This is a genomic window from Vibrio jasicida CAIM 1864 = LMG 25398 (assembly GCF_000400365.1).
Taxonomy (GTDB): Bacteria; Pseudomonadota; Gammaproteobacteria; order Enterobacterales; family Vibrionaceae; genus Vibrio; species Vibrio jasicida.
Genome location: NZ_BAOG01000102.1, coordinates 1 through 57,671, shown reverse-complemented (window position 1 = coordinate 57,671; position 57,671 = coordinate 1). Strand labels below are relative to the sequence as shown.

General features: G+C 44.9%; 51 protein-coding genes, 1 tRNA gene and 1 riboswitch (1 of these 53 running past the window's edge). Of the genes, 24 read left to right on the top strand and 28 right to left on the bottom strand.

Features of this window, described 5'->3' with window-relative positions; genetic code table 11:
* Positions 1–1,025, bottom strand: the 5' portion of a protein-coding gene (gene apbC / locus VJL_RS22745) for an iron-sulfur cluster carrier protein ApbC (protein ID WP_038881624.1). 52 nt of this gene lie to the left of the window's left edge; 1,025 of the gene's 1,077 nt are visible here — the first part of the coding sequence; its start codon is at positions 1,023–1,025; its stop codon lies beyond the left edge, outside the window.
* Positions 1,026–1,182: 157 nt separating this feature from the next.
* On the opposite strand from apbC, the gene metG reads away from it, so the two are divergent.
* Positions 1,183–3,243, top strand: a complete 2,061-nt coding sequence (gene metG, locus VJL_RS22740; RefSeq protein WP_038881622.1) for a methionine--tRNA ligase — start codon at positions 1,183–1,185, stop codon at positions 3,241–3,243.
* Between the two features lie 213 nt (positions 3,244–3,456).
* Positions 3,457–4,263: a hypothetical protein gene (locus tag VJL_RS22735; RefSeq protein ID WP_038881620.1), complete on the top strand. Its 807-nt coding sequence runs from the start codon at positions 3,457–3,459 to the stop codon at positions 4,261–4,263.
* A 71-nt stretch (positions 4,264–4,334) separates the two neighbouring features.
* On the opposite strand, the gene fadR is transcribed toward VJL_RS22735, so the two are convergent.
* Positions 4,335–5,174 carry a fatty acid metabolism transcriptional regulator FadR gene (gene fadR / locus VJL_RS22730; RefSeq protein WP_038869421.1) on the bottom strand — a complete coding sequence of 280 codons (840 nt, stop codon included), beginning with the start codon at positions 5,172–5,174 and terminating at the stop codon, positions 4,335–4,337.
* A 639-nt stretch (positions 5,175–5,813) separates the two neighbouring features.
* Here fadR and nhaB point away from each other — a divergent pair.
* Complete coding sequence (gene nhaB, locus VJL_RS22725) at positions 5,814–7,400, top strand: Na(+)/H(+) antiporter NhaB (protein ID WP_038881618.1); 1,587 nt, start codon at positions 5,814–5,816, stop codon at positions 7,398–7,400.
* Between the two features lie 86 nt (positions 7,401–7,486).
* The gene (gene dsbB / locus VJL_RS22720) at positions 7,487–8,023 is read left to right on the top strand and encodes a disulfide bond formation protein DsbB (RefSeq protein WP_038881615.1); all 537 of its coding nucleotides are present in this window, start codon (positions 7,487–7,489) and stop codon (positions 8,021–8,023) included.
* A 79-nt stretch (positions 8,024–8,102) separates the two neighbouring features.
* On the opposite strand, the gene VJL_RS22715 is transcribed toward dsbB, so the two are convergent.
* The gene (locus tag VJL_RS22715) at positions 8,103–8,711 is read right to left on the bottom strand and encodes an SEC-C metal-binding domain-containing protein (RefSeq protein WP_038881613.1); all 609 of its coding nucleotides are present in this window, start codon (positions 8,709–8,711) and stop codon (positions 8,103–8,105) included.
* Between the two features lie 187 nt (positions 8,712–8,898).
* Between VJL_RS22715 and dusC the strand changes: the two genes are divergently transcribed.
* The gene (dusC, locus tag VJL_RS22710; protein WP_038869415.1) at positions 8,899–9,858 is read left to right on the top strand and encodes a tRNA dihydrouridine(16) synthase DusC; all 960 of its coding nucleotides are present in this window, start codon (positions 8,899–8,901) and stop codon (positions 9,856–9,858) included.
* Between the two features lie 76 nt (positions 9,859–9,934).
* Here the strand turns inward: dusC and VJL_RS22705 are convergent, their stop codons facing one another.
* From VJL_RS22705 to yfbV, 6 genes are all read right to left on the bottom strand, one after another.
* Positions 9,935–11,395, bottom strand: coding sequence for a GGDEF domain-containing protein (locus VJL_RS22705; protein ID WP_038869413.1), 1,461 nt, complete (start codon positions 11,393–11,395; stop codon positions 9,935–9,937).
* A 113-nt stretch (positions 11,396–11,508) separates the two neighbouring features.
* The gene (gene malZ, locus VJL_RS22700; RefSeq protein ID WP_038881611.1) at positions 11,509–13,335 is read right to left on the bottom strand and encodes a maltodextrin glucosidase; all 1,827 of its coding nucleotides are present in this window, start codon (positions 13,333–13,335) and stop codon (positions 11,509–11,511) included.
* A 139-nt stretch (positions 13,336–13,474) separates the two neighbouring features.
* Positions 13,475–14,269 carry an ABC transporter ATP-binding protein gene (locus VJL_RS22695; protein ID WP_038869408.1) on the bottom strand — a complete coding sequence of 265 codons (795 nt, stop codon included), beginning with the start codon at positions 14,267–14,269 and terminating at the stop codon, positions 13,475–13,477.
* Positions 14,266–15,201: an ABC transporter permease gene (locus tag VJL_RS22690; RefSeq protein ID WP_038881609.1), complete on the bottom strand. Its 936-nt coding sequence runs from the start codon at positions 15,199–15,201 to the stop codon at positions 14,266–14,268. Before VJL_RS22690 ends, VJL_RS22695 begins: the two co-directional genes overlap by 4 nt.
* Positions 15,202–15,255: 54 nt before the next feature.
* On the bottom strand, positions 15,256–16,221 hold the full coding sequence (locus VJL_RS22685) for an ABC transporter substrate-binding protein (protein WP_038869404.1): 966 nt from the start codon (positions 16,219–16,221) through the stop codon (positions 15,256–15,258).
* Positions 16,222–16,541: 320 nt separating this feature from the next.
* Positions 16,542–16,994, bottom strand: a complete 453-nt coding sequence (gene yfbV / locus VJL_RS22680) for a terminus macrodomain insulation protein YfbV (protein ID WP_038869403.1) — start codon at positions 16,992–16,994, stop codon at positions 16,542–16,544.
* 344 nt (positions 16,995–17,338) lie between these two features.
* Here yfbV and VJL_RS22675 point away from each other — a divergent pair, with 344 nt between their 5' ends.
* Together VJL_RS22675 and pta are read left to right on the top strand one after the other, a co-directional pair.
* Positions 17,339–18,535 (top strand): acetate kinase, encoded by a 1,197-nt coding sequence (locus VJL_RS22675; RefSeq protein WP_038869402.1) that lies wholly within the window; start codon positions 17,339–17,341, stop codon positions 18,533–18,535.
* A 135-nt stretch (positions 18,536–18,670) separates the two neighbouring features.
* Complete coding sequence (gene pta, locus VJL_RS22670) at positions 18,671–20,836, top strand: phosphate acetyltransferase (RefSeq protein WP_038869401.1); 2,166 nt, start codon at positions 18,671–18,673, stop codon at positions 20,834–20,836.
* A 70-nt stretch (positions 20,837–20,906) separates the two neighbouring features.
* Here pta and VJL_RS22665 read toward each other — a convergent pair whose 3' ends face one another.
* From VJL_RS22665 to moaA, 13 genes are all read right to left on the bottom strand, one after another.
* Positions 20,907–22,181, bottom strand: coding sequence for an MgtC/SapB family protein (locus tag VJL_RS22665; RefSeq protein WP_038881606.1), 1,275 nt, complete (start codon positions 22,179–22,181; stop codon positions 20,907–20,909).
* 92 nt (positions 22,182–22,273) lie between these two features.
* Positions 22,274–23,380 carry a phosphatase PAP2 family protein gene (locus VJL_RS22660; RefSeq protein ID WP_038881604.1) on the bottom strand — a complete coding sequence of 369 codons (1,107 nt, stop codon included), beginning with the start codon at positions 23,378–23,380 and terminating at the stop codon, positions 22,274–22,276.
* Positions 23,381–23,505: 125 nt separating this feature from the next.
* Positions 23,506–24,459 carry a glutathione S-transferase family protein gene (locus VJL_RS22655; RefSeq protein WP_038881601.1) on the bottom strand — a complete coding sequence of 318 codons (954 nt, stop codon included), beginning with the start codon at positions 24,457–24,459 and terminating at the stop codon, positions 23,506–23,508.
* Between the two features lie 184 nt (positions 24,460–24,643).
* Positions 24,644–25,636 carry a murein tripeptide/oligopeptide ABC transporter ATP binding protein OppF gene (gene oppF, locus VJL_RS22650; RefSeq protein ID WP_038881599.1) on the bottom strand — a complete coding sequence of 331 codons (993 nt, stop codon included), beginning with the start codon at positions 25,634–25,636 and terminating at the stop codon, positions 24,644–24,646.
* Positions 25,633–26,604 carry an ABC transporter ATP-binding protein gene (locus tag VJL_RS22645; protein WP_038869383.1) on the bottom strand — a complete coding sequence of 324 codons (972 nt, stop codon included), beginning with the start codon at positions 26,602–26,604 and terminating at the stop codon, positions 25,633–25,635. Before VJL_RS22645 ends, oppF begins: the two co-directional genes overlap by 4 nt.
* A 30-nt stretch (positions 26,605–26,634) precedes the next feature.
* Positions 26,635–27,537 carry an oligopeptide ABC transporter permease OppC gene (gene oppC / locus VJL_RS22640; protein WP_038869373.1) on the bottom strand — a complete coding sequence of 301 codons (903 nt, stop codon included), beginning with the start codon at positions 27,535–27,537 and terminating at the stop codon, positions 26,635–26,637.
* A 15-nt stretch (positions 27,538–27,552) separates the two neighbouring features.
* On the bottom strand, positions 27,553–28,473 hold the full coding sequence (oppB, locus tag VJL_RS22635; RefSeq protein ID WP_038869362.1) for an oligopeptide ABC transporter permease OppB: 921 nt from the start codon (positions 28,471–28,473) through the stop codon (positions 27,553–27,555).
* Between the two features lie 106 nt (positions 28,474–28,579).
* On the bottom strand, positions 28,580–30,211 hold the full coding sequence (locus VJL_RS22630; RefSeq protein ID WP_038869516.1) for an ABC transporter substrate-binding protein: 1,632 nt from the start codon (positions 30,209–30,211) through the stop codon (positions 28,580–28,582).
* 561 nt (positions 30,212–30,772) lie between these two features.
* Positions 30,773–31,228 (bottom strand): molybdopterin synthase catalytic subunit MoaE, encoded by a 456-nt coding sequence (moaE, locus tag VJL_RS22625; RefSeq protein ID WP_038881598.1) that lies wholly within the window; start codon positions 31,226–31,228, stop codon positions 30,773–30,775.
* 1 nt (position 31,229) lies between these two features.
* A complete protein-coding gene (gene moaD, locus VJL_RS22620; protein WP_038869356.1) occupies positions 31,230–31,487 on the bottom strand; it encodes a molybdopterin synthase sulfur carrier subunit in 258 nt (85 codons plus the stop codon).
* Positions 31,484–31,963: a cyclic pyranopterin monophosphate synthase MoaC gene (gene moaC / locus VJL_RS22615; RefSeq protein ID WP_038869352.1), complete on the bottom strand. Its 480-nt coding sequence runs from the start codon at positions 31,961–31,963 to the stop codon at positions 31,484–31,486. The genes moaD and moaC overlap by 4 nt, the downstream gene beginning before the upstream one ends.
* Before the next feature lie 26 nt (positions 31,964–31,989).
* Positions 31,990–32,502 carry a molybdenum cofactor biosynthesis protein B gene (gene moaB / locus VJL_RS22610; protein WP_038869350.1) on the bottom strand — a complete coding sequence of 171 codons (513 nt, stop codon included), beginning with the start codon at positions 32,500–32,502 and terminating at the stop codon, positions 31,990–31,992.
* 96 nt (positions 32,503–32,598) lie between these two features.
* Complete coding sequence (gene moaA, locus VJL_RS22605; RefSeq protein WP_038869349.1) at positions 32,599–33,588, bottom strand: GTP 3',8-cyclase MoaA; 990 nt, start codon at positions 33,586–33,588, stop codon at positions 32,599–32,601.
* Positions 33,577–33,710, bottom strand: a riboswitch (molybdenum cofactor riboswitch). Its footprint overlaps the gene before it by 12 nt.
* A 173-nt stretch (positions 33,711–33,883) precedes the next feature.
* Here moaA and VJL_RS22600 point away from each other — a divergent pair.
* Positions 33,884–34,777: a YvcK family protein gene (locus VJL_RS22600; protein WP_038869348.1), complete on the top strand. Its 894-nt coding sequence runs from the start codon at positions 33,884–33,886 to the stop codon at positions 34,775–34,777.
* Positions 34,778–34,875: 98 nt separating this feature from the next.
* Here the strand turns inward: VJL_RS22600 and luxU are convergent, their stop codons facing one another.
* The 3 genes from luxU to uvrB form a co-directional block, all read right to left on the bottom strand.
* Positions 34,876–35,220 carry a quorum-sensing phosphorelay protein LuxU gene (gene luxU, locus VJL_RS22595; RefSeq protein ID WP_080869631.1) on the bottom strand — a complete coding sequence of 115 codons (345 nt, stop codon included), beginning with the start codon at positions 35,218–35,220 and terminating at the stop codon, positions 34,876–34,878.
* Entirely contained in the window at positions 35,217–36,620 is a 1,404-nt protein-coding gene (gene luxO, locus VJL_RS22590) for a quorum-sensing sigma-54 dependent transcriptional regulator LuxO (RefSeq protein WP_038881596.1), read from the bottom strand. Before luxO ends, luxU begins: the two co-directional genes overlap by 4 nt.
* Positions 36,621–36,932: 312 nt before the next feature.
* Positions 36,933–38,963: an excinuclease ABC subunit UvrB gene (uvrB, locus tag VJL_RS22585; RefSeq protein WP_038881594.1), complete on the bottom strand. Its 2,031-nt coding sequence runs from the start codon at positions 38,961–38,963 to the stop codon at positions 36,933–36,935.
* A gap of 559 nt (positions 38,964–39,522) precedes the next feature.
* Between uvrB and VJL_RS22580 the strand changes: the two genes are divergently transcribed.
* The 11 genes from VJL_RS22580 (at position 39,523) to VJL_RS22530 (ending at position 50,712) form a co-directional block, all read left to right on the top strand.
* Positions 39,523–39,598, top strand: a tRNA-Asn gene (locus VJL_RS22580).
* Between the two features lie 355 nt (positions 39,599–39,953).
* The gene (gene pflB, locus VJL_RS22575; RefSeq protein ID WP_038881591.1) at positions 39,954–42,251 is read left to right on the top strand and encodes a formate C-acetyltransferase; all 2,298 of its coding nucleotides are present in this window, start codon (positions 39,954–39,956) and stop codon (positions 42,249–42,251) included.
* A 312-nt stretch (positions 42,252–42,563) separates the two neighbouring features.
* A complete protein-coding gene (gene rsxA, locus VJL_RS22570; RefSeq protein WP_005425202.1) occupies positions 42,564–43,142 on the top strand; it encodes an electron transport complex subunit RsxA in 579 nt (192 codons plus the stop codon).
* A gap of 3 nt (positions 43,143–43,145) precedes the next feature.
* The gene (rsxB, locus tag VJL_RS22565) at positions 43,146–43,739 is read left to right on the top strand and encodes an electron transport complex subunit RsxB (RefSeq protein WP_005439677.1); all 594 of its coding nucleotides are present in this window, start codon (positions 43,146–43,148) and stop codon (positions 43,737–43,739) included.
* Between the two features lie 8 nt (positions 43,740–43,747).
* Positions 43,748–46,591, top strand: coding sequence for an electron transport complex subunit RsxC (gene rsxC, locus VJL_RS22560; protein ID WP_038881589.1), 2,844 nt, complete (start codon positions 43,748–43,750; stop codon positions 46,589–46,591).
* On the top strand, positions 46,591–47,637 hold the full coding sequence (gene rsxD / locus VJL_RS22555; protein WP_009707287.1) for an electron transport complex subunit RsxD: 1,047 nt from the start codon (positions 46,591–46,593) through the stop codon (positions 47,635–47,637). The genes rsxC and rsxD overlap by 1 nt, the downstream gene beginning before the upstream one ends.
* Before the next feature lie 7 nt (positions 47,638–47,644).
* Positions 47,645–48,283 carry an electron transport complex subunit RsxG gene (gene rsxG, locus VJL_RS22550; RefSeq protein WP_038881587.1) on the top strand — a complete coding sequence of 213 codons (639 nt, stop codon included), beginning with the start codon at positions 47,645–47,647 and terminating at the stop codon, positions 48,281–48,283.
* On the top strand, positions 48,276–48,968 hold the full coding sequence (locus VJL_RS22545) for an electron transport complex subunit E (RefSeq protein WP_005439683.1): 693 nt from the start codon (positions 48,276–48,278) through the stop codon (positions 48,966–48,968). The genes rsxG and VJL_RS22545 overlap by 8 nt, the downstream gene beginning before the upstream one ends.
* A gap of 79 nt (positions 48,969–49,047) precedes the next feature.
* Positions 49,048–49,689 carry an endonuclease III gene (gene nth, locus VJL_RS22540; RefSeq protein WP_038881585.1) on the top strand — a complete coding sequence of 214 codons (642 nt, stop codon included), beginning with the start codon at positions 49,048–49,050 and terminating at the stop codon, positions 49,687–49,689.
* 31 nt (positions 49,690–49,720) lie between these two features.
* Entirely contained in the window at positions 49,721–50,137 is a 417-nt protein-coding gene (gene gloA, locus VJL_RS22535; RefSeq protein WP_020196364.1) for a lactoylglutathione lyase, read from the top strand.
* Between the two features lie 140 nt (positions 50,138–50,277).
* The gene (locus VJL_RS22530; protein ID WP_005439686.1) at positions 50,278–50,712 is read left to right on the top strand and encodes a DUF2753 domain-containing protein; all 435 of its coding nucleotides are present in this window, start codon (positions 50,278–50,280) and stop codon (positions 50,710–50,712) included.
* Positions 50,713–50,824: 112 nt separating this feature from the next.
* Here the strand turns inward: VJL_RS22530 and motY are convergent, their stop codons facing one another.
* Positions 50,825–51,706: a flagellar protein MotY gene (motY, locus tag VJL_RS22525; protein ID WP_038881582.1), complete on the bottom strand. Its 882-nt coding sequence runs from the start codon at positions 51,704–51,706 to the stop codon at positions 50,825–50,827.
* 307 nt (positions 51,707–52,013) lie between these two features.
* On the opposite strand from motY, the gene rnt reads away from it, so the two are divergent.
* Positions 52,014–52,658, top strand: coding sequence for a ribonuclease T (gene rnt, locus VJL_RS22520; protein ID WP_038869335.1), 645 nt, complete (start codon positions 52,014–52,016; stop codon positions 52,656–52,658).
* A 28-nt stretch (positions 52,659–52,686) separates the two neighbouring features.
* A complete protein-coding gene (locus VJL_RS22515) occupies positions 52,687–54,012 on the top strand; it encodes a Na+/H+ antiporter family protein (RefSeq protein ID WP_038881580.1) in 1,326 nt (441 codons plus the stop codon).
* A 106-nt stretch (positions 54,013–54,118) separates the two neighbouring features.
* On the opposite strand, the gene VJL_RS22510 is transcribed toward VJL_RS22515, so the two are convergent.
* Positions 54,119–54,748: a DsbA family protein gene (locus VJL_RS22510; RefSeq protein WP_038881578.1), complete on the bottom strand. Its 630-nt coding sequence runs from the start codon at positions 54,746–54,748 to the stop codon at positions 54,119–54,121.
* Positions 54,749–54,823: 75 nt separating this feature from the next.
* The gene (locus VJL_RS22505; protein ID WP_009707292.1) at positions 54,824–55,159 is read right to left on the bottom strand and encodes a Grx4 family monothiol glutaredoxin; all 336 of its coding nucleotides are present in this window, start codon (positions 55,157–55,159) and stop codon (positions 54,824–54,826) included.
* Positions 55,160–55,401: 242 nt separating this feature from the next.
* Between VJL_RS22505 and sodB the strand changes: the two genes are divergently transcribed.
* The 3 genes from sodB to VJL_RS22490 all read left to right on the top strand — a co-directional run bounded on the left by sodB (position 55,402) and on the right by VJL_RS22490 (position 57,524).
* Positions 55,402–55,986 (top strand): superoxide dismutase [Fe], encoded by a 585-nt coding sequence (gene sodB / locus VJL_RS22500; RefSeq protein WP_038881576.1) that lies wholly within the window; start codon positions 55,402–55,404, stop codon positions 55,984–55,986.
* Between the two features lie 156 nt (positions 55,987–56,142).
* Entirely contained in the window at positions 56,143–56,646 is a 504-nt protein-coding gene (locus VJL_RS22495; protein WP_038881573.1) for a VC2046/SO_2500 family protein, read from the top strand.
* A gap of 134 nt (positions 56,647–56,780) precedes the next feature.
* Positions 56,781–57,524 carry an SDR family oxidoreductase gene (locus tag VJL_RS22490; protein WP_042601271.1) on the top strand — a complete coding sequence of 248 codons (744 nt, stop codon included), beginning with the start codon at positions 56,781–56,783 and terminating at the stop codon, positions 57,522–57,524.
* Positions 57,525–57,671 lie beyond the last annotated feature (147 nt).

Sequence of the window (57,671 nt, the reverse complement as noted above, 5' to 3'; positions counted from 1 at the left end):
TACATGATGCTACAAACACGATCGGCCAATTGCTTGTAGTAGCCAGCATGCTCACTCTCCGGACGTCTTGCGACCGTTGGAGTGCCCAAATCAATGTCTTCCCGCATTGAAATGTGCAATGGGATTTGACCCAGTAAGGCTAAGCCAAACTCTTGCGACATTTTTTCAGCTCCGCCAGTACCAAAAATGTGCTCGACCGCACCACACTGACCACAAATGTGATAACTCATGTTCTCAACTACACCGACAACTGGGACGTTCACTTTATGGAACATCGCCGCCCCTTTACGAGCATCCGCTAATGCAAGATCTTGTGGTGTCGTAACAAGCACAGTACCTGTTACTGGAATCTGCTGTGACAACGTCAATTGAATATCACCCGTACCAGGTGGCATATCAATCACCAAGTAATCAAGCTCTGGCCAATCGGTTTCCGTCAGCAACTGTGAAAGCGCTTTAGAGGCCATCGGGCCGCGCCAAATGGCCGCTTCCGACTTATCCACTAAGTAACCGATAGAATGAGTATAGATACCATGTGCGAAAATAGGCTCCATCCATTTCGCATCGCGAACTTCTGGTTTTGCGTCTTCTTGACCTAGCATCATAGGAACCGATGGGCCATAGATATCAGCATCTAACAAGCCAACTTTCGCCCCCGACTGTGCAATGGCTAAAGCAAGGTTGACAGCCGTTGTCGATTTACCCACGCCTCCCTTTGCTGAGCTAACTGCGATAATGTTTTTCACGCCTTTAACGGCATTGGTAACTTGCGTCTCAAGCGCTTTGATATTCAACTCGATTTGACAATCGAACGCTGGAACATCACCCGATGCTTGTTGCTCTTTAACCCAATGGCTCAACGCAACTTGGAGTTCGTTGCTCGCAAACGGCAAGGTAATTTGAATACCACCTTGCGCGGGGATCGCAACCATACCATTAATATCTGCCCAGTTTTCCACCAACTGCGGATGTTGAAACTGGTTAAGCCAATGACAAAAATCTTGTTTTGAAGTGAACTGATGCATGAGGCCTCCTTTATGCATCTAATCGTAGCACCCAGCGGCGAGATTCAGAACCCCAAAAAAACTAAGGCAATCCATGGTTTGATGCCTTGGCGTTAGGGAACTCATGGGGTAGTATTAGTCTCTATTTTTTATACCTATCAAAAAGCGATTATTAAGTATGGCAAACGATCCAAGAAAACTGCTGGTAACTTGTGCCCTTCCGTACGCTAATGGTTCGATTCACCTAGGTCACATGCTTGAGCACATTCAAGCTGACATCTGGGTTCGCTACCAACGCCTGCGTGGCAACACTGTAAACTTCATCTGTGCTGACGATGCTCACGGCACGCCAATCATGCTAAAAGCACAACAGATGGGTATTACGCCAGAAGAGATGATCGCTGCAGTGAGCGAAGAGCATCAAAAAGACTTCGCTGGCTTTGATATTAGCTTTGATAACTACCACAGCACACACTCAGAAGAGAACCGTGAACTGGCTTCTCACATCTACCTTGAGCTGAAGAAAAACGGTTTTATCTCTAGCCGTACTATTTCTCAGTTGTTCGATCCTGAGAAGGAAATGTTCCTACCAGATCGCTTCGTTAAAGGTACTTGCCCTAAGTGTAAGTCAGAAGACCAATATGGCGACAACTGTGATAACTGTGGTGAGACGTACAGCCCAACTGAACTGATTAACCCAAAATCAGCAGTATCTGGCGCAACTCCAGTAATGAAAGACTCTGAGCATTTCTTCTTCGACCTACCTCAGTTCGAAAGCATGCTAAAAGAGTGGACACGCTCTGGCTCACTGCAAGCTGAAACAGCAAACAAAATGCAAGAGTGGTTCGAGTCTGGTCTGCAACAGTGGGATATCTCTCGTGATGCGCCTTACTTCGGTTTCGAAATTCCTGGTGAAAAAGACAAGTTCTTCTACGTATGGCTAGATGCACCTATCGGTTACATGGGCTCATTCAAGAACCTATGTGACAAGCGTGATGACCTAGACTTCAACGAATACTGGAAGAAAGACAGCACTGCTGAGCTTTACCACTTCATCGGTAAAGACATCGTTTACTTCCATAGCCTATTCTGGCCTGCGATGCTAGAAGGTTCTGGTTTCCGTAAGCCAAACAACGTATTCGTACACGGCTACGTAACAGTAAACGGCGCTAAGATGTCTAAGTCTAAAGGCACATTCATCAAAGCGAGCACGTACCTAAACCACCTAGACCCTGAGTGCCTACGTTACTACTACGCAGCGAAACTAAATAGCCGTATCGATGACCTTGACCTTAACCTTGAAGACTTCACTCAACGTGTAAACGCTGACGTAGTAAACAAGATTGTTAACCTAGCTTCTCGTAACGCAGGTTTCATCACTAAGCGCTTTGAAGGCAAGCTATCTGCTGAATTTGCGGAACCAGAGCTTTACAACGAATTTGTTGCAGCTGCTGAGCGCATCGGTGAGCTGTACGAAACTCGTGAATTCAGCCGTGCTATCCGTGAAATCACAGCGCTAGCAGACAAAGCGAACCAGTACATCGATGAGAAAGCACCTTGGGTTCTTGCAAAAGAAGAAGGTAAAGAGAAAGAGCTTCAAGAAGTTTCTTCTGTAGGTATCAACCTATTCCGCGTACTAATGGCTTACCTGAAACCAGTGATGCCTGAGCTTGCGGCTCGCACTGAAGCTTTCCTAAACGAAGAGCTAACGTGGGAAGGCGTTGCTACTCCGCTAACTGATCACGAGATCACTAAGTTCAAAGCGTTATTTAACCGAATTGATCCTAAGAAAGTGGAAGCGATGATTGAGTCTTCTAAAGAAGATGCAGCCGCTGAAGCAGCAGCAAAAGAGAAAGCTGAAGCTGAGAAAGAAAAAGCAAGCCAAACTGAGCTAGACAAAGATCCTATCGCTGAAGAGATTGAGTTTGATGCTTTCGCAGCCGTTGATATGCGTATCGCGCGCATCATCTCGTGTGAAGAAGTGCCAAAAGCAAACAAGCTACTGAAGTTCCAACTGGACATCGGTGGTGAGACTCGCCAAGTATTCTCTGGCATCAAGTCAGCTTACAAACCTGAAGAGCTAGAAGGCAAGCTAACCGTAATGGTAGCGAACCTAAAACCTCGTAAGATGAAGTTTGGTATGTCTGAAGGTATGATCCTAGCAGCGGGCCCTGGCGGCAGCGACCTATGGATCCTTGAGCCACACGAAGGTGCTCAGCCAGGTATGCGTGTAATGTAATTCATTACGTTATCGTATTGCTTAAAAATCCCTGCCAATTCGGCGGGGATTTTTTTTTGACCAAATTCACACTTTTGGTGAGAGTACGCACCAAATTTGTACGCCTGATTTTAATCAAAACTCATAACACCCTGTTTTTATTGACTTTAATTATTGGCATTAAAACTGCTCCTACTTACTTGCTAGGTCAAAAGCACTAACAAGGAGTTGGTTATGTTTGTTTTGATTTCAACTTTCATTTCAATTGCCATTCTGGCGGGGATTTATCACTTGGCTGCGAAGCGCGAGAAGCAACATGCTCGTAAATACCAGCTACTCAGTTTATTGCGTGATGTTGTCTACCTATTACGGCGTCATCGAGCAATGACTCACCACTCTCTCCAATATCATCAAAACCACGAAAATGAGATAGAACACGTCCATCGTGAGTTGAGCAATAAGTTACACCTATTACTTGATACGTCACACTTCGAGAACAAACCCATGTATCGCGTGCTGCAAATCAAAATCGATAAACTGATGGAGCAATGGGATGATAACTCTGTAGCACGCAATCAGATGGAACATGGCCGGTTAATTCGTCACTGTTTGTTCCTGATGGATGAAGTGACCATTGCGTGGTTGGCTATCGCTCAAAGAGATGAACTTAATGACGAATATCACATGAATTGGCAAACTGTCATCGACAGCTTAGAAACATTAACTCAGTTACGGATTAGTATCCAAGATATGGAAGATCGCGGCGGTCCTGAACGAATGCGCAATTATGCGTCAGTAATGATAAGAAGGCTTAATCAGCTTGCGGTTATCAGCCCTTTGAGCCTTGCCTCTCCTACATCAGTAAGTTCCATACAGGTACTCAACGAATACATTGATGGGGATATCAACACGCTTAAAGTAGAGAAGTTGTATGATATTACTTCGGATTTATCTTTGACCATATTTAACACTTACGACCACATTCTGTCAGATATTATTGAAGTCCTGTATCAACCGCTACCAAAGTTATCTTTAGCCTAGTAGTTAAAATAAAAAACCGCAGTCGAGTGACTGCGGTTTCTTTATTCTTGAAAACGTCGTTAAGTTGAAGCTTAGCTGTCGTCTTCAGTGAAGTTGGTTGGAAGTTGCAGCTTCATCTCATTCCAGATCTGTGCACTTTCCATACCGTAATGACGAATCAAAATCGGTAGCTGATCACGCTGACCTGTTTCACAGGTTTCAAACAACTGACGGTAGAATCTCAATGCCAGATCACGTGATGCTGGGTTCGAGAAGTAGTAGCTGCCTACACGATCATAAAGCTTTCTCAAACCGTTAAAAATCAAGCCGTAAATTTGGTTGCCAGAATGGAATGCAAGGCGTTGAAACAGCATGTAGTCATAGAAGTTGAACGTCTTAGCAATCAGAATCTCTTGGCGTTTTGCTTCATCTTTTTCGTTGTCTTCTTTGACACTTTGCAGGATTTTGTCTGCATATGGAGATGCGGCAATAAAGTCATCCCAAGAAGGTGCGCTAACAAGTGCTTCACAAGATTCAATTACGTTCTGGATTGTACGCTCAGACGCCTCTTTGTTTGCTTTAAACGCATAGCGCATAAAAATTGGACTGATATTCGTACGTGCCGCAAGCAAATCTTCAACGATGTTTGTCGCGTTATCAACGTCTAACGTCATTAGCGTGTCCAAGATATGCAGACCAGAAGTCTCCATGAATTGGTTCACTTTGGTTGGTTTACCATGCTGGATAGTCAACCATCCATCACGAGCAAGACGTTGCAATACTTCACGTAGTGTAGTTCGAGTAACCCCGATCAGTTCAGATAGTTCACGTTCAGCGGGTAAAATTGAGCCAGGAGGAAAACGGCCGTTCCAAATGCTCTCGATTATGTATTTTTCTGCGAAACCCGCAGGGCTCTTAGCCTTAATGACCATTCTGTTTTTATCCAATATTGATTTCTAAGGGTCGATACCACTCATCATACCACTACTTAACGATTAGCGAAAATTAACGATCAATAAATGAAACGATTTCTCAATATAGAGTTAATACTCTACATATATCTTCAATTTAAAATACCAACCACTTGGAACCAAAGGCGCAAAAGTCATATTCTGTATAAAATACAGCAGTCATAAAGTCATATAAAATAAAGCCTACCTCGTCACATTTTTCTGCTCAAAATATGCAAAATAAATTTGTGTTTTACGATTAATATTCTTTCTTAATTGATCTTTTCTCGTAATTGACTTCGTTTTAAATTCCAAGGTGATTTTTTTTAAGCTTTTCGTGGTATAGTAACGCCGTTTTGATCGCGTTATTACAAATAAAAAGCAGTTTTAGTCGGAAGCATCACGTTTTGTTATTGACTATAAAATGCCGAGGTGTAGAGTTGCGGTCGAAAGTGAGCGGTGCTTAAGTTCAGGGGAAGTAACTTGGCAAGACTACAGTAAGACAATGGATTGTTGTTTTTCTAAGTTATTGTTTTAAAAGACTAAATAATAAGTCTAACAAACAGATACTTAAGCACTATTGTAGTGTCTATTCATAATTTTGTTATAAAGAGAATTATCATGCCGATGTCGCTCGGAAATGCCTTTATCAAGAACTTCCTTGGTAAAGCGCCTGATTGGTACAAAGTTGCCATTATAGCCTTCCTAATTATTAACCCGATTGTTTTCTTCTTAATTGACCCATTTGTTGCAGGTTGGTTGCTAGTAGCGGAATTTATTTTCACATTAGCAATGGCGCTGAAGTGTTACCCACTTCAACCCGGAGGCCTCCTCGCAATAGAAGCGGTTGCTATCGGTATGACTAGCCCTGCCCAGGTGAAGCATGAGCTAGTTGCCAATATCGAAGTACTTCTACTATTGGTATTCATGGTTGCGGGTATCTACTTCATGAAACAGCTTCTGCTGTTCATTTTTACGAAGATCCTGCTTGGTATCCGTTCTAAAACGTTACTTTCGCTCGCATTCTGTTTCGCTGCCGCGTTTTTGTCAGCATTCTTGGATGCGCTGACCGTAATCGCAGTTGTTATCAGCGTTGCCGTTGGTTTCTACTCGATTTACCACAAAGTGGCTTCAGGAAACCCAATTGGCGACCACGATCATACTCAAGATGACACCATCACTGAGCTAACTCGTGACGACCTAGAAAACTACCGTGCTTTCTTACGTTCACTGCTTATGCATGCTGGTGTAGGTACCGCACTAGGTGGCGTAACGACGATGGTTGGCGAACCACAAAACTTAATCATTGCTGACCAAGCTGGTTGGTTCTTTGGTGAGTTCTTGATTCGCATGGCACCGGTAACACTTCCAGTCTTCTTCTGCGGTTTGATCACTTGTGCAGTTGTAGAGAAGCTGAAAATTTGTGGTTACGGTGCACAACTGCCTGATAACGTTCGTCAAATCCTTGTTGATTTCGACCGAGAAGAACGCAAAACACGTACAAATCAAGACGTCGCTAAACTTTGGATTCAAGGTCTTATTGCCGTGTGGTTAATTGCAGCACTTGCACTACACTTGGCAGCAGTTGGTCTGATTGGCCTTTCGGTAATTATCCTCGCGACTTCGTTCACGGGTGTGATTGAAGAACACTCAATGGGTAAAGCGTTTGAAGAGGCTCTGCCATTCACGGCACTACTAGCGGTATTCTTCGCGATTGTAGCCGTTATCATTGACCAAGAGTTGTTTAAACCTGTTATCGACGCGGTTCTCGCCGTTGAAGACAAAGGTACGCAACTTGCGTTGTTCTATGTCGCAAACGGTCTATTGTCGATGGTATCGGATAACGTATTCGTAGGGACAGTCTACATCAATGAAGTGAAAGCGGCATTGATCGACGGTCAAATCACACGTGAACAATTCGACCTACTTGCAGTAGCAATCAACACAGGTACTAACCTACCTTCTGTTGCGACTCCAAACGGTCAAGCAGCCTTCCTATTCTTGCTAACATCTGCACTGGCACCATTGATTCGTCTATCATACGGCCGCATGGTTGTCATGGCATTGCCATACACTATCGTACTTGCTCTTGTAGGTTTGATGGGCATCATGTTCTTCCTAGAACCTGCAACCGCATTCTTCTACGATGCTGGTTGGATTGTGCCTAGTAGTGGTGATCTAGCACCCGTTGTGTCAGGTGGACACTAAAAATATGAGTTGATTAGGAAACTTATCCACGTTAAAAAGCTCTGAGTAATCAGAGCTTTTTTATATTTCAGACAGGATTGAAACCCGTGACTATTTTCGCATCACTAAACCAGTTTTCGAAGGGACGCTTATCTTGGCTTCTACTTCTTCTTGCTATTGTCTTCTTTGAAGCCTGTGCCCTATTTTTCCAGCACGTTATGATGCTAGCCCCTTGTGTTATGTGTATTTATGAACGCGTAGCCATGCTAGGTATTGGGGCAGCTGCAATGCTCGGCCTTATTGCACCAAACAACCCAATCACGCGTTGGATTGCGCTTGCAGCTTGGGGAGCAAGTGCATATAAGGGTTTAATGCTGGCAATGCAGCATGTCGATTACCAATTTAATCCATCGCCGTTTGCTACATGCGATCTCTTTGTTACGTTCCCAAGCTGGGCGCCATTAAATCAATGGGCACCATGGATGTTTGAAGCGTATGGTGATTGTGCAAAAATCGTATGGCAATTCTTTGGATTATCGATGCCACAATGGCTCGTGGTTATTTTTGCCGGTAACTTGATCGCTTTTGCTTTCGTTCTTATTGCTCAATTTGTAAGCCCAAAAAGAAAGAACCCGATCCAATAACACGGTTCAATAACCAGGCGATAGTTATGAAAAAGCCGACCTCAGGTCGGCTTTTTCACGTCAAGTCAGCGAGTGAAATCTACTTCCCACAGCACTGCTTAAATTTCTTACCACTCTCACATGGGCATGCATCATTACGGCCTACACCTTTGAATGGATTTAAGCTCTTCGACTTTTTACCGACCATCAGCTCATCAGCGCCTAATGCGACTTCATTGATCATCAAGTCAAGCTGGTCCACAAAATCAGAAAGCGCAGGCGGTGTTGCGATGCCAGCATCACGCATTTGTTGCTGTGTTTGCTCTTCATCAATCGCCAACATCATTGTCGTCAATAATGCTTGCAGCATGCGCTCTAAGCCATCATTAAGCGCAACGTCATGCCATTGTTCCTCAATGGTTGTCCATACAGACATAAAGCCTTCTGCAAAGTCTGCTAGCTGCTCTGTATTGCTATCTGTTAACTCTAGAATCGAGTATTCATTACGCAGGATATAGTTGTGCTGCTTGTGAATCTGTTCTTCTACTACTGGTTGAATCGCTTTAAAACCCTCACCTAATAGCGGCTCTAGCCAAGTTTCTGGAGCTAAAGGTTTCGTCGTTAAGTTGGCTGCGAGTACCGCGCCTTCAATAAAAAGTGAAGACTCATCTAGCTGGACTTCACCTTTTTCTATCAATGTATATTGCATGACATCTGGTTTCCCATGAATTTGGCGGCATTATACCTCAGAGCTTATACCCAAGTAACCTCGAGATGCTTGGGTATATAGAATGCTAGTTGATGTCACTCCAAGCGGATGACTCTTTTAATGACAAACTTCACTCACATCGCTACAATCGCCCTCCTTTTTCTCACCAAACTGTATTAGGCAAACTATGCGAGTTGTATTAGGCCCGATGGAAGGGGTTTTGGACCATTTGATGCGTCAAATCCTGACTGAAATAAACGACTATGATCTTTGTGTGACAGAGTTTGTTCGTGTGATCGATCAGCTTCTTCCAGATCATGTTTTCCATCGCTTATGCCCTGAACTTCTGCAAGGCTCTCAAACTGCATCTGGTGTACCTGTCCATGTCCAACTACTCGGACAAGAACCAAACTGGATGGCTGAAAACGCAATAAAAGCGGCGGAGCTTGGCGCGCGCGGTATTGATTTGAACTTTGGCTGCCCAGCAAAGTTGGTGAACAAGAGTAAAGGTGGTGCAGCCTTGTTACAGCACCCTGAACTCATCCACAATGTGGTTAAAGCATGTCGCGATGCCGTGCCTAATGATATTCCAGTGACCGCAAAGATTCGTCTTGGCTGGGAGAACCCTGAAGACTGTTTTGAGATTGTAGACGCAATTCAAACAGCTGGAGCAAATGAGCTCACTGTTCATGCTCGTACCAAAGAAGGCGGATACAAAGCTTCTGAAATTAAGTGGGAATACATTACGAAGATTCGTGAGCGTTTCGATATCCCATTAATCGCTAACGGCGAAATCTGGAATTATGAAGATGGCCAACGTTGCATCGCGACCACAGGCGTTGATTCTTTGATGGTATGCCGAGGTGCATTCAACATTCCTAACCTTGGAAACATGGTTAAACACAACCACCAGCCTATGCCTTGGTCAGAAGTGGTTGATCTATTGATTTACTACTCGCAGTTTGAAATGAAAGGCGACAAAGGCTTGTACTACCCGAACCGCGTAAAACAATGGTTCTCTTATCTGCGACAAGCGTATCCAGAAGCGAAAGAACTGTTCCGAGAAATCCGTACGTTTAACAAAGCCGCCCCTATTGTCGAGTACATTCAACGCTATCGAGATGAATTGCACGCGCGCGTCGCTTAACCTATCGACATTAAAAAAGGGCGATGAATTCGCCCTTTTTTATGTCTAATTTCCAACAATAAATTGCTTAAGTCGCTTAATAACAGATTTTGTTCTTACCTGTACTTTTCGCTTCATAAAGCTTTTCATCAGCAAGCTTAAACAGCTCATCAAAACCTTCCAATTGAGCCGCAGACTTAAATTCAACCCCACCCGAAACCGTAAAGCCTCCGTCGACGATTTTAATTGAGTGTTTGGCAATCGCTTTTCTTACACGCTCTAAAATTCTTAGCATGCTGTCAAAGTCTTCGTCATAGATAGCCAAGACAAACTCTTCTCCACCAAAGCGTGACGCAACATCGGAATGTCGAATGTTATCTCGAATGCATTTGGCGACTAAGCGAATCGCATCATCACCTACATCATGACCATAAGTATCGTTAATCGCCTTAAAATCATCAATATCAAACACTGCTAAAGCAACGTGCTTTTTGGTCATTTTGTTTCGCCACACCGCTTGAATACCGCGGCGGTTTAATAGTCCTGTCATGGGGTCTTTAGCGGCCAATTCCTTGAAGTAACGGCGCTCTGTTTGTGTATTCACTAGGAACAACGCCACTGTACTCAAAACGTAAATAAAGAAAGCCACAGCCACACTGTATTTCTCAAACGCAATCAGGTTTTTAAATTCATCCCAAAGCTTGTATTCATAAAAAATACTGTGGTTAGCACTTAAACGGTCGTGCTCCACAGGTTGAATTCGCATTGCGTTTTGAGGTATCGGCGTGACGTTAGAAATAATATGCAGCTTACCCGCGAGATTCTCATTGGTCTTGAGTAGTGCATCGACATCAAAATCAATGGATAGAACCCCTTGATGAACAGCCTTCTCATAAATCGGCACTGTTAAGCTGATAACTTGACCATCACGACGTGCCAGCATCGGCGCAGGGCCAGACATGGTGACTTTTACGGTTTCTTGAGCTGTCTTTTGCCAAAATGGTCGCGCTTTTAGCGTATTCCATAGCTCTTGGGAAAAGTTCTCTGCATAGGTGTCTGGTGATGAGATAACGTAGCCACGCTGGTCGATATAGTGGATACCTATAATGTGCGATTCAATATCATGCAGGAACGACAAAGACGGCGCAAAACCCGCTTTCTTTTCTGCCAAATTAAACAGAGCAGAACCTTGCTCACATAATTCTTTTTGACCAACAATCATGTAATCCAGTTCGACCGCAGGTAAACCTCCCGAATGTTTATTTTCTAAGAGCAATACATCGATGGGCCATACGTAACACATGCCATTTCTTATCATATGGTTGTGTTCTTGAAACAAAGGATGGGCTGGATTTGAGTAATTAACAAAGCTGTAGTCTAAAGCAGTAAGTACTTTAATCGCTCGGTTCAGCGCGCGATCAATCTGCGCGTATTCCAACGTAATGTAGCGATTCATTGCATCGTAATAGTTCTTCGCAGTCACGATCATGACTGCGATAAACAAAAATAGCGGGAAGAAGATGACAAACTTGAGGCTAAATCGCCTTTTATTACCCATTAAACACCATTGTTTCAGTTATTATTTGCCCTTCGACAGCGTAAGTTACCAAAGGGCTATTTATAGTTTTTCATTTATGTATTCATAAATTTTAATAAATCTGAGCTAACGTGTCACTCCAACTGCCATAATTTGCTGTTCATTGCTGGGATATTGACAGAAAAATGACGTTGCGCATCGATAACTTCACCATTGTCTAATAATTGATGCAAGTGCTTTGCATTTAAGCCAAGTTGCCATAAAGGTAAATTAACAATTTTGTCGTATTCGCTTAAGTTAAATGCCACAACTATTGTTTCTTCTTTCCACTGTCTGGCATACACCATTGTGCTTTCATCACAGTGCAACCATTGTATACTCCCTGACTGTAATGACCTGTATTTATTACGAATTCCAATCAATGCCTGATAGAAAGGAAACCACTGAGAACCATCTAATTCCTCCCAAGGGAAGCAACGTCTATTGTCCGGATCTAAACTCCCTTCTAACCCCACTTCGCTACCATAGTAAAGGCATGGAGTACCGACATAAGTCATTAACAATAACAATGCCACTCGCATTTTTTCTTCATCGCTATTCAAAAGCGTCAGAAAACGGGCAGTATCATGGCTATCTAACTGATTAAGTTGAGAGAGTTGGTTTGCAAATGGGATTTTAGCCCGAGCTTCATCTATCCACTCTTTAAACTCCATGACATCAATATCAATTGGGTCATACATGATGTCTTGTTTGGCAATCAAAGCGCGAACTGGATGAGCAAAGCCGTAATAATTCATCGCGCCATCTTCTTGTCCCCCCTGAAGCCATTGTGTCGCTTCAAAGAAATGCTCCCCTAACACATAGGCATCGGGATTGACCTCTTTTGTGGCCTTGCGAAAAGCTTCCACATAGTGTGCGTTGTTCTTTGCGCCATCGCCCTCACCTAACATATGAATCACATCGAAGCGCCAACCGTCGACAGCATAAGGCGGTTTAAGCCAATATTTGATGACCGACTCTTCACCTTGGTAGATATGGTCACGAACTTGTTCATTCTCAAAGTTCAGAACCGGTAGATTGCCAATACCTTTCCATCCAATGTAATTGTTGGTTTGTCCCTCGAAGAAGTAGTAATCACGAAAGTCAGAATTTGGATTCCCATAAGCCCCTTGGCCTTCTTGTTTAAGATCAAACCAAGGGTGATGAACTGATGTGTGGTTAAACACCGCATCCAAAACAATCTTCATCTGCTTACCACGAATTTGCTCACACAACTGCGCAAACTGCTCATTCGAGCCAAACATTGGATCAATCTTGAAGTAGTCTGTGGTGTCGTATTTATGGTTGCTTGGCGCTGTGAAAACTGGGTTGAAGTAAAGTGCTGTTACACCAAGTTCGGCCAAGTAATCCAGTTTTTTCTCTACGCCTTTTAAGTCGCCACCAAAGAACTCGCGCGCACCCGTATTTTTATGAGAACCAACAGGGTCTCCCCATGACTTAACGAGTGCGTCTGGGTCATAGGCAGCATAATCATCTTGGGTGACTTGCTCAGAACGACTTGAGGCAAAACGGTCCGGGAAAATTTGGTAAAAGACCTGCTCTTGTACCCAACTTGGCGGTTGAGATTGAGTGTTGAGTTTGAAGTGAAACTCTTTGGGCGGCATATGTTTATGTACACCTCTGCCATCGAGCCAAAACTGCTGCTTGCCTTTGAGCAGTTTGAAGACGTAGTGAGTCACATCACGGTCTTTATTTGACGCAAACTGAGCTTTCCAGAGAGTAAGCTCACCAGCTTCTCCGCTGCGTGACATGCTAATCAGGTATTCTTCATTATCCGGTTCACAACGAACGTGCACGCTATCAAAATCAGTGTTCTCGGTTTTCAGGATGACGGTTAGCAAATCGCCATCAAAAGTGAGGCCATCATCAGTTTGGCTATGGAAGATAAATGGAAGGGTCATGGCAAGTGCTCTTAGTATTGGAATATTCCACTATTTTAATTAAGAGTATTTACCGAAAAATCCTCCTTTTAAAACGACCATTTAGGTTATTTCTCAAGGAGGATCACGTTTGGTAGGCGTAGTTCTGTGTTTGCTTAGATTAGTTCAACAATAAACTGTCGTCCGCTAACTCCTCTCCTCGCACCTTTGAGAACATCTCTAGGAGATCCGGAACTTGCATATTGGCACGTTGCTCACCTGCGACATCAAGAACAATCTCACCTTGGTGCAGCATGACCGTTCTGTCACCACAAGCCAGCGCGTCTTTCATTGAGTGCGTCACCATCATCACTGTGAGGTTGAACTCGCTGACGATACGCTTGGTTAGATCGATAACAAAAGCCGCCATGCGCGGATCTAACGCAGCAGTATGCTCATCTAACAACAACAGCTTACTGTCTGATAGTGTTGCCATGACCAAACTCACGGCTTGACGTTGGCCGCCTGACAACAGACCAATACTGTCTCCTAGCCGGTCCTCTAAACCCAAGCCAAGAATACTGATTCTCTCCTGGAAAAGTTTACGTCGTTTGGAAGAAATCGCCATTCCCCAACCACGACGCTTACCGCGCATGTACGCTAGAGCCATATTCTCCTCGATGGATAAGTCCCCACAAGTCCCTGCTAAAGGATCCTGGAAAACTCTCGCACACTGCGTAGCACGTTGGTCCACACTCTTTCGTGTTACGTCTTGCCCGTTGATAATGACTTGCCCACCAATCATCGGTGTTTCACCAGTCACCGCACCAAGCAGAGTCGACTTTCCCGCACCGTTAGACCCAATCACAGTGAGGAACTGGTGCTCAGGCACATCCAGAGATACGCCTTTTAACGCTCGGTTTTCCAAAATCGTTCCGGGGTTAAAGGTTACCTGAATATTACTTAACTCAATCATAGCGCCTCCCCTGAACCATTTTTAGATGCCGTTTGTTTGGCGTCATTAACGCGTTGTTTGGCTTTCATTTTTTGTTTTAGCTTTGGTGCAATTAGAGCTACAGCTACAAGCACCGCCGTAACGAGATTCAGGTCGGAAGCCTGTAAGCCAAACATGCCAGAGCTCAGAGCAAACGCGACAGCAAGTCGGTATAAAACCGAGCCAATAATGACCGCACATACCGCCACCCATATTTTGCGACCTGGAATGAGTGTCTGGCCAAGAATCACTGCCGCAAGACCAACCACTATCGTACCGACACCAGAGGTCACATCAGCAAAGCTATTGGTCTGAGCAAACAAGGCCCCAGCAAAGCCAACAAAACCGTTAGATAGCGCCAAGCCAAAGTAGGTGTAAAACCCTGTACTGGCTCCTTGCGCTGCAACCATACGCGCATTGACGCCTGTAGCCCTTAAACCAAGGCCAAAATCACTGTTCAGTAAACGCACCACAAACCAAGCAGAGAACAAGACCAGTACACCGACAACTAACGGCCGGATGTACATAGAGTCCCCTATAGCTTCAAACGGGGTAAGAATGGTGTCTTCACCTAGAAGGGCCATATTGGGCTTGCCCATGATGCGAATATTGATAGAGAACGCCGCAATCATGGTAAGGATGGAAGCTAATAGGTGAAGAATGCCACATCGAACCGCTAGAAAAGCCGTTACCCACCCTGTCATCCCACCAGCAATAACAGCCATTCCGGTGGCAATCCAAGGATTGATGCCCGCTACAATCGCAGTTGCAGCCACGGCAGCACCCATTGGAAAGCTGCCATCAACACTTAAGTCGGGAAAGTCGAGAACACGAAAAGTTAGGTAAACGCCTAATGCAACCAAGCCATAAATCAAGCCGATCTCAAGCGCACCAAAAAAAGCAAATGCAGACATAACTGCTCCCTCTGCATAAATCAGGTCAGCATTTTACCGACCTGATAAGGACTCTTATTGCATGCTAGTTGCACGTTTCACTACAGCGCTAGGTAACTGTATACCGAGTTTGGTCGCAGCACCTTCATTCACCACTAAGTCAGAGCCTGTCGCAACTTTGACATCTAACTCACCCGGTTCTTTACCTTCTAATATCGCAGCAACATAATCCGCGGTTTGCACACCGACCTGATAGTAGTCAAACCCGAGGCTGGCAATGGCACCTTTTTCAACGTAAGACGTTGCACCACCAAACACTGGCTTCTTCGCCTGATTTGCCGCAACAATCATCCCTTCTATCGCACTTGCGACTGTGTTGTCTGTTGGCGCATAAAGCACATCCGACTTAGCGGCAATGGCTTGCGTCGCCGATTGAACATCCGCACTCTTCAATGCTGTCGCTTCCACGACTTCTAATCCATTTGCTGCTGCACTTTCTTTTAGCAGTTGTACCAGCGTCACCGCGTTTGCTTCTCCTGGATTGTAAACCACACCAATGGTTTTAGCGGCTGGGAGTATTTCTTGAATCAAAGCAACATGCTGTGCCACAGGTGATAAGTCAGAAAGGCCAGTGACGTTTTTCCCCGGCTGATGCATGGATTTCACAAGCTTTGCGCCCACCGGATCCGTTACCGCAGTAAATACCACAGGAATTGAACGTGTCGCTGAAACCAGAGCTTGAGCAGAGGGCGTTGCAATACCCACTAAAACGTCTGGATTCTCACCGACGTATTGGCGAGCGATCTGTACGGCAATCGCGGGGTTACCTTGGGCAGTTTTATAATCAAACTCGAGGTTTTTTCCCTCTTCGTAACCTTTGGCTTTTAGACCGTCTAATAAGCCTTGTCGGGTAGCATCTAACGCTGGATGCTCAACGATTTGGGACACCGCTACGGTTGCGGTGTTGGCAAACACGCTGGCGGAAGAAAAAGTCGCCGTAGCAGCTAAAATGGCGGTGGCTAGTAAACGTTTCGTTCTCATCATTACTCCTTGATGTCTCTTCATCCTTGTACCACGAGCGTTCGTAAAAATTATGATGCCAGCATGGTTATTCAGAAGATGGGATGTCGTGTTTTCTGTGCACTTTTTGTGCATCTCGTTTTCATTATTAACGCTAACTCTCGGTAAATAAAAGTAAGATTTAACAACAAAGTAACATTTGTGATCGCGACGCCGCTATTAAAGATAGTTTTGACAGCACAGAAAACGGTGGGATGGAGAAATGTAGAACAGACAGAAATGGAGTGACAAAGGCTCACTCCATTTTCATAACATTGACTTGAGGGTTGTTGTTGTCGAGATTAGAACCAGCGCTCCAGCGCAGTTTTATCTAACTGACGGAAAGCTCTGTTCAAGATAATCGCCAATTCTTTGTATCTTGGTTTTGCTTTTGCTGGCTCAAGTGCAAAGCCAGTCTCAGTGATCTTTTGATGCAGTTCTCGGTACCAAGACGCAAGTGCTGGAGGCAATTTGGTATTAGAACGACTGCCTAACCACCACATCCCTTGTAAAGGCATGCTGATGGCAAATAATGCGACGACAATGGCTTGCGGTAACGCATTGTAATTGTTAAAAGCCATTTGAGTGAGAACACTGATCGCCGCTACTGCCGGCATCACTTTAATGCCGAAACGCGTTGCTTTGATAATGCGTTGTTCGGGAAAAATGGCGGTCAGCTCTTTACGAACCGGCCAGATCTCCATGTAGTTTTGGCCATCTTTCAGGCTATGGAACAATCCGACTTTATTACTCATACCACTCTCTCACTAAAAAATAGTTGAACATTTCAACTGAAGGCGCAAAAAATTGATGAAAGTTAATATTCTTTCAAAATTTTTTTGTTATCATTGCCTATTATCGCTATCCTTTGCAGACCCTCAATCTCATTGTTGCCGTTATTTACAATTTAAGCAACTTGAGATTCCTATCTGCACGGATCGCATCATAGTGATGGATGGGTTCATCACTATTCTTTTATACGGAATTAGAACGATTTTTGACCAAGATTAGTACGCACCCTCGATGGTATCGTCTATTCTTGTGATTAATTTTTCATCCTTTAACTGATTTTGATCAGACGAATAACAGGTAGTCACACATGTCTAAGCTAGTTTTAGTTTTAAACTGCGGTAGTTCTTCTCTTAAATTTGCTGTTGTTGATGCAGAAACAGGTGCAGAGCACCTATCAGGTCTTGCTGAATGTCTTCACCTTCCTGAAGCACGTATCAAGTGGAAACTTGATGGTAAACACGAAGCTCAACTAGGCAACGGTGCAGCACACGAAGAAGCGCTAGCGTTCATGGTTGAAACTATTCTTGCTTCTAAGCCAGAGCTTAAAGCTAACCTAGGCGCTATCGGTCACCGTATCGTTCACGGTGGCGAACAGTTCACTCAATCTGCACTGATCACTGACGAAGTACTTAAGGGTATTCAAGACGCTGCGACTTTCGCACCGCTTCACAACCCAGCGCACATCATCGGTATCGAAGCTGCTAAGCACAACTTCCCAGAGCTTCAAAACGTTGCTGTATTTGACACTGCGTTCCACCAAACTATGCCTGAAGAGTCTTTCCTATACGCTCTTCCTTACAAACTATACAAAGAACACGGTATCCGTCGTTACGGCATGCACGGTACTTCACACCTATTCATCACTCGTGAAGTTGCAGGTCTACTAAACAAGCCAGTTGAAGAAGTTAACATCATCAACTGTCACCTAGGTAACGGTGCATCTGTCTGTGCGATCAAGAACGGTCAATCTGTAGATACTTCTATGGGTCTTACTCCTCTTGAAGGTCTAGTAATGGGTACTCGTTGTGGTGACATCGACCCAGCTATCGTATTCCACCTACACGACGCTCTAGGTTACTCTGTTGAAGAAATCAACAACATGCTAACTAAAGAGTCTGGCCTACAAGGTCTAACTGAAGTGACTTCTGACTGTCGTTTCGTTGAAGACAACTACGGTGAGAAAGAAGAAGCAACTCGTGCAATGGACGTGTTCTGTCACCGTCTAGCTAAATACGTAGCAGGTTACACGGCTTCTATGGAAGGTCGTCTAGACGCAATCACTTTCACTGGTGGTATCGGCGAGAACTCTGGCCCTATCCGTGAAATGGTTCTAAACCGTCTAGGTATCTTCGGTATCGAAGTTGATGGTGAAGCTAACCTTAAAGCTCGTTTCGGCGGCGAAGGTACTATCACTACAGCAAACAGCCGTATCCCAGCAATGGTTATCTCTACTAACGAAGAGCTAGTAATTGCTGAAGACACTGCACGCCTAGCAGGTCTTTAATAGAATGAAATGGCTAGCCCTCGGCTAGCCAGTTTTTCTTCCAAACGAATTTCTTAGGGGCTCAACTCCTATTCTCTGAACCTCATGGAATAAGAGTTGAGCTTTTATCCCCCAATAGCTAAAGGTACTCTACGAATGTCTCGTACTATTATGCTTATCCCTGCAAGTGCTGGTGTTGGTCTAACTAGCGTAAGCATGGGTGTTCTTCGCGCTATGGAGCGCAAAGGCGTTAAGGTTTCTTTCTACAAACCAATTTCACAGCCACGTTCTGGCGGCGATCAACCTGATCTAACTTCAACAATCGTTGGTTACAACAGCGATATGAAGATCGGTCAACCTCTAGCGATGTCTGTTGCAGAAAGCCTAATCGGTAACGACAACATGGACGAGCTGCTAGAAACGGTTGTTGAACGTTACAACCAAATCAACAAAGACGCAGACGTGACGCTTATCGAAGGTCTAGTACCAACTCGTAAGCACCCATTCGCTAACCAAGTGAACGCGGAAATCGCAGCAACTCTAGGTGCGGAAATCGTTCTTGTTGCAACTCCAGGTACCGATAACCCAGCTCAACTTAAAGAGCGCATCGAAGTAGCATGTTCTAACTTCGGTGGTACTAAGAACAAGAACATCTCTGGCGTTATCATCAACAAGCTAAACGCACCTGTTGACGAAGCTGGCCGTACTCGCCCTGACCTATCTGAAATCTTTGACGATGCAGACAGCGCGAAGCAAAACGAAATGAAAGTGATGGAAATCTTCAACACTTCTCCAATTCGTGTACTAGGTTGTGTGCCATGGAGCATCGATCTGATCGCTACTCGTGCTATTGATATGGCTCAGCATCTAAATGCTGACATCATCAACGAAGGTGACATTGCGACTCGTCGTATTAAGAGCATCACTTTCTGTGCACGTTCTCTGCCAAACATGATTGAGCACTTCAAACCAGGTTCTCTACTTGTTACTTCAGCAGATCGTCCAGACGTTATCGTTGCAGCAGCGCTTGCGGCAATGAACGGCGTTGATATCGGTGCTATTCTATTGACTGGCGGTTACGACATCCCTGAAGAGATTTCTGGTCTATGTAAGCCAGCATTCGAAACAGGTCTGCCGATCTTCAAAGCACAAGGTAACACTTGGCAGACTTCTCTAAACCTACAGAGCTTCAGCATTGAAGTTCCTGCTGACGATAAAGAGCGTATCGAGTTCATCAACGAACACGTTGCGGGTCACATCGACGGTAACTGGATCGAGTCTATGACTGAGGGCACTCAGAAGTCTCGTCGTCTAAGCCCACCAGCATTCCGTTACCAGCTAACTGAATTCGCTCGTAAAGCAGGCAAGCGTATCGTTCTTCCTGAAGGTGACGAGCCACGTACAGTGAAAGCTGCAGCGATCTGTGCTGAGCGCGGCATTGCAGAATGTGTGCTTCTAGGTAACCCAGACGAAATCCGTCGCGTTGCTGAGCAGCAAGGTGTAACACTAGGTGCTGGCGTAACGATCATCAACTCTGATGAAGTTCGTGAAAACTACGTTGCTCGTCTAGTTGAGCTACGTGGCGCGAAAGGCATGACTGAAGTTGTTGCTCGTGAGAAGCTACAAGATTCAGTATTCCTAGGCACTATGATGCTTGAGAACGACGAAGTTGACGGTCTAGTTTCTGGTGCGGTTCACACCACAGCGAACACTATCGTACCTCCGTTCCAAATCATCAAGACTGCACCTGATGCGTCTATCGTATCTTCTGTATTCTTCATGCTGCTACCTGACCAAGTACTGGTTTACGGAGACTGTGCGATCAACCCAGATCCAACAGCGGAACAGCTTGCTGAAATCGCTATCCAATCTGCTGATTCTGCAGCGGCATTCGGTATCGACCCTCGCGTTGCTATGATCTCTTACTCTACTGGTGAATCTGGTAAGGGTGCAGACGTAGATAAAGTTCGTGAAGCAACAAAACTTGCTCAAGAGAAACGTCCAGATCTAGTAATCGACGGTCCTCTACAGTACGACGCAGCTATCATGGAAAACGTTGCTGCTTCTAAAGCACCAAACTCTCCAGTTGCAGGTAAAGCGACAGTATTCGTATTCCCAGACCTAAACACTGGTAACACGACTTACAAAGCGGTACAACGTTCAGCAGACCTAGTTTCTATCGGTCCAATGCTGCAAGGTATGCGTAAGCCTGTAAACGATCTATCTCGCGGTGCACTAGTAGACGATATCGTATACACAGTTGCTCTAACTGCGATTCAGGCAGATCAAGCTGACCAAGCAAAAGAGAAAGCAGTTAACTAATAACCGCGCTTCTTGCAAGATAACAAAACCTCGCCTCGGCGAGGTTTTTTTTGCCTTTTGGTTTGATTAATCAATAAATCACCAAAAACAAAGCAGCCCCAGAAAGCACACAGCCAATCATTACCGGTGCCACTTTTGCCGACAGCGCTTTATCCCCTATCGCAACGACCATCCCCATCTTAACGATGGTATTTACAGACGCAGCAATCAAAATACCAAGTGCGGCAGTCGTCACACTCAAGGTTTGGGTACTTTGTCGTCCAAGAGCCAACGAGATTGCATCGACATCGGTGATGCCTGAAAGCGCAGATAATATCAATACCCCGGCATTACCAAACCAGTCTGACAGCGCATGGGACAACAGCATAATGGCCGCCAACACTACGCCAAAGAACAGTGCCGATTGAAGTGCTAAAGGGTTACGCTGTTTATTAGATTGCTCCACTTTCCCTATCTCGCTCCGACGCCATATCCACCAAGCAGGCAGATAAAGAGCGACCATCATGATAAGCACTATTGGCCACAATAAAGCGACTAATTGCGGGTTAATCACCGAGAGAACGATTAACAAACGAGGGAACATAGTCCCACAACTCAGTAGTATGCCACTGGCAAGCAAAGGGCTTATATTGGCTTGCTCACGAGAGAGGTGAGAGAACTGTAGCGTAAGTGCAGTAGAAGAACTTAACCCCGCAAAGACAGACGTAAACAAAATGCCCCGCTTCGCGCCACCAATCTTAATCGCGAAGTAACCCACAAATGAAATACTGGCAATTAGTACGACCATCCACCAGATTTCATAAGGGTTGAGCGCACTCCAAGGACCATAAGCTTGATTCGGAAGAAGTGGTAATAAAACGATGGAAATGAGTAGCAGACGTAAAGCTGCGTCAAGCTCATACTCTTGCAGCCTTTGCAGGGCATGGTGAAGCTCTTTCTTATTATCGAGTACAACCGCAGTAATGACCGCTGCTGCAGCTGCCAAAACAGGTTCGCCAGAAACGGTCAAACAGCCAAGAACAAAAGTAATCACTAAGCTAACCACACCTGTGATGCTAATGTCCTCACTCTTTCGTTGTTGAATGACAAATGCGATACAAGCAAGGATAACCAGTGCAATTAAAGCAAAGCCAATCAGTAAAGGGGTATAGATATTGGCAAGAATCCCAACCAAACCACCAAGTAATCCAACTAAGGAAAAGGTTCGAATACCTGCCACACGGCTACCTTCGACACTATTGCGCATCACCCAACCACGTTGTGTGCCCACAATCGCACCCAGTAATAGTGCAATAAACAGATTCCAAATTAGCTGCTCACCACTGACGAACTCATTGATATCCATTTCCCACCTCACAAAAGATCGGTTTCATATCATAAGTTTAAGTCGTTTCGCTCCTAATGTTGTGAGTATCTCCATAAAAAGCAAACTATAAACTAGATTTTCTTCTGCAAGGATAATGAGCTAACGAAACGCCCTGTCGCACGCCATATAAATAATGTCATTGGCCCACTAACAAGGCCGTCAATCATGTAGTGCCACCCTAGCGAAAATGAACCAACAAAAATAATGCTAGCGAACAAGCCAAATAGGATACCTAGCTTTTTATTTACCTTATTCATCCCAAGCATCATTAAAACCGCCATCGATACATGCATACTTGGCATTGCTGAAATACCGCTTCCAAGCATTTCTTTCCCGTTGGCATAAGCGTGCCATAGGTCATCTTGAGTTTTGAGTGCCATTACTCCAGTTAATTGATGTGACTCCAGCCAAAGGTTGTGTTGATTCAATATAAACATCAGTGCGTCATAATCATGGTTAGTTGGGTTTAGTCTTGCGGTAAAGGCAGGCCCAGCACACGACAGGGTCATTGCGACAACCATACCCAAAATAGTCCAACAAAGTATCCAGCTTAATAAATATTGTGAACGAAGAACTGATGGCCTAAGAAGAAGGAAATAGCTTAGTGTTCCCCATAGAAGAAAAAACCAAATTTTATAGCTATAGTTGATGGCTAAAATGACATATGGCGATGTAAATATTGAATGAAAAACAAGCCAAGGTTCGTGCCCACCAAGTAACCAGAAGTCGAGATCGTGAAAGAGAAGGTCAAACTCAAAAGGATGAACAAGAGGAATTAAGCCTTTCATGGTCGAAAAGCTTGAAATAAACACACTAATTGCAGTTAGCAAGACAAAAGCTGCACACAGCCTAGCACGATGATTAAGCGCAACTTTCAGAAGATTCAAATAGCATTGGATAGGTCTAGGCTCGCGGCGTGCCGCTAAAATAAAAAAGTAGCCAACACCAACAACAGAGAGCGTAATAAGCACAACGAATGGCATCGCATACATATAGGCAAATAGTGAAATATGATTACTGAAACCATTCAAGTGGGCAAACGTAGTTACCGTAAGCGTAACGATTCCAATCAAAAAATAAATTGGGTAATCGCCTTGTATAAACTTTAAAATTGACGTTAATTCACGCTTAAGCTGTGAGCTAAAAGCTGATAAAGATTGAGTAGCAAAGCTGTTCACTGTAGGTATCTCACTAAAAAACAGCCGACCACTATACCGCCCGCAATATTACGGGCAGAAACCATAAAGGACAGCTGTTCAGCTTCGCTTCAGAAAAGTCCAATTAAAGAGTTTTCTACTGCAATTTATAGCAAGCTCAAAACATCTCGCCGATGTGGTGAATCCAAATCTATCGCCGGGCCTTTTGGTACCACTTGCGTAGGGTTGATACCCGTATGACTGAAATAGTAGTGACGCTTAATGTGGTAGAAGTCAGTAGTTTCTGCCACGCCTTCTACTTGGTATAGCTCTTTCAAATAGCCTTGAATGTTTGCGTAGTCGGCAATGCGTTGTTTATTGCATTTGAAATGGCCTACGTATACTGCGTCAAAGCGAACAAGAGTCGTAAACAAGCGCCAGTCGGCTTCGGTGATTTTGTTGCCCGCTAGGTAGCGATGCGTCGCAAGATGAGCATCGATTTTATCCAGTGCTGCGAACAATGAATCAAACGCCTCTTCGTACGCCTCTTGCGTTGTCGCAAACCCACAACGGTAAACACCGTTATTCACGTTCGGATAAATGTAGTCGTTCCACTGGTCGATCACACTTTGAAGTTGCTCTGGGTAGTAGTCATCTTTGTTCCCCGTTAAATCGTTAAACTCGGTGTTAAACATTCGGATGATTTCAGACGATTCATTCGACACGATGGTGTTGGTTTTTTTATCCCATAAAACCGGAACAGTAACGCGACCTGTGTAATCAGACTTGGCTTGAGTGTAGATTTGGTGCATTCGAGTATGGCCAAACAGTGGCTCTGGCAGCCCCATCTGCCAGCCTTCACTTAGCATATCTGGGCAAACGATCGTGACGTCTATGTGTTTTTCCAAACCTTTGAGTTTGCGGAAGATCAGTGTGCGATGTGCCCACGGACAAGCAAGCGAAACATAAAGGTGGTAACGGCCTGACTCAGGTTGGAATGTTGCATCCGGTTTATTCTTTACCCACTGGCGAAAACCCGCATCTTCACGAACGAACTTACCACTGCTTGATTTAGTGTCATACCATACGTCTTGCCAAACGCCTTCAACTAACTTACCCATAACTGCTCTCCTCATATCTTGTCTTCTACTATATTAGCGATTCATACTGAGCTTAGAATCCGTTCACTTAGTACATCTTGTTCAAGAATTTCGAATGAACTTAAACCAACAAAAATCGTATGCATAAAAAAAGCGCGACCCTATAAAAGGAGCCGCGCTTAAGCCCGTCACAGGCTGAATTAGATTATATCGCTACGTTCAAACAGGAAACTGCGTGAACATCAGAGCCTTGGATATTTGGTTTAGTCTTCGAGCACTCATCCGTCGCTTGTGGGCAACGAGTGCGGAAAACACAACCTGATGGTGGGCTAATAGGTGACGGTAAGTCCCCTTCTAGCATTTGAATCTTTTTGTTGCGCTCTAACTCCGGATCAGGAATTGGAACCGCTGACATCAAGGCACGAGTGTATGGGTGCTTTGGATCGGCAAATAAAGCGTCTGATTCACCGAGCTCAACCGCATTACCAAGATACATAACCAGTACACGATCAGAGATGTGCTTTACAACGGACAAATCGTGCGCGATAAATACCAAAGAAAGACCAAGCTCTTTTTGTAGCTCTTTCAGTAGGTTAACTACCTGAGCCTGAATCGATACATCAAGCGCCGATACTGGCTCGTCACAAATGATCATCTTAGGCTTTAGGATAAGAGCACGAGCAATACCGATACGCTGACACTGACCGCCTGAGAATTCGTGTGGGTAACGGTTGATCACGTTAGATAATAGACCTACCTTCGCCATCATCTCTTTAACGCGGTCTTTCACTTCTTGCTTAGTCAGTTCTGGGTAGAATGTCTCTAGCGGCTCAGCAATGATGTCGCCCACTGTCATACGCGGGTTCAAAGAAGCCAAAGGATCTTGGAAAATCATTTGGATTTCTTTACGCGTTTCGCGGCGTTGAACGTCTTTCATTTTCGTCAGGTCTTGACCCAACCAAACCACTTCACCGTCGGTAGCTTCAACAAGACCAATGATCGCGCGAGCAAACGTAGACTTACCACAACCAGACTCACCTACTACACCAAGAGTCTCGCCTTCGTACAGACGAACATTTACGCCGTCTACGGCTTTTAGGCTCGAAGGCTTTGACCAAGGCCACGCTGATTTCGATGCAATGCTGAAGTGAACTTTCAGATCAGACACATCCAGAATTAGTTTTTTATCTGTACTCATTTGCTCCAAGCCTCCCATTCAGAAAAACATGCACGCTGACGACCATCACCAAATGGTGTCAAGATTGGTGCTTCGCGTTTACAACGATCCATCACGCGGTGGCAACGCTCTTGGTAAGGGCAACCAGGTGGCAGACGCAGTAAGTTTGGCGGGTTACCTGGAATTGTTGGCAGGATCTCGCCTTCTGTATCCAAACGAGGGATTGCCTTCAATAGACCTTCCGCGTAAGGGTGGCTTGGGTTGTAGAAGATTTCGTTCACAGTGCCGTACTCCATGGTACGACCTGCGTACATCACCAGTACTTTGTCACATGAACCTGCAACAACACCAAGATCGTGCGTGATCATGATGATTGCAGTGTTGAACTCAGATTTCAGTTCGTTCAGCAGATCCATGATCTGCGCTTGAACCGTAACGTCCAATGCCGTGGTTGGCTCATCCGCAATAAGCAGTTTTGGACGACACAGTAGCGCCATTGCGATCATTACACGCTGACGCATACCGCCTGAGAACTCGTGTGGGTACATAGTGATACGCTTACGAGCTTCTGGGATTTTAACCGCTTCAAGCATGCGAACAGATTCTTCGAACGCTTCTGCTTTGCCCATACCTTTGTGCAGCATCAGTACTTCCATCAGCTGATCACTAACTTTCATGTATGGGTTAAGGGACGTCATGGGGTCTTGGAAGATCATAGCGATCTGTTCCGCACGAACCTTGTTCAGTGCTTTTTCTGGCAGATTAAGGATCTCGTTTCCTTCAAACTTCGCGCTACCAGAAATGATACCGTTCTTCGCTAGCAAACCCATGATAGCGAATACGGTTTGTGATTTACCTGAACCCGACTCACCTACGATACCTAGGGTTTCACCTTGGTTTAGAGAGAAGTTCAAATCGTTTACTGCGGTCACGATACCATCTTGAGTGGTAAATTCTACGCGCAGATCTTTGACATCTAATAAACTCATCATTGCTTCCTTTATTCTTTCTATTTTTAATTATCTGTCTTTTGGATCCAGCGCATCGCGCAGGCCATCACCGACGTAGTTGAAGCAGAATAGAGTCACAACCATGAACGCTGCTGGGAACGCCAGCTGCCAGATTGCTACTTCCATTGTTTGCGAACCTTCTTGTAGAAGTGCGCCCCAACTTGTCATCGGTTCTTGAACACCAAGACCAAGGAATGAAAGGAATGATTCTGTCAGAATCATGCTTGGGATAAGCAGTGTCGAGTAAACCGCGACAATACCCAGTACGTTTGGAACGATATGGCGAGTGATGATTTTCCAATTACTCACACCACAAACGTGTGCCGCTTCAATAAACTCTTTACTACGTAGACTTAGCGTTTGACCGCGTACGATACGAGCCATATCTAGCCACGCAATAGCACCGATAGCGACGAAGATAAGAACAATATTACGACCGAAAAATGTTACCAGTACGATAACTAGGAACATGAACGGAACCGCGTACAGGATTTCAAGAATACGCATCATGATACGGTCAACTTTACCGCCGATGAAACCAGAAGCCGCACCGTAAAGCGTACCAATCACAACCGCAACCAATGCACCTAGAACACCAACCATTAGAGAGATACGACCGCCAATCAGCGTACGCACATAAAGGTCACGGCCTAAGCTGTCCGTGCCAAACCAGTGTTCAGCACTTGGACCGACGTGCATCGCATACCAGTCAGTGTCATCAAATGTGTATGGGGCAATCATTGGTAAAAAGATTACCGCCAGTGTCATCAATGTAAGAATGAACAAGCTCACCATTGCCGCTTTGTTACGCATAAAGCGGATACGGGCGTCTTGCCACAAACTACGGCCTTCAACTTCCAGATTCTCTGCAAATTTCTCGACCGCTTCAAGATTCTCTTTTTTCGTTAACATAACCATACTTCCCTGTTAGTAGCGAATTTTCGGGTCAATCATTGCTAGTAGAATATCAACGATGGCGTTGAATAGAATGAATAGGAAACCAATCAGGATGGTTACCCCCATTACTAGCGAGTAGTCACGGTTGAAAGCAGCATTGACGAATAACTTGCCGATACCAGGTAGACCAAAGATGGTCTCGATAACAACCGAACCTGTGATGATACCTACGAAGGCAGGCCCCATATATGACACAACAGGAAGTAGTGCTGGTTTTAGTGCGTGTTTGATAACGATGTAACGGTAGCTTAGACCTTTCGCACGTGCTGTACGAATAAAGTTACTGTTCAACGTTTCTATCATCGAACCACGGGTGATACGAGCGAACGTCGCGACATAGAGCAGTGACATACCGATAACTGGGAGTACGAGGTATTGCCATCCGCCATCATTCCAACCGCCGGCAGGGAATAAGTTCCAGTGCAACGAGAACAGATAGATTAAAGCGGGCGCCAATACAAATGAAGGCATAACCACCCCGAGCATGGCGGTCGACATGATCACATAATCCACCCAAGTATTTTGTTTGAGGGCTGCGATCGTCCCTATGCTTACCCCAAGAATGACAGTAAAGATAAAGGCAATGAAACCTACCTTTGCTGACACAGGAAGAGCAACCGAGATCAGTTCGTTTACTGTGTAGTCTAAGTATTTAAATGAAGGACCAAAGTCACCTTGGAGAACGTTGGTCAGATAAGTCGTATATTGCTCAAATACTGGCTTATCTAGGCCGTATTTAGCTTCGATGTTCGCCATAACTTCTGGCGGTAATGGACGCTCGCTCGAGAATGGGTTACCCGGTGCGAAACGCATGAGAAAGAAAGATACGGTGATCAAAACCAACATAGTTGGGATCGCCTCAAATATCCTTTTTGCGATGAATTTAAGCATAAACTCACTCTTTCAGTCTGTGACAGTTAAAAATTTGATGATAGGCACCGCACGTCCAGTGATTAGGACGTGTGGGCCTTTTTCTTATAGTCTTGAAGCGACTTTATTAGTCTGCTTTGATGTAAAGATCTTTTGAGTAGATCTTTTCTTCCGCGTTATTTGCTGGGAAACCACCAACATGCGGATTTAGTAGACGAGAACGAACGTACTGGTAGATAGGCGCGATAGGCATATCTTTCGCCATTAGCTGCTCAGCTTCTAGGTAAATTTTGGTACGCTCTTCTTCCGAAGTCGATTTAATCGCTTTGTCGATCAGAGCATCGTACTCTTTATTACCCCAGTGCTGACCACCCGTAGTGTTCGAGCTAACCATAAGGGTTAGGAATGAAGATGCTTCGTTGTAGTCACCACACCAACCTGCGCGTGCTACTTCGAAATCACCTTGGTCTTTAGTAGATAGGTATGTTTTCCACTCTTGGTTTTCTAGCGTTACGTCTAGACCTAGAGTTTTCTTCCACATTGAACCTAGCGCTACCGCCAGTTTCTTGTGGTTCTCATCTGTGTTGTATAGAAGAGAGAATTTAAGAGGGTTGTCTTTGCCGTAGCCCGCTTCTGCAAGTAGACGTGCCGCTTCTTCGTTACGCTCTTTTTGCGTCATTTTACCGTAAGCTGGTAGCTCAGGGTTGAAGTGCGCTGTAATTTCAGGCGTTAGGAAGTAAGCAGGTTTCTGGCCTTGGCCAAGAATTGCGTTTGCTACGATGTTACGGTCAATCGCGTAAGAGATCGCCTTACGTACACGAACATCGTTAAATGGTTCTTTCTTCGTATTGAATGAGTAGTAGTAAGTACATAGGCTACCTTCAACCGATACTGACTCTGGGTATTCTTTCTTCAAACGCTTAAAGTGCTCAGTTGGCAGTTTAGACGTGAAGTCGATTTCACCAGATAGGAAACGGTTCATTTCAGCAACGCCATTCTCGATTGGAAGGTACGTAACTTTGTTGATAACGGTCTTATCGTTATCCCAGTACTGTTCGTTACGTACAAGTTCAAGACGCTCGTTCACTACCCACTTGTTTACGACGTATGCACCGTTACCTACGAAGTTTTCAGGTTTTGTCCATTGGTCGCCAAACTTTTCGACTGTTGCTTTGTGCACTGGCTTCATTGTTGTGTGGCCAGCCATCATTACGAAGTAAGGAACCGCAGTGTCTAGCTCAACGACAAGCGTGTGATCATCAGTCGCTTTAACACCCAGCTCGCTCTTGTCTTTTTTACCTGCAACGATGTCTTTCGCATTTTTCATCTTGGTGTATTCCATGTACCAAGAGTAAGGCGAAGCCGTTGCTGGATCGACAGCACGCTGCCAGCTGTATACGAAATCTTGCGCTGTTACAGGGTCGCCATTAGACCATTTTGCATCTTTGCGTAAGTGGAAAGTAAACGTTTTGTTGTCTGTCGTTTCCCAACTTTCTGCAACACCTGGGATAGTATCGCCATCTGCATTTTGATTCACTAAGCCTTCAAGAAGATCACGAATCACATGAGATTCAGGAACACCTTGAGATTTATGCGGGTCAATTGTCGCAACTTCAGTACCGTTACCACGAACGAGTTCTTGTTTGTCAGCAAGTTTAGTGCCTGCTGGAACATCAGCAGAGAAAGCGGTAGTTGAAGTGGCAGCCACTGCCAAACCAGCACCTAGAAGAAGGGCTTTAGTGATTTTGTTCTTATACATGCGTAAAACTCCAAGTTTTTCATTAGCATCCATGACTTCTTTGCAAGGGACTGGAACGGTCAGCATTTTAGAACTTTTTAGTGCACTTTTTGAGCATAAACGTCTAAAACCTTACAAAGACTGCGGCACACATTAGCAATCCTCAAAGTAATTTGCCATAAAAATGTAGCAAAAAAACTAATAATTCTGTAATTAGTGCTCATATTTAGCAATAAATACTAATCAAAAAGTATTGCCTAGCGAAATAAGGATTCAAGCATCCATTTGGCAGCTTAAACTTTCGATAACTCTAAAATCAAACTCTTTGATAGCATCTTATGCTAGATATATGAACAAAAATTAACATTTATGACACATTGAGTCTAATTAATAATTGCATATATCTTGTTTGATATTTTTTATTGTGAACAAGGTCACCGGGAGCAAAAATGGAGGAATACACGGCTTTTACGCACGCTGGAGAATTGGATTGGAGATAACTTGGCAGAGTAAAAAAGAAAAAAGGCCAGCTGCTCTATACATCTGACCTTTTAGGATTAAGCTGTAGAACAAATAAGAGTTCTACTTCTCCCAGCGTTGCGCTGCTTGATGGTCCGTATCACGTGACTCGATCCAGCGATTTTCACTGGTCGTGCGTTCTTTTTTCCAGAAAGGTGCTTTGGTCTTTAAATAGTCCATAACAAACTCACAAGCATCAAAGGCAGCACCTCGATGGGCACTAGAAACACCAACAAAAACGATTTGATCACCAGTGTCGAGATCGCCAACACGATGAATTACACGGATGCCCAATAACGGCCAACGCGATTCGGCTTCGTCACAGATATCGATCAGGCTTTTCTCTGTCATGCCAGGATAATGTTCTAAATGAAGGCCAATGACATTATCACCTAAGTTCATATCACGAACTTTACCGATGAAAGTGACCACAGCACCAGAGGCTGTCCCTTCTGATAGACGCTGGTATTCTTGATCAACAGAGAAGTCTTCAGCTTGCACTGAAACGCGAGGATCCATTTTAGCCCCCTGTTACTGGTGGGAAGAAGGCAACTTCGTCACCTGACTTCACTTCTGCGTCTAGCGGAACAATAGACTGGTTTACTGCGGCAAGCAGTTTACCCGGCTCAAGCGCAAGGTCCCATTTACCCTCTTTATTTACACCAGCATCCACTAAATGTGCACGAATCGCTTCAACGTTATCAAACGCGCCTTCGAGCTCAAGACCATCGATACCAACTAACTCTCGTGTTTGAGCAAAGAAAAGTACTCTAATCATGATTCCGCCTTGAAATGCCCAGATTTGCCACCCGTTTTCTCTAATAAGCGGACTTGCTCGATAACCATGTCTTTTTGCACCGCTTTACACATATCATAAATTGTCAGTGCAGCAACAGAAGCGGCAGTAAGCGCTTCCATTTCCACGCCTGTCTTACCCGCCAGCTTACATACTGATTCGATACGTACTTTATTCTCCGCTTCAATCGCTTCTAGCTGGACTTCAACTTTAGAAAGCAATAAAGGGTGGCAAAGTGGGATCAGGTCCCATGTTTTCTTTGCCGCTTGAATACCAGCAATACGCGCGGTTGCAAACACATCACCTTTGTGGTGCTGGCCTGAAACAATCAGTTGCAGTGTTTCTGGCGCCATGTGTACAAATGCTTCTGCACGCGCTTCACGAACGGTTTCCGCTTTTGCAGACACGTCGACCATGTTAGCTTCGCCAGACGCATTAATATGTGTAAATTGGGTCATTGTTGTTCCTTCGCTTTTAGGAAAGGTTATACAGATAGGTGCGGCATGAAGTTACAAGGGCGGTGACTCGCGTCTAACTGCTGCTTGATGATCTTCGTCCAACCCGTGCGGCATGCACCTGTAGAACCAGGCATTGCAAAGATAACAGTGTGGTTAGCAAAGCCCGCAATGGCGCGAGATTGAATGGTTGATGTACCAATCTCTTCGTAAGACACCTGACGGAACAATTCACCAAAGCCTTCCACTTCTTTGTCAAATAGTGGCTTAAGCGCTTCTGGAGTACTATCACGTGAAGTAAAACCTGTACCGCCAGTGATCATAATTGCTTGTACGTTTTCGTCAGCAATCCATTGAGAAACGATTGCACGAATCTTGTACATATCATCGATAACGATTTGTTTATCAACAACGTTATGACCCGCTTCCTTTGCGTGCTCAACTAGATAGCCGCCTGAAGTATCGTTTTCTTCTGTACGCGTGTCAGATACCGTTAGAACGGCAATATTTGCAGGTTGAAATTTGCTTTCAGCGTGACCCATTTGTTCACCTATTCTTTAATTTGATTTTGATACGCAAAGTATCGATTCTGGAAAAGTCATCGGAAGCCACGTCAGCTCCCAATGTAAAATCTGAATTTAACCGCCGATAGACGCAAGATGTGGCGTCATACCCGTATTGCCGTCATGCAAGAAGTGACTGACCGATTTTGTTTGCAGCTGAGCTTGAATACGCTCAATCAATTCATTTTCTTGGTCATCACGTTCTAATAGGTCCCGTAACTCTACGCCATGATCGCCGAACAGACACAGGTGCAGTTTACCTTTAGCAGAGACGCGAAGTCGGTTACAGCTCTCACAGAAGTCTTTTTCATAAGGCATGATAAGACCGATTTCGCCCTTATAGTCCGGATGAACAAACACTTGTGCAGGGCCATCATTATGAGAACGAACTTTGAGTAACCAACCGTTAGCAATTAATTGATTTCGAATAGCAACACCAGAAACATGGTGTTTCGCAAACAAATCATCCATTTCACCAGTCTGCATTAATTCGATAAAACGCAGTTGAATTGGACGATCTTTAATCCAGTTAAGGAATGCGGGCAGCTCGTTATGGTTGAGGTCTTTCATTAGTACCACGTTAACTTTGACTTGCTCGTAACCCACTTCAAACGCACGTTCGATACCATTCATCACTTCAGTGAACTTATTTTCACCCGTGATTTGATGGAACATGCGAGGGTCTAAACTATCCACGCTTACGTTGATGTTGGTCAAGCCAGCTTCACGCCAGTCAGCAACGTGCTTCGCCATGCGGTAACCGTTTGTCGTTGTTGCGACTTTTTTGATACCCGGCGTGGTTGCGACAGAGTGGATAATGTCAGTAAAGTCTTTGCGTAAACTCGGCTCACCACCAGTGATGCGTACCTTTGAGGTACCACAATCTGCAAACGCTCTTACGACACGATTGATCTCTGGTAGAGATAAAAAAGACGAGTTTTTATTGCCCGATGGCTTGTAGCCGTCAGGAAGGCAATAGGTACATTTAAAATTACAAACGTCGGTCACAGACAGACGCAAGTAATAGAACTTACGATGAAATTTGTCTTCGAATTGTTGCGCCACGGAACACCTTTCCAAACACGGGAGGCATAATCATTTCCAATTATGCCCTTGTGACAGTATGTCACTGGCTCAAAACGCCTATCCTTAGACTTAGCATAGTGAGCTCGGAGTTATGGCAACCAGAGGAAAGCCCCCTGATAGCTTTGCCGTGTAAAATACTTAAAATTTGTAATGGAATCCAGAGCAGAGTGATAAAAAACTCTCTAGAAACACAATTTACCGCTAAGTGAGTACCGTTAAGACACTCATTAAGATAAATTGTAGTCGCTTTTTACAAGATTATTAGAAGAACGTAATGAATATCTACACCAATAAGAAAGTGGTCGCAGTTGGCGGTGGTCACGGTTTAGGTCGAATGCTGGCCGCACTTAATGATTTTGGCAGCAATGCAACGGGCATTGTGGCAACCACTGACAACGGCGGATCAACTGGCCGTATCCGCCATTGTCAAGGCGGAATAGCTTGGGGCGATACACGAAACTGTATCAACCAGTTGATCACTGAGCCATCGATCAGCTCGATGATGTTTGAGTACCGCTTTAAAGGGACTGGTGAATTAGATGGCCACAACTTGGGGAACCTGATGCTCACGGCATTGGATAACCTCTCCGTCCGCCCTTTAGACGCGATCAATCTGATTCGCAATATGTTGAAAGTCGATGTAAACATTCTTCCTATGTCTGAACATCCTTCCGACCTCACTGCTTTGTCTGTAGATGGGCAATGGGTAACAGGTGAAACTAATGTGGATGAAATGGATAAAGATCTTCGCCGATTAGACCTTTCACCAGAAGTGCCAGCAACAAAAGAGGCGGTAACCGCTCTTGCAGAAGCTGACGCCATCATCCTCGGCCCTGGTAGCTTCCTAACGAGTATCATGCCACCGCTACTCTTACCTGAATTGGGGAAAGCAATCGCAGCGAACCAAAAAGCAAAAGTCATTTTTGTGGCGAACCTTAGTCCAGAATATGGTCCAGCGGGTCGTATGACGATGAAACAAAAGCTGGAATGGTGTGAGCGAGCATGCCAAGGCAGACAGATTGATGTCGTACTTGCAGAGGAAACCGATCAAGAGGTTCTGGATAACTGGAATGTGGTCACCGAGTCATTGGCGTCTACCAACCGCGACTGGCGTCATGATCGTGACAAACTTAAGTTAGCGATTGAAAACCAATTGGTTGCAAAATAACACAGGAAGTGGCCTACAATTGAGGCACCTGAGCGTATAAAATGACAAAGCCCTTCACCGACGTGAAGGGCTTTGTTTTTATAAGGTTTAATACAGGGCTACTGCGTCCATAAACGATACGCATCACGAGTAATGTGAAGCAAGTTTAACATCGAAGTAATGTCTCCCCCCCCTTCTACTAACTCACCTGATTTAGCTTTCTTATCAATCGCTACGGCCAAATCACACAAGCGATCAGCCCCAAAACTGGCGGCACTGCTTTTTAAAGCATGACTGATTTCCTTTAGATAGATCAGTTGCTCACTGCCTTGGTATTGCGACAAGTTGGTGATATAGACATCCATTTCTCCGAGGAAAATATCCAGCAAAATAGGAACGTTATCTAGGCCAATTTCAGCGGCCAATTCGTCGATTTTTTGCTGATTCAATACATCCATGCTCATACGTTTTGTTTTTCTTCCCTATTATTCCAAGCTTGCAACTTGCGATATATGGTTGAAGGGCTGACATCTAAGTAACCCGCAGCGCGTGGAATATTGCCATCACACGCCTGAATCGCCTGCTCGATGGCCATTTTTTCAGTCATCCAAAGCGGCATAATGTCTGACACCGTCATGATTTCAGGTTCAATAAATTTTGAAATCGATTGACGAACCACCGGTTGATTCAGTGGTGGTGGTAGCATGTCCAGAGTAATTTCTTTGCCGTTGTTCAGCACCACGATATTACGCAACACGTTTTGCAACTGACGAACGTTACCCGGCCATTCGTAACTGTTGAAACGTTCAATCACATCTTGTGCAAAACGAATAAAACTCTTGCCTTCCTCGTGAGACATATAGTCTAGCAAAGAATACGCAATTTCGATCACGTCTTCACCACGTTCGCGTAGTGGCGGCAAATGTAAAGGAATCACGTAAAGGCGGTAATACAAGTCTTCACGAAAACGGCCTTCTTGTACTTCTTTCCACGGGTCGCGGTTAGTCGCACACACAAAGCGAACATCCACACTCTTCATCTTAGAAGAGCCTACTTTTTGGAACGTACCCGTCTGGATGAAACGCAATAACTTGGTTTGTAAATCCAAGTCCATTTCACATAGTTCATCAAGGAACAACGTCCCGCCGTCAGCCAGTTCAGCTGCACCTTGACGGTCATTTGCTGCTCCGGTAAACGCACCTTTAACGTGGCCAAACAACTCACTTTCGATCAGATCTTTCGGGATAGCAGCACAGTTGATCGCAATAAACGGCTTATCGCCACGTTTGCTTGCTGCGTGAATCGCCTCGGCACACACCTCTTTACCAGTACCACTTTCACCAGTAATGAAGATACTGGCTTTGCTGCTCGCTGCCGAGTCAATGGTGCGGTAAACCTGCTGCATGGTTTGGCTACTGCCGATGAAGCCTTGGTAGTTTTGGTTACCTGGGTTGTCGGCTTCATTCTTTAATTTCGTTGCCTTACGAATCGCGTTATTTACCGTTACGCGCAGCCGATCAGCCTCACAGGGTTTGATTAAGAAATCTTGAGAGCCATGACGCATCGCCTCTACCGCGGTATCGATAGAACCGTGAGCAGTCATGAAAATAATTGGCACATCAGGGTGACTTTTCTTCACCGCGTGCAATACGTCCATCCCCGTCATATCTGGCAGACGAAGATCGAGAAGAATAAGATCCGGAATACGGTGATTCAGGCTTTCGATTGCATCTCTGCCTGTTCCAACAATATTGATATCAATGCCGAGTGGCGTTAGGTAAGAACGGTACAATGCCGCAACGGAAGCGGTATCTTCGACCATTAATAGGTAACGTGACTTTTGACCTTCTGTTATCTGTTGCATAGCCTAGCCGATTTTTTGTTGTGTTTTAAATAATAATCGCATTACGCTTTGCATTTTGCAAATAAACATTCGTTAGATTGTGGGTATTCTAAACAAATTAAACCGAATATCAACAGGTTAAAATATGGCACAAACCATGCTGTTTGTTTAATGACCCCTCGGGTCACCTAGCCAACTGACGTTGTTAGTGAACGATATGTTCACAAAACAAGCCAATAGACCCGACTGCCTATTGGCTTCTTTTTTGTCTGTTTTTTGGGGAAATATAAAACCCAAATACAAATGCACTCGGGTTTTGGTAGGCCTAAAGAGTTAACTATTGGCAATAAACTGCGCTCGTAGTTTCTCTATCTCATCGCGTTTTTGTGCGGCCAATTCAAACTCAAGATCTTGAGCATGTTGGTACATCGCAGCTTCTAAACGACTGATCTCTTTTTCCAATTGCTGTGGTGACATCACGTCGTAAGACTGCGAAGGTTCTGCCACCTTAGATAATGGTACCTGCTTGGTATTACGCTGGCGCTTAGATTTAGTAATATCACCCAATTCCATGATGTCTTTGATATTGCGTTTCAGAGGCTGAGGCTCAATACCCATCTCTGCGTTGTAAGCTTTCTGTTTCTCACGACGACGATCCGTTTCATCCATTGCTTTTTTCATCGATTTTGTAATCGAGTCTGCATACAAAATCGCTCGACCTTCGATATTTCGTGCCGCACGGCCAATGGTCTGAATCAAAGAACGCTCTGAACGTAAGAAGCCCTCTTTATCCGCATCAAGAATCGCCACCAGTGATACCTCTGGCATATCAAGACCTTCTCGTAACAAGTTGATCCCAACCAGCGCATCAAACTCACCCAAACGCAGATCTCGAATGATCTCGACTCGCTCGACAGTATCGATGTCTGAGTGAAGGTAACGCACTCGAACATCATGCTCATGCAGGTATTCCGTTAAGTCTTCTGCCATACGTTTGGTTAGTGTAGTTACCAAAACACGCTCGTCTTTCGCCGCTCTAATTCGAATCTCAGACAACAAGTCATCGACCTGAGTTGCCACTGGGCGAACTTCTAATTCAGGATCAAGCAGACCCGTTGGGCGCACGACTTGATCGGCAATTTCATCTGCAGATTTTTCTAATTCGTAATTGCCTGGAGTTGCCGACACGAAAATAGTTTGTGGTGAGATCGACTCAAATTCCTCAAATTTCATCGGACGATTGTCTAAAGCAGAAGGTAAACGGAAGCCAAATTCCACCAGCGTTTCTTTACGCGAACGGTCGCCTTTATACATGGCACCGATTTGCGGAACCGTCACGTGCGACTCGTCGATAATCAACAAACCATCGTGAGGCAAGTAATCAAATAGTGTCGGTGGCGGCTCACCCTCGGCACGACCACTCAAGTAACGAGAGTAGTTTTCGATACCTGAACAGAAACCCAATTCGTTCATCATCTCAATATCGAATTGAGTACGTTGGCTGATACGCTGTTCTTCCAACAACTTGTTATTGTCTAGTAGTTGTTTCTTACGAACTTCTAACTCAACTTTAATACTTTCAATTGCATCTAAAATACGCTCGCGTGGCGTAACATAGTGCGTTTTAGGATAAATGGTGTAACGAGGTAAATCGCGTTGCTTTACGACCCCAGTCAATGGATCAAATACGCTAATGCAATCCACTTCATCATCAAACATTTCTACACGTACAGCATCTTGATCTGACTCGGCCGGGAAGATGTCAATCACCTCACCACGAACACGGAACTGGCCGCGTTCAAATGCGACGTCATTGCGTGAGTATTGCAACTCTGCAAGGCGGCGTAGCATATCGCGCTGATCAATCACATCACCGCGACGCAGGTGCAACATCATTTGTAGATACGATTCAGGGTCACCCAAACCATAGATAGCCGATACCGACGCGACAATAATGGCATCTTTACGTTCTAGTAGTGCTTTTGTAGCGGACAAACGCATTTGTTCAATGTGCGCGTTAACTGACGCGTCTTTCTCTATGAAGGTATCCGTGGTCGGAACATACGCTTCCGGTTGGTAGTAGTCATAGTACGAAACAAAATACTCCACCGCGTTATTGGGGAAGAAAGACTTCATTTCACCATACAACTGAGCAGCAAGTGTTTTATTGGGTGCGAGTAGAATCGCTGGTCGTTGCGCTTCTGCAATAACATTCGCTAATGTAAATGTTTTACCAGACCCCGTTACACCTAAGAGTGTTTGGTGGGCAAGACCGGAATCTAACCCTTCTAGCAACTGCTTGATGGCTGTTGGTTGATCACCAGATGGTTGATAATCAGAGACCAGTTCATAAACTTTACTCATACCCTTCCTCAAAATTACTGCACTTTGGCTGTATATATATACACCTTCAAAGATGAAATCTACGTCTATCTATGATTTATAGCTCATTACTATTAAATTTTGTGCTTTCTCTACTTTGATCTAGCCTTATTTAACACGTTCTGATATAGTCTTTCGCCCTAGTCGATGAAGCGTCTGCACTCATCACGATATAATTTCCACAAGTTTTCCCCAAAAAACACAAAAATCATCCTTTATCCCCAAAAGTGTAAATTTTATCCACTTTGATTGATTTCATAGTAAATTTAATAAATCACTGTTTTACTTGACTAATCAGTGAATATTCTCGCGTAAAAATTCACACAAAGCACACCCAGTTGCATAACAATGATCTTTACTCAGATCTCATCAACATAGTTATCCACAATTTTGGTGGATAACTAACTCCAGCCCTTTACTGGCAAGGAGTACAAAAAAGTAAAGATGTAAAAACTAACTTTTTTGCTCAAAATGTGTTTTTTGGGTGTTGACAGCTTTGTGGGTGCTCGGTAAGATTCGTCCCGCTTTCAAGCAAAGCAATTCCTCCTTAGCTCAGTTGGTAGAGCGACGGACTGTTAATCCGCAGGTCGCTGGTTCGAGCCCAGCAGGAGGAGCCAAATTCCCGAAAAGCCCAGTTGAAAAACTGGGCTTTTTTCGTATCTAAATTCAACTTCTCAGCACCAATAAGCGCCTCAGAGCATCTCGTTGCCAGTACCGTCCTTCACTAACTCTAGCGCAACGTCCCTTTTTAAGTTCCGCCTTATTTTCTATTCTTAGAGATTTATTTCTTCTTTTTGGCCTTAAAACACAATTAATCCATTGATTTTTATATAAATGCAAAATAATCATTAAAAAAATGAAAAGCATTCATTTTACTCATACAGATTAAATCCATACGATTGACAGGGTTAAGAATGGTTCCGTCCTACTCGTCGCCTCCATTCTATTTATCAATAACTTAGGGATTTACTTATGACTATTCCGACGACTGATATGCTAGACGCATGGGCTGGATTCGCTGCTGGTGAGTGGCAAAACTCTGTCAACACTCGTGACTTCATCCAAAAAAACTACACACCCTATGAGGGAGACGAGTCCTTCTTAGCCGAGGTTAGCGCATCCACTTCAGCATTATGGAACCAAGTGCTTGAAGGCATTAAACAAGAAAGCCGCACACACGCTCCTGTTGATTTCGATACCGATCTGCCATCAACGATTACTTCTCACGATGCGGGTTACATCAACAAAGATCTGGAAAAGATCGTTGGCTTACAAACCGATCAGCCTCTAAAACGTGCAATCATCGCTAATGGTGGTATTCGCATGGTGAAAAACTCGTGCGAAGTTTATGGCCGCGAATTGGATCCAACAGTCGAAAAGATCTTCACTGAGTACCGTAAAACTCACAACAAAGCGTGTTTCGACCTTTACACCAAAGAAATCCTAGCGTGTCGTAAATCAGGCATCATCACTGGCCTTCCTGATGCCTATGGCCGTGGTCGTATCATTGGTGACTACCGTCGTATCGCCCTTTACGGTATCGACTTCTTAAAAGCGGACAAAAAAGAGCAATACAACTCGACACAAACGTTCCTAGAGCGCGGTGGCGATCTTGAGAAAACGCTTCGTCTACGTGAAGAAATTGCAGACCAAGTTCAAGCACTTGAAGACATTCGTCAAATGGGTTTGAAATACGGAATTGATATGTCGCTACCTGCAAAAACAGCGCAAGAAGCGATTCAATTTACCTACTTTGGTTACTTGGCGGCAGTTAAGTCTCAAAATGGCGCAGCAATGTCATTGGGTCGTACATCAACTTTCCTAGATGTTTACCTAGAACGTGATATCGCAAATGGCTTGATTGATGAATCGCAAGCGCAAGAGATGATCGACCACTTCATCATGAAACTGCGCATGGTTCGCTTCCTTCGTACACCAGAATACGATTCATTGTTCTCTGGCGACCCAATCTGGGCAACAGAAGCGATGGCAGGTATGGGTGTTGATGGCCGTACGCTAGTATCTAAAACGACATTCCGATACTTACATACGCTACATACTATGGGCCCTGCTCCTGAACCAAACATGACGATTCTTTGGTCAGAGCAATTGCCTGAAGCGTTCAAACAATACGCTGCAAAAGTATCGATTGATACCTCTTCTGTTCAATACGAAAACGACGATCTAATGCGTCCTGATTTCGACAATGACGACTACGCGATTGCATGTTGTGTGAGCCCGCAGATTGTTGGTCAGCACATGCAATTCTTTGGTGCACGAGCCAACCTTGCAAAAGCACTGCTTTACACTATTAATGGTGGTATCGATGAAAAATCGAAAGCGCAAGTGGGTCCGCTAGTGGACAAAGTACAAGATGAAATTCTCGACTTTGACGCTTTGATGCCACGCTTCGACAACATGTTGGAATGGCTAGCAACACAATACGTCACAGCGTTGAACATCATCCATTACTCGCATGACCGTTACAGCTACGAAGCATCACTGATGGCATTGATGGATCGCGACGTGCACCGCACTATGGCGTGTGGTATTGCAGGTCTGTCTGTTGTCGCTGACTCTTTGGCGGCAATTAAATACGCGACCGTGAAGCCTGTTCGTGATGAAGATGGCATCGCCGTTGATTTTGAAATCGAAGGTGATTATCCAAAATTTGGCAACAACGATGCCCGTGTTGATGACATCGCTTGTGATCTGGTTGAGCGCTTCATGAAGAAAATTCAGAAGATGCACACCTACCGCGAAGCAGTGCCAACTCAATCGATCCTAACGATCACATCTAACGTGGTTTACGGCAAAAAAACGGGTAATACACCAGATGGCCGTCGCGCAGGTATGCCTTTTGGCCCGGGTGCAAACCCAATGCACGGTCGTGATGAAAAAGGGGCGGTTGCGTCTTTGGCATCGGTATCTAAACTGCCGTTTGCTTACGCAAAAGATGGTATTTCTTACACCTTCTCAATTGTGCCTAACGCGCTGGGTAAAGATGACTTGAGTCAGAAGAAAAACCTAGCCGCGCTAATGGATGGTTACTTCCATCACGAAGCAAGCAACGAGGGCATTGCGATTGAAGGTGGTCAACACCTTAACGTCAACGTTCTGAACCGAGAGATGTTATTGGATGCGGTTGAACACCCAGAGAAATACCCTCAGTTGACGATTCGAGTATCCGGTTACGCGGTACGTTTTAACTCGCTAACTCGAGAGCAACAACAAGACGTGATCAGCCGAACTTTTACAGAAAAACTGTAATCGCGAGATTGTAAAATAATCAAAGCTCATACCTCTAACTCATTAGGGGTATGAGCTTTTGTCATTTCTAGCTAACCACACGAAGTGATACCAAAATCATCAACAACGCGTGCGTTAAATCAGTGGCGGAAATTGCGTTTTTCTTTGTTAACAACCATTCACCAAACTTTTCAATTTCTTATTAATTCATCTGCTCACATCACATACACGTATAATTTTCCATCGGGCGCATAAAACCACACCGTTCTCTGGTTGTTATTGGTGTCACAAAACACGATAATATTGGGATCGGATTTTAAGAACGTAATAACTATGACCGAATATATTTTGTTGTTGGTCGGCACTGTGCTGGTGAACAACTTTGTACTGGTGAAGTTTTTAGGCTTGTGTCCTTTTATGGGCGTGTCTAAAAAACTGGAAACAGCAATTGGCATGGGCTTAGCTACAACTTTTGTACTAACGCTCGCGTCTGTGTGTGCATACTTGGTGGAAAGCTATGTTTTGCGTCCACTGGGCATCGAATATTTACGAACCATGAGCTTTATTTTGGTGATCGCTGTTGTTGTACAGTTCACTGAAATGGTTGTGCACAAAACCAGCCCAACGCTGTATCGTCTGTTGGGTATCTTCCTACCTCTGATCACAACGAACTGTGCGGTTCTAGGTGTTGCTCTACTTAACATCAACGAGAACCACAACTTTATCGAATCGATCATTTACGGTTTTGGCGCAGCGGTTGGCTTCTCTTTGGTACTGATCCTATTTGCGTCAATGCGTGAACGTATTGCCGCTGCTGACGTACCTGTGCCATTTAAAGGCGCGTCGATTGCGATGATCACCGCAGGCCTGATGTCTCTTGCCTTTATGGGCTTTACAGGTTTGGTGAAGTAAACGATGAGTACGATTTTAATTGCGATCATCGCTCTTGCTGCCCTCGCCGCTGTATTTGGGGCCATACTTGGTTTTGCATCGATTCGCTTCAAAGTCGAAGCGGACCCGATTGTCGATCAAATCGATTCTATTCTTCCTCAAACTCAGTGTGGCCAATGTGGCTACCCGGGTTGTCGTCCATACGCAGAAGCAATCGCGAATGGCGATAAAATCAATAAATGTCCTCCAGGTGGTCAAGCAACCATTGAAAAACTGGCGGACCTAATGGGCGTTGAAGCGGAAGAGTCGGCACACGATCTCGACAGCAAAGTCAAAACCGTTGCTTTCATTCATGAAGACATGTGTATCGGTTGTACCAAGTGTATTCAAGCGTGTCCTGTCGATGCGATTGTTGGTGGTACTAAAGCCCTTCATACCGTTATCAAAGACGAGTGTACCGGTTGTGACTTGTGCGTTGCGCCTTGTCCAACTGACTGTATTGAAATGATTCCTGTGGAAACTACCACAGAGAGCTGGAAGTGGAAGCTTAACGCTATTCCAGTAGTTAACATTACGGATGCTGCCAATGCAGCGAACGTGACTGATTCAATTAAATAAGGTTTCGTATGTTGTCTTTGATTGAACAAATTCGTACTGGTTCGCTATGGGATTTCCCAGGCGGCGTGCATCCGGCAGAAAACAAAAAGCAATCCAACAAAACTGAATTGGTTCATGCAGCCATTCCGTCGGAAATCGTCCTACCTTTAAAACAACACATCGGTAAAGCAGGTAATCTATTGATTGCTGTTGGTGACACAGTGTTGAAAGGTCAACAGCTAACGGCGTCAGACAGTGGTTTCACCGTTCCTGTTCATGCGCCAACTTCTGGGCAAGTGACAGCTATTGAGCCACGAACCGTCGCTCACCCATCGGGTTTAAGCGAACTGTGCGCAGTGATTACGCCAGATGGTAACGATACTTGGTGTGAGAAAACGCCAGTTGCCGATTATACCCAAGAATCTGCAGATGCGTTAATCGATGTGATTCGCCTTGCTGGTATCTCGGGCATGGGTGGCGCAGGCTTCCCAACGGCTAAGAAGATCCAATCGGGCATTGCACGTACCGAAATTCTTATCGTCAACGCGGCTGAATGTGAACCTTACATCACCGCCGATGACAAACTCATGCAGGAGCATGCGGACGAACTGATCCAAGGGATCGAGATCGTCGAGCATATCCTTAAGCCAAAACTGACCATCATTGGTATTGAAGATAACAAGCCAGCAGCAATTAAAGCGCTGGAACAAGCGGCGATGAACAAAGACATCGTGATTCGCGTTATCCCAACCAAATACCCTTCTGGTGGTGAGAAGCAGCTCATCAAGATTTTAACCAACAAAGAAGTTCCTAGCGGCGCTATCCCTGCTGATATTGGCATTCTGGTTCAAAACGTTGGTTCTCTCTACTCAATTAAACGTGCAGTGATCGATGGCGAACCTGTGGTAAATCGCATCGTGACTCTGACAGGTAAGACCTTCAAGCAACCACGTAACGTTTGGACGCTACTTGGTACGCCAGTACAAGCACTGTTAGACGAGTTCGGCTACAGATCAGATAAGAAACTGCAGCGCCTGATCATGGGTGGCCCAATGATGGGCTTTACCCTACCCCACGCTCAGGTTCCTATCACTAAAACAGCAAACTGTATTCTGGCACCGAAGCGTCGTGAGATCGCTTCTGACCAATACGAAATGGAATGTATCCGTTGTAGCCAATGTGCGGAAGCGTGCCCTGCCTCGCTATTGCCACAGCAGCTTCAGTGGTATGCAAAAAGCCAAGAATACGAAAAGCTGGAAGAGCTGAACTTAAAAGACTGTATTGAATGTGGCGCGTGTGCGTTTGTGTGTCCGAGTGAAATCCCACTGGTTCAATACTATCGTCAAGCGAAAGCTGAAATCCGAACACGCGCTCAAGAAGCGGCAGCCGCTGAACGAGCTAAGCTGCGCTTTGAAGAGAAGAAAGCGCGTATGGAACGCGAAAAAGCAGAACGTGAAAATCGCTTTAAGAAAGCCGCGGATGATCGTCGTAAAGACATGAAAGCCTCTGGCGGTGATGATGCGATTGCCGCAGCCATCGCTCGCGTGAAAGCACAAAAAGATAATACTGAAGCGAAAGCCGAGCCAGCAGTGAAACCAGCGGTTGCTGCCGCGATTGCCAAAGCAAAAGCGAAACAAGCTGCAGCGGCTCAATCTGGCGCAGCCGAGCCTGATAACTCAGAAATGGCGAAGCTACGCGAAGAACGCAAACGCCTTGCTCGCGAACGCAAAGTGCAAAAAGAACAAGGCGACGCATCTACGGATAATGCTGACGACAAGAAGTCAGCGGTTGCAGCAGCGATTGCCCGTGCTAAGGCGAAGAAAGCTCAACAAGAAGACGCATCAACACCTACTGAAGCTGGTGATAAGAAAGCAGCCATCGCAGCAGCTATCGCCAGAGCTAAAGCGAAAAAAGCACAACAAGAAGATTCGACCGAATCTGTAGAAACGGAAGCACCTGTTAAACAAGCTGAAGATCCGAAGAAAGCCGCTGTTGCCGCTGCCATTGCCCGTGCTAAAACGCGCAAAGCTCAGCAAGAAGACTCTACGGAATCTGCAGAAGCGGAAACACCTGCAGAACAATCTGAAGATCCAAAGAAAGCTGCTGTTGCCGCTGCCATTGCTCGCGCTAAGGCACGCAAAGCTCAGCAAGAAGACTCTACGGAATCTGCAGAAGCGGAAACACCAGCAGAACAATCTGAAGATCCAAAGAAAGCTGCTGTTGCCGCTGCCATTGCTCGCGCTAAAGCACGCAAAGCTCAGCAAGAAGCACAAACAGAATCTGTTGAAGCTGAAGCTCCTTCTGAAGAACCAGAAGTGGATCCGAAGAAAGCTGCTGTTGCCGCAGCCATTGCTCGTGCTAAAGCACGCAAAGCTCAGCAAGAAGCACAAACAGAATCTGTTGAAGAAACGCCTTCTGAAGAGCCAGAAGTGGATCCGAAGAAAGCCGCGGTTGCCGCAGCTATTGCTCGTGCTAAGGCACGTAAAGCGAAGCAGGAAGCACAAACAGAGTCTATTGAAGAGACACCTTCTGAAGAGCCAGAAGTGGATCCAAAGAAAGCCGCGGTTGCCGCTGCCATTGCTCGCGCTAAAGCACGTAAAGCGAAGCAGGAAGCACAAACAGAATCTGTTGAAGAAACGCCTTCTGAAGAGCCAGAAGTGGATCCAAAGAAAGCCGCGGTTGCCGCTGCCATTGCTCGTGCCAAAGCACGTAAAGCTCAGCAAGAAGCACAAACAGAATCTGTTGAAGAAACACCTTCTGAAGAACCAGAAGTGGATCCGAAGAAAGCTGCTGTTGCCGCTGCCATTGCTCGCGCTAAAGCACGTAAAGCTCAGCAAGAAGCGAATAAGAACAATACTGAGGAGAACGAGTAATGTCGTTTTTTATTGCCAGTTCACCACACGCTCACAGCCGTCGCAGCACGCCTGATTTGATGAAATGGGTAGCACTGTGCGCTATTCCTGGCTTAGTGGCTCAAACCTATTTCTTTGGTTGGGGCACCATCATTCAACTTGTGTTCGCTATTGCGGTCGCAGTGTCACTTGAAGCATTAGTCATGCTTGTGCGTAAACGTTCTCCAATGCGTGCGCTGCGTGATAACAGTGCCATCGTGACAGCCTGGCTATTAGCTGTGGCAATCCCACCATGGTCTCCTTGGTGGATCATGGTTATCGGTTTGATTTTTGCCATCGTTATTGCAAAGCACTTATACGGTGGTATTGGCCAAAACCTATTTAACCCAGCGATGGTCGCTTACGTTGTATTGCTTATCTCCTTCCCTGTCCAAATGACAAGTTGGAGTGCACCTGTTTCATTAATGTCTGAGCATGTGACTTTTGCAGACGCGTTGTCTCTGATCTTCACTGGCTATGATTTTGATGGTTTGTCGCTACAACAAGTTCGTGCCGGCGTGGATGGCGTAACAATGGCAACTCCATTAGATGCATTCAAAACCGGTATTCACACTGGTGCTACGCCAAGTGAAGTACTTTCACAGCCAATGTTTGGTGGGCTTGCGGGTATCGGTTGGCAATGGGTAAACCTAGCTTACTTGGTTGGTGGCCTAGTGATGATCAAGAAACGCATCATCCAATGGTACATTCCTGTTGGTTTCCTAGGTAGCTTGGCACTGTTTAGTACCGTCTTTAGCTTGATCATGCCGGGAGAAACCGCGTCACCAATCTTCCACCTACTTTCAGGTGCAACGATGTTAGGCGCGTTCTTTATCGCAACCGATCCTGTTTCAGCATCAACGACCGTGAAAGGTCGCTTAATTTTCGGTGCTCTCATCGGCGCGTTGGTATTCATTATTCGTAGTTGGGGTGGCTTCCCAGATGGCGTTGCGTTCGCCGTTCTGCTTGCCAATATGTGTGTACCGTTGATCGACTACTACACCAAACCAAGAACTTACGGTCACTGAGGTAAACATGTTAACCGCTATTAGAAAAAATGGTCTGACATTGGCGATCTTCGCCTGTGCAACAACCGGTCTTGTGGCACTGACTCAGTACCTAACAAAAGATCAAATTAAGCTTCAGGAACAAAAGCAATTGCTATCGGTTCTTAACCAAGTGATTCCGGAAGAAATGCACGACAACAACCTTGTCGCAGCATGTACTATGGTATCTGCACCCGATCTAGGTACGGTTCGCTCGATGCCAACTTACATTGCGACCAAAGATGGTAAACCTACGGCAATGGCAATTGAGTCTATCGCACCAGATGGCTACAACGGTGAAATCAAAATCATTACCGGCATCGATAACCAAGGCAAGATCCTTGGTACCCGTATCCTAAGCCATCAAGAAACGCCGGGATTGGGTGATAAAATTGATTTACGCGTTACGGATTGGATCTTGAGCTTCACCGGTAAGCAAGTGACAGAAAGTAACTGGAATTCTTGGCGAGTTCGTAAAGATGGTGGCGATTTCGATCAGTTTACTGGCGCAACCATTACCCCTCGTGCGGTAGTGAAAGCGGTGAGAAACACAGTAAACTATGTAAATAAGTCTCGTGATGAGATTCTGAATCAGCCCCTAGACTGCGCAGGAGGCAACCATGAGTGAAAATAAACTGCTAATGAAAAACGGCATGTGGAGCAACAACCCTGCCCTAGTGCAACTTCTGGGTTTGTGTCCTCTGCTTGCTGTTTCTTCGACCATTACCAACGCCCTTGGTTTGGGTATTGCGACTTTGTTGGTGCTTGTCGGTTCTAACCTGACAGTTTCACTGATTCGTAACTACGTACCAAAAGAAATCCGTATTCCGGTCTTTGTTATGATCATCGCAGCCTTGGTAACTTGTGTTCAACTCTTGATGAACGCTTATGCCTACGGACTGTATCTATCTCTGGGTATCTTCATCCCATTGATCGTAACCAACTGTATTATCATCGGCCGTGCGGAAGCTTACGCATCGAAGAATGATCCATTACCAGCAGCATTGGATGGTTTCTGGATGGGTCTTGGTATGACAACCGTATTAGTTGTACTTGGCGCTATGCGTGAACTTATCGGCAACGGCACCTTATTCGATGGTGCAGACCTATTATTGGGTGACTGGGCTGCGGCACTGCGTATTCAAGTTTTCCACTTCGATAGCAGCTTCTTACTGGCATTATTGCCGCCAGGTGCGTTTATCGGCGTAGGACTTTTGATTGCGTTGAAAAACGTTATCGACAGCTCAATTCAGGAACGTCAGCCGAAAGAAGAAAAACCAGCCATTGAGCGCGCCCGCGTAACTAACGCATAATACAAGAATTCTAAAATCAAGGCTCTACCACTCGTAGGGCCTTTTTCATAAACCGCAAAGACGGGTTTGGAAGTCAGCAATGAACAAAGTCAAAAGAATTGAAATTCTCGAACGACTCCGAGAAAACAATCCCAATCCTCAGACAGAGCTCAACTGGAGCACGCCGTTTGAGTTGCTTATCGCCGTACTGCTTTCTGCGCAGGCGACGGACGTAAGCGTAAACAAGGCAACAGACAAGCTCTACCCTGTTGCGAACACGCCTCAAGGCATTCTTGATTTGGGTGTCGATGGTTTAAAGGAATACATCAAAACCATCGGTCTGTTTAATTCAAAAGCCGAAAACACCATCAAGACTTGTAAGATCTTACTAGAGAAGCACAACAGTGAAGTACCAGAAGATCGTGCAGCACTAGAGGCTTTGCCGGGTGTCGGTCGTAAAACCGCTAACGTGGTACTGAATACCGCCTTCGGTTGGCCAACTATCGCGGTGGACACACACATCTATCGTGTTTCTAACCGTACAAAGTTTGCGATGGGTAAAACCGTCGATGACGTAGAAGAAAAACTGCTAAAAGTGGTGCCAAAAGAGTTTAAGCTTGATGTACACCACTGGCTGATCCTTCATGGTCGTTACACATGTGTGGCAAGAAAACCGCGCTGTGGTAGCTGCATCATTGAAGATCTCTGTGAATACAAAGAAAAAGTGTACCCAGACGAATAAACCCGTCTGAAACAATCGCTAGGAGCAAATAATGTCAAACGGTCGAATTCTTCACACCATGCTACGCGTGGGTGATCTAGACAAATCTATCAAGTTCTACACTGAAGTAATGGGCATGCAGCTACTTCGTACCAATGAAAATAAAGAGTACGAATACACGCTAGCATTCTTAGGTTACGGTGATGAGTCTCAAGGTGCCGTCATCGAGCTGACTTACAACTGGGGTACAACCGAGTACGACTTAGGCTCTGCATTTGGCCATATCGCAATTGGCGTAGACGATATCTACTCAACTTGTGACGCAATCAAAGCAGCAGGTGGCAATGTCACTCGTGAAGCGGGCCCAGTAAAAGGCGGTACAACGCACATCGCTTTCGTGAAAGACCCTGATGGCTACATGATCGAGCTGATCCAAAACAAGCAAGCATCAGCAGGATTAGAGGGCTAAACCCAGCCCCCATTCTGAAATGCTGTAAAAGATGACAGGCAGATCTGAGAGCTGCCTGCTCATTTATAAACAAATATCTTTACTTGATAATAATTATCGTTTAGATTTATTCGCAACATCGATATGTGGGACAAACGATAATGATCAGTGAATGGGAAAAACACACACTTCTAGCCGATACTGCTCTTCAACTAGATGACCCTGTTCGCAGCATTCTTCATTACCAGCAAGCCCTTAGCCTGAGTGAAGATATTAGCGAATGCGTGGAAATAGAAGCTGATGAACGCTTACTAATTTCAGTGATTTCATGCCATAACCTCGCTCAATTTTGGCGCTGGGCTGGCGATACCGAGTATGAACTCAAATATCTGCAACTCGCATCTGAAAAAGTACTCACACTGATTCCTCAGTGCCCAAACAAAGATTGCGCGAGCTTTATTGATTCGATTGGCTGCTGTACAAAAGCACTGATTGATTTTATGAAACGACATCCGAATCCAGCGATTGCAAAACAAGTCGAAAAGATTGATACGGCTACGAATTGCGAAATCATTGCTAAATTTCGCTTAAACTAGCTGAAGTGACATGAAGGTAGCAACACAAGCGCATAAGTACTTTCAACAAGAACACAGTTATATAGAAACGCCAGAGTCTGACTCTGGCGTTTTTATTTGGTTAGCATTTCAATTAAACCTGAGTTCGTCCTAGCGAAATCACCACACGGCGATTCTTATCTTTACCAATTGGTGAGCCATTATCAGCAATTGGTCGACGCTTGCCGTAGCCCTGCACTTGAATACGATCACCCGATAAACCCAGAGATTCGAAATACGCTCTAAGTGACTCTGCTCTTCTTTCTGAAAGACTTTGACTCGCACTCTTGCCATCCGTTGAATCTGTGTAGGTTGCAACAAGGACTAAATCGATATCTTGGTTGTGACGAACATAATCAGCAATTTGAGCCAAACGCTTCTTCGACGCTTTTGTTAACTGATCGCCTTGACGTTCATAGTGAAGAATCGTAAAGGCAATATCTTCGAAACTGTACTTCAACAAGTTAGCAATACAGTTACTAAAGGCATTGTATTTGCTCTGAAAAAGCACCGAAGACAAGGCAACTTCAATACGTTGGTCACGACTTTGCCAATCTTGGTAGCTAAATGTCGGATAGCGCCCTTTTTCTAGCTCAGACAAAATGCCCCATGCCGTTTGACCACCCACGTAACCATCGAACTGCTTAAAGAACCTAAGATTAGTGATTCGGTCCGCATGCTCTCCCGGACGCCAAGGAGGCGGCATTGAAATCAAACTCACGTTGCGTGTTTCACCCATTGGGCGGCGCATTTTCAGTTCGAAATCCAAATTGATCTTTTTGCTCGCACGAGACGAAAATACCGCGTCACCAAATCCAGGAATAGGATGCACAAGTTGGCATTCCAATGGCGTATTCATCACCATTTCCCATTGTGACTGTTGCGGAGTGGCGACGTAGCGTTTACCCATTGATGCAAAACTATGTGCACTGAGTAAAGATAACGCGACGCCACTGGTTACAAGCCATTTATTCATCTAGGTACTATCTCTCAAACGGCACTCTATTGCCGCTTATTCGCCTGAATTAAAAACACGTGAAAGAATGCAAAAATCCCGCCAACATAAAAATAGCAACTTGATAGAAGGACTTAAGGGATGATTTGGCAAGCGCATAAAATGGGAAATAACATCACGAGAATAACAGGTGACCTTCCCCCTTATTTTTAGTTATAAGTCTCACCCAATACGGACGAAACAGAATTCTACATTTATCCAAATTGCGGTTTTTCTCATCGATAGAATCTGCAATAATGCAGCCTTCGTCACACAAAAATAAGCCAACATGACAATAGAAAATGAAGCTCTAACCCTGAAAAAGCGTTTTCGTGGTTATTTTCCAGTGGTAGTTGACGTTGAGACCGCAGGTTTCAATGCTCAAACTGATGCACTTTTAGAAATCTGTGCCGTAACGTTGAGCATGGATGAAAACGGCGATTTGCATCCTGCCTCCACCATTCATTTTCATATCGAACCTTTTGAAGGCGCGAATTTAGAAAAAGAAGCGCTAGAATTCAACGGCATTCGTGACCCTTTTAGCCCACTCCGTGGTGCTGTCTCTGAGCAAGAAGCGCTGAAAGAAATTTATAAGTTGATCCGTAAAGAGCAAAAAGCAGAAGATTGCTCGCGTGCAATCATGGTGGCGCATAACGCGGCTTTCGACTTAAGTTTTGTTAATGCAGCCAACGAACGCTGCAAACTAAAAAGAGTCCCTTTCCATCCATTTGCCACTTTTGATACCGCGACATTAAGTGGACTTGCTTATGGCCAAACTGTTCTGGCTAAAGCATGCAAAACAGCAGGGATGGACTTTGACAATCGTGAAGCACACTCTGCGCTTTACGATACACAAAAAACTGCAGAGCTATTCTGCGGCATCGTAAACAAATGGAAGGCCCTAGGCGGTTGGCCGCTTGTTAGCGAAGAATAATAAATAAACACAACATATTAGGAAAAGTATGAATCCTGTCGTTATATCTGTGTGCGTCATGCTCGTGTTAGCATTGATGCGCGTAAACGTGGTGGTTGCCCTCACGTTTAGTGCCATCGTTGGTGGCCTTGTTGCTGGTATGAGTCTTACCGATACTGTTTCTGCCTTTGAAAGCGGACTCGGCGGCGGTGCAACCATCGCATTAAGCTATGCAATGCTTGGTACATTTGCCGTTGCGATTTCTCGCTCGGGGATTACTGACCTACTTGCTAAAAGCGTTATCAAGCGCCTAAATGGCAAAGAAAGCTCTGCGTCGACTACTGGTCTTAAATACGCAGTATTGGTTGTGCTTGTCCTTGTCACCATGTCATCTCAAAACGTGATTCCGGTACACATCGCCTTTATTCCAATTTTGATTCCACCTCTTTTGGGCGTTTTCGCTAAGCTGAAGCTGGACCGTCGTTTGGTCGCTTGTGTGCTTACCTTCGGTTTGATCACGCCTTATATGATTCTACCAATCGGTTTTGGTGGCATCTTCCTAAACAACATCCTATTGAAGAACTTACATGACAATGGTCTAACAGATGTCGTGGCAAGCCAAGTACCGACAGCAATGCTGTTGCCGGGCGCAGGTATGTTGTTTGGCCTTCTGACGGCAATCTTCTTTAGCTACCGTAAACCTCGTGAATACAAAGAAACTGAACTGACCGTTGTTCAAGAATCTGAAGAGAAGCTAAATAAGAAACACATTTTGGTTGCTGGCTTAGGTATTCTTGCTGCGCTAAGCGTACAGCTATACACGGGCTCAATGATCATCGGTGCACTAGCTGGCTTTATGGTATTCACCTTCGGTGGTGTTATCGCATGGAAAGAGACGCACGATGTGTTCACTAAAGGTGTACACATGATGGCAATGATCGGTTTCATCATGATTGCAGCGGCAGGTTTTGCGGCAGTAATGAAGCAAACTGGCGGCGTTGAAACACTAGTACAATCACTATCAACAAGCATCGGCGATAACAAACCTCTAGCTGCTCTGCTTATGCTGATTGTTGGTCTATTGGTCACTATGGGCATTGGTTCATCGTTCTCTACGATTCCAATCCTTGCAACTATCTATGTCCCGCTATCACTAGCGTTCGGCTTCTCACCAATGGCAACTATCGCACTAGTCGGTACTGCTGCTGCGCTAGGTGATGCAGGCTCTCCAGCTTCTGATTCAACCTTAGGTCCAACATCGGGGCTAAATGCGGATGGCCAACACGAGCATATTTGGGAAACCGTAGTTCCGACATTTATCCACTACAACATTCCACTGATCATCTTCGGTTGGATTGCTGCAATGGTGCTGTAATCGCATCATTTGAATGGATACAATTCGTTACGAAAAAGCCGCTCGAGTGAGCGGCTTTTTGTTAATTTGAATACCTACGAATAACGCTTTAGAGGCTTCAATTCAATCATTGAGCGGACATATTATCAACGATGCGCTCTCGAATAAGCTTTAGCGTCGCCTCAGTCGATAGGTAATCAACTTCAATCGGGAAGTAAGCATCGTTGATTTGCAGTACCAAGCTTGGGTACCCGTTCACACCAAGGCTTTTTGCAAGACTCAACTGATCTTGGAACACGCCTTCTAACAAAGCGCCATCCATATCGTTTTTGAACTGTTGAACGTTCAAACCAATCTCTTTTGCCAATTGCAGGTGCGTTGCTTCTTCGTGAGGAGGAAGAGCTCGCAGGTAGTACGCATGCTGAATTGCTTCTAACATTTGCTCATAAGAATCTTGGAACCCCGCGGCGATAACCGCACGGCATGATTGGTATGTACTTCTTACTGGCGTACACAAGGTCCAGAAATCATAATTGAACTTGGTGCCAAGCTGGCGCTCGATCTGCTTCCAAATTTGTTCGATCTTTTGTTGCATTTCTGGAGGCATCGGCAGATTAGTATCTGGCGCAAGGCCACCCACAACATACTCAAACTGAATCACACCCGGCAGTTGCTGCTTCAATTTTTCGATGGTTGGTTTGTAGCCCCAACACCAGCTGCACATTGGATCATGTACGTAGTAAAGCTTCAAGTTCATTCCACTAACCTAAAAAAGAAAAAGGAGCCAATGCGGCTCCTTTGTATTCTATCGCCAAATGTGAGTATTTACGAATTACTCAGCGTCACCTTCAACGCGTGCTGCCGCTTCTTTGATAAGAGGCTGAAGCTCACCTTTCTGGAACATTTCCAAAATGATGTCACAACCACCGATCAGTTCGCCTTCAACCCATAGTTGTGGGAATGTAGGCCATTGAGCGTATTTAGGTAGTTCAGCACGAATGTCTGGGTTTTGTAGGATGTCTACGTAAGCGAACTTCTCGCCACATGCCATTAGCGCTTGTGCTGCTTGAGAAGAGAAACCACAGCTAGGCAGTTTCGGTGATCCTTTCATGTACAGCAAGATTGTGTTTTCAGAGATCTGCTGTTTGATTTTATCGATAGTTTCCATCGCTTCCTCATTCATGGATGTGAACTTTAGTTATTGCCACATTTTACTCAATAAACACAGAATATAAACCATATAATTAGTAAGTCTTTATTGGTTTTATCTTAAAATATTTTCATATCGGGGTTTTAATAAAGTAAAAACTTGCTAAAATACTTTTCAAGTCAGTCGTAAAGACTACATATAAATAAAAACACTGGAAGCAATCGAAAGGTAACCCTTTCATATCTATGGAGAATTGAGCAATGGCATTTGAACTACCAGCTCTACCTTACGCGAAAGACGCACTAGAACCACACATCTCTGCAGAGACTCTAGATTTCCACCACGGTAAGCACCACAACACTTACGTTGTTAAGCTAAACGGTCTTATCCCTGGTACTGAGTTCGAAGGCAAAACACTAGAAGAGATCATCAAGACTTCTACTGGTGGCGTATTCAACAACGCAGCACAGATCTGGAACCACACGTTCTACTGGCACTGTCTAGCTCCAAACGCGGGCGGCGAACCAACTGGTGCAGTTGCTGAAGCAATCAACGCAGCATTCGGTTCTTTCGAAGAATTCAAAGCGAAGTTCACTGATTCAGCAATCAACAACTTCGGTTCTTCATGGACTTGGCTAGTTAAGAAAGCTGACGGTTCTCTAGAGATCGTTAACACTTCTAACGCTGCAACGCCTCTAACAGAAGAAGGTACCACTCCACTTCTAACTGTTGACCTTTGGGAACACGCGTACTACATCGATTACCGCAACGTACGTCCTGATTACATGAACGGCTTCTGGGCTCTTGTAAACTGGGACTTCGTAGCTGAGAACCTAGCGAAGTAATTTACTTCCCCCTAAGTTCAATTTAGTCATATTTAAAAGCTCGCATTATTGCGGGCTTTTTTATTGCTTCTCCGACCTATTTTTTCAATTAATCCCCTCTTTTTCCTAAAGTTCTTCCCTTCGTTGCCGTTAAAAGTGCATTAAGCGAGGAACATCATGCAAATCCATACTTTAGACAAGGCAGTAATCATCAACGAACTTCAGTTCGGCAATGGTATTAACCATGCTGTACATGAAGGTCGCCGCGCTGATTTCTCGCTGATTCTGTCTATGTTCTCTAATGATGTTCGCGATGTAGTCCCGGTTGAAGAAGTACAAGAAGTCATTACAAGCGATGACCTCCTTCGTAAACAGTTTGGTTTATCACAACCACAAGCGCTTCGCTCAGACAGCAGCAGTTACGAGCTAGCTGCAGAGCAAGCAAAGCAGTTTCATGATGCGGGTTTACCGTCTGCTAAGCTAAGCCACTACCTTAAACCTGATGCACTAACATATTTGCCTCAAGACACGTTCAACCTACCGGAAAACGTCTATCACAACCTTTCCGGTCATGAGCGCCGTTGTTTAGGCGAACGTAACAAAACACTGATTCCTGACGCTGGGCTTTACAATCAATTAGTGACGGCACAGCGTCAGTATCAAATCCAAGCGCAAGCTTAACGCTCCGTGTTCACCCCAACTGATTGCATTCTGCACACGTCAGAAATGTGACGCCTTACAAATTCCCAAACAATAGTTGCGGTTCAAAAGCGTTACTTTGAAGCTTTTCACACTGAGCTCATAAAAATTCATCCATGCTGTTAGCACAAACCACTGATGTATTGTTTAACACAAGAAATGACAGTGTAGGTGCTATGGATATTAAAGAATCAATCATTCTCGTCACTTCCGCAGGAACTATCCTCGGCAGAACATGCTCTAGTCACTTTGCCCACTTAGGGGCAACGATTGTTCTTTGCGACCAGAATCCAACGGCCTTGAGAGCCAGTTATGAGCAAATTAGCGCCTTTTCAGATAAGGTGTACGCCATTAATGTGTGCAGTGATAACACCACGTCCATCAATTTATTGTTTGACCAAATAGAATCTCAGCTTGGTGCGACACCAGATGTCATCGTCAATTGTTGGACCAGTTCACCAATGCCAAGTTTGATGGCTCCAGAACCAATGAGTACTTATATCGATCATCTTTCATCTGCGGCTCGCTTTCTTTATACCTATGGTCAAGTGAGCGCAGAGCGCTTCCGCTCCAGAGAAAAGAAAGGCGTAATCGTCAATGTCATTTCTCATGATAATCATGAAGATCTCACGGGTGTGGAAAGCATGGCGGCATTAGTCTCTGGTTTTACCCACAGCTGGGCAAAAGAACTGACCCCTTTCAACATCCGAGTTGGTGGTGTCATCCCTTCAGTAAATCATACGAGTGAAGATGTAGATGAACGACATTGGGCGCAAATTCAAGACGAGCTAGTGAGGAATACGGCTTATATTGTTGCTAACGAGTACTTTAGCGGTCGAGTCGTAACGACCGAAGTCTGAGTAAACCTCCTAACCAAAACACCTCTTCAAGCAGAACTTCTCATAATTTGAAAAGCATAAAAAATGTATGGTCCGCCCCGTTATTGCAACTACAATTAAGTAATAACGGAGTTGGTTTGCGCTAATGTATTCGGAGTCCTTGTTGGG

Bases quoted from the DNA above. Each gene is read 5' to 3' on its own strand.
- metG (WP_038881622.1), top strand. From the start codon at position 1,183: ATGGCAAACGATCCAAGAAAACTGCTGGTAACTTGTGCCCTTCCGTAC.
- VJL_RS22735 (WP_038881620.1), top strand. From the start codon at position 3,457: ATGTTTGTTTTGATTTCAACTTTCATTTCAATTGCCATTCTGGCGGGG.
- fadR (WP_038869421.1), bottom strand. From the start codon at position 5,174: ATGGTCATTAAGGCTAAGAGCCCTGCGGGTTTCGCAGAAAAATACATA.
- nhaB (WP_038881618.1), top strand. From the start codon at position 5,814: ATGCCGATGTCGCTCGGAAATGCCTTTATCAAGAACTTCCTTGGTAAA.
- VJL_RS22715 (WP_038881613.1), bottom strand. From the start codon at position 8,711: ATGCAATATACATTGATAGAAAAAGGTGAAGTCCAGCTAGATGAGTCT.
- dusC (WP_038869415.1), top strand. From the start codon at position 8,899: ATGCGAGTTGTATTAGGCCCGATGGAAGGGGTTTTGGACCATTTGATG.
- VJL_RS22705 (WP_038869413.1), bottom strand. From the start codon at position 11,395: ATGGGTAATAAAAGGCGATTTAGCCTCAAGTTTGTCATCTTCTTCCCG.
- malZ (WP_038881611.1), bottom strand. From the start codon at position 13,335: ATGACCCTTCCATTTATCTTCCATAGCCAAACTGATGATGGCCTCACT.
- VJL_RS22695 (WP_038869408.1), bottom strand. From the start codon at position 14,269: ATGATTGAGTTAAGTAATATTCAGGTAACCTTTAACCCCGGAACGATT.
- VJL_RS22690 (WP_038881609.1), bottom strand. From the start codon at position 15,201: ATGTCTGCATTTGCTTTTTTTGGTGCGCTTGAGATCGGCTTGATTTAT.
- VJL_RS22685 (WP_038869404.1), bottom strand. From the start codon at position 16,221: ATGAGAACGAAACGTTTACTAGCCACCGCCATTTTAGCTGCTACGGCG.
- yfbV (WP_038869403.1), bottom strand. From the start codon at position 16,994: ATGAGTAATAAAGTCGGATTGTTCCATAGCCTGAAAGATGGCCAAAAC.
- VJL_RS22675 (WP_038869402.1), top strand. From the start codon at position 17,339: ATGTCTAAGCTAGTTTTAGTTTTAAACTGCGGTAGTTCTTCTCTTAAA.
- pta (WP_038869401.1), top strand. From the start codon at position 18,671: ATGTCTCGTACTATTATGCTTATCCCTGCAAGTGCTGGTGTTGGTCTA.
- VJL_RS22665 (WP_038881606.1), bottom strand. From the start codon at position 22,181: ATGGATATCAATGAGTTCGTCAGTGGTGAGCAGCTAATTTGGAATCTG.
- VJL_RS22655 (WP_038881601.1), bottom strand. From the start codon at position 24,459: ATGGGTAAGTTAGTTGAAGGCGTTTGGCAAGACGTATGGTATGACACT.
- oppF (WP_038881599.1), bottom strand. From the start codon at position 25,636: ATGAGTACAGATAAAAAACTAATTCTGGATGTGTCTGATCTGAAAGTT.
- VJL_RS22645 (WP_038869383.1), bottom strand. From the start codon at position 26,604: ATGAGTTTATTAGATGTCAAAGATCTGCGCGTAGAATTTACCACTCAA.
- oppC (WP_038869373.1), bottom strand. From the start codon at position 27,537: ATGTTAACGAAAAAAGAGAATCTTGAAGCGGTCGAGAAATTTGCAGAG.
- oppB (WP_038869362.1), bottom strand. From the start codon at position 28,473: ATGCTTAAATTCATCGCAAAAAGGATATTTGAGGCGATCCCAACTATG.
- VJL_RS22630 (WP_038869516.1), bottom strand. From the start codon at position 30,211: ATGTATAAGAACAAAATCACTAAAGCCCTTCTTCTAGGTGCTGGTTTG.
- moaE (WP_038881598.1), bottom strand. From the start codon at position 31,228: ATGGATCCTCGCGTTTCAGTGCAAGCTGAAGACTTCTCTGTTGATCAA.
- moaD (WP_038869356.1), bottom strand. From the start codon at position 31,487: ATGATTAGAGTACTTTTCTTTGCTCAAACACGAGAGTTAGTTGGTATC.
- moaC (WP_038869352.1), bottom strand. From the start codon at position 31,963: ATGACCCAATTTACACATATTAATGCGTCTGGCGAAGCTAACATGGTC.
- moaB (WP_038869350.1), bottom strand. From the start codon at position 32,502: ATGGGTCACGCTGAAAGCAAATTTCAACCTGCAAATATTGCCGTTCTA.
- VJL_RS22600 (WP_038869348.1), top strand. From the start codon at position 33,884: ATGAATATCTACACCAATAAGAAAGTGGTCGCAGTTGGCGGTGGTCAC.
- luxU (WP_080869631.1), bottom strand. From the start codon at position 35,220: ATGAGCATGGATGTATTGAATCAGCAAAAAATCGACGAATTGGCCGCT.
- luxO (WP_038881596.1), bottom strand. From the start codon at position 36,620: ATGCAACAGATAACAGAAGGTCAAAAGTCACGTTACCTATTAATGGTC.
- uvrB (WP_038881594.1), bottom strand. From the start codon at position 38,963: ATGAGTAAAGTTTATGAACTGGTCTCTGATTATCAACCATCTGGTGAT.
- pflB (WP_038881591.1), top strand. From the start codon at position 39,954: ATGACTATTCCGACGACTGATATGCTAGACGCATGGGCTGGATTCGCT.
- rsxA (WP_005425202.1), top strand. From the start codon at position 42,564: ATGACCGAATATATTTTGTTGTTGGTCGGCACTGTGCTGGTGAACAAC.
- rsxB (WP_005439677.1), top strand. From the start codon at position 43,146: ATGAGTACGATTTTAATTGCGATCATCGCTCTTGCTGCCCTCGCCGCT.
- rsxC (WP_038881589.1), top strand. From the start codon at position 43,748: ATGTTGTCTTTGATTGAACAAATTCGTACTGGTTCGCTATGGGATTTC.
- rsxD (WP_009707287.1), top strand. From the start codon at position 46,591: ATGTCGTTTTTTATTGCCAGTTCACCACACGCTCACAGCCGTCGCAGC.
- rsxG (WP_038881587.1), top strand. From the start codon at position 47,645: ATGTTAACCGCTATTAGAAAAAATGGTCTGACATTGGCGATCTTCGCC.
- VJL_RS22545 (WP_005439683.1), top strand. From the start codon at position 48,276: ATGAGTGAAAATAAACTGCTAATGAAAAACGGCATGTGGAGCAACAAC.
- nth (WP_038881585.1), top strand. From the start codon at position 49,048: ATGAACAAAGTCAAAAGAATTGAAATTCTCGAACGACTCCGAGAAAAC.
- gloA (WP_020196364.1), top strand. From the start codon at position 49,721: ATGTCAAACGGTCGAATTCTTCACACCATGCTACGCGTGGGTGATCTA.
- VJL_RS22530 (WP_005439686.1), top strand. From the start codon at position 50,278: ATGATCAGTGAATGGGAAAAACACACACTTCTAGCCGATACTGCTCTT.
- motY (WP_038881582.1), bottom strand. From the start codon at position 51,706: ATGAATAAATGGCTTGTAACCAGTGGCGTCGCGTTATCTTTACTCAGT.
- rnt (WP_038869335.1), top strand. From the start codon at position 52,014: ATGACAATAGAAAATGAAGCTCTAACCCTGAAAAAGCGTTTTCGTGGT.
- VJL_RS22515 (WP_038881580.1), top strand. From the start codon at position 52,687: ATGAATCCTGTCGTTATATCTGTGTGCGTCATGCTCGTGTTAGCATTG.
- VJL_RS22510 (WP_038881578.1), bottom strand. From the start codon at position 54,748: ATGAACTTGAAGCTTTACTACGTACATGATCCAATGTGCAGCTGGTGT.
- VJL_RS22505 (WP_009707292.1), bottom strand. From the start codon at position 55,159: ATGGAAACTATCGATAAAATCAAACAGCAGATCTCTGAAAACACAATC.
- sodB (WP_038881576.1), top strand. From the start codon at position 55,402: ATGGCATTTGAACTACCAGCTCTACCTTACGCGAAAGACGCACTAGAA.
- VJL_RS22495 (WP_038881573.1), top strand. From the start codon at position 56,143: ATGCAAATCCATACTTTAGACAAGGCAGTAATCATCAACGAACTTCAG.
- VJL_RS22490 (WP_042601271.1), top strand. From the start codon at position 56,781: ATGCTGTTAGCACAAACCACTGATGTATTGTTTAACACAAGAAATGAC.